This is a genomic window from Streptomyces sp. NPDC002055 (assembly GCF_040296705.1).
GTDB lineage: Bacteria > Actinomycetota > Actinomycetes > Streptomycetales > Streptomycetaceae > Streptomyces.
Genome location: NZ_JBEOXS010000002.1, coordinates 173,015 through 230,685, shown reverse-complemented (window position 1 = coordinate 230,685; position 57,671 = coordinate 173,015). Strand labels below are relative to the sequence as shown.

The 57,671-nt window shown below is 72.8% G+C and carries 42 protein-coding genes (1 of these 42 cut by a window edge); 23 read left to right on the top strand and 19 right to left on the bottom strand.

Going from position 1 to position 57,671, the window contains the following annotated elements; genetic code table 11:
* Nucleotides 1-263: 263 nt before the first annotated feature.
* Entirely contained in the window at nt 264-608 is a 345-nt protein-coding gene (locus tag ABT112_RS01895; protein WP_351504448.1) for a chaplin, read from the top strand.
* 174 nt (nt 609-782) lie between these two features.
* Here the strand turns inward: ABT112_RS01895 and ABT112_RS01890 are convergent, their stop codons facing one another.
* Entirely contained in the window at nt 783-6,596 is a 5,814-nt protein-coding gene (locus ABT112_RS01890) for an Ig-like domain repeat protein (protein WP_351504446.1), read from the bottom strand.
* Between the two features lie 924 nt (nt 6,597-7,520).
* Nucleotides 7,521-7,979, bottom strand: coding sequence for a BlaI/MecI/CopY family transcriptional regulator (locus ABT112_RS01885; RefSeq protein ID WP_351504444.1), 459 nt, complete (start codon nt 7,977-7,979; stop codon nt 7,521-7,523).
* Between ABT112_RS01885 and ABT112_RS01880 the strand changes: the two genes are divergently transcribed.
* Entirely contained in the window at nt 7,978-8,979 is a 1,002-nt protein-coding gene (locus ABT112_RS01880) for an alpha/beta fold hydrolase (RefSeq protein WP_351504442.1), read from the top strand. The genes ABT112_RS01885 and ABT112_RS01880 overlap by 2 nt on opposite strands.
* Before the next feature lie 121 nt (nt 8,980-9,100).
* Here ABT112_RS01880 and ABT112_RS01875 read toward each other — a convergent pair whose 3' ends face one another.
* Together ABT112_RS01875 and ABT112_RS01870 are read right to left on the bottom strand one after the other, a co-directional pair.
* On the bottom strand, nt 9,101-10,297 hold the full coding sequence (locus ABT112_RS01875; RefSeq protein WP_351504439.1) for a glycosyltransferase family 4 protein: 1,197 nt from the start codon (nt 10,295-10,297) through the stop codon (nt 9,101-9,103).
* Nucleotides 10,294-10,890, bottom strand: a complete 597-nt coding sequence (locus ABT112_RS01870) for a hypothetical protein (protein ID WP_351504437.1) — start codon at nt 10,888-10,890, stop codon at nt 10,294-10,296. Before ABT112_RS01870 ends, ABT112_RS01875 begins: the two co-directional genes overlap by 4 nt.
* 379 nt (nt 10,891-11,269) lie before the next feature.
* Here ABT112_RS01870 and ABT112_RS01865 point away from each other — a divergent pair, with 379 nt between their 5' ends.
* The 8 genes from ABT112_RS01865 (at nt 11,270) to ABT112_RS01830 (ending at nt 19,723) form a co-directional block, all read left to right on the top strand.
* Nucleotides 11,270-12,373, top strand: coding sequence for an acyltransferase family protein (locus ABT112_RS01865; protein WP_351504435.1), 1,104 nt, complete (start codon nt 11,270-11,272; stop codon nt 12,371-12,373).
* 249 nt (nt 12,374-12,622) lie between these two features.
* A complete protein-coding gene (locus ABT112_RS01860; protein WP_351504432.1) occupies nt 12,623-13,837 on the top strand; it encodes a saccharopine dehydrogenase family protein in 1,215 nt (404 codons plus the stop codon).
* A gap of 345 nt (nt 13,838-14,182) precedes the next feature.
* A complete protein-coding gene (locus ABT112_RS01855; protein ID WP_351504431.1) occupies nt 14,183-14,509 on the top strand; it encodes an ANTAR domain-containing response regulator in 327 nt (108 codons plus the stop codon).
* 283 nt (nt 14,510-14,792) lie between these two features.
* Nucleotides 14,793-15,347 carry a hypoxanthine phosphoribosyltransferase gene (hpt, locus tag ABT112_RS01850; RefSeq protein ID WP_351504429.1) on the top strand — a complete coding sequence of 185 codons (555 nt, stop codon included), beginning with the start codon at nt 14,793-14,795 and terminating at the stop codon, nt 15,345-15,347.
* A 111-nt stretch (nt 15,348-15,458) separates the two neighbouring features.
* Nucleotides 15,459-16,724, top strand: coding sequence for a hypothetical protein (locus tag ABT112_RS01845; protein WP_351504427.1), 1,266 nt, complete (start codon nt 15,459-15,461; stop codon nt 16,722-16,724).
* Nucleotides 16,721-17,209, top strand: coding sequence for a nucleotide triphosphate diphosphatase NUDT15 (locus ABT112_RS01840; protein ID WP_351504425.1), 489 nt, complete (start codon nt 16,721-16,723; stop codon nt 17,207-17,209). Before ABT112_RS01845 ends, ABT112_RS01840 begins: the two co-directional genes overlap by 4 nt.
* Nucleotides 17,210-17,408: 199 nt before the next feature.
* Nucleotides 17,409-18,890, top strand: coding sequence for an MFS transporter (locus tag ABT112_RS01835; protein WP_351504423.1), 1,482 nt, complete (start codon nt 17,409-17,411; stop codon nt 18,888-18,890).
* Between the two features lie 281 nt (nt 18,891-19,171).
* A complete protein-coding gene (locus tag ABT112_RS01830; protein ID WP_351504421.1) occupies nt 19,172-19,723 on the top strand; it encodes a subtilase-type protease inhibitor in 552 nt (183 codons plus the stop codon).
* 155 nt (nt 19,724-19,878) lie between these two features.
* On the opposite strand, the gene ABT112_RS01825 is transcribed toward ABT112_RS01830, so the two are convergent.
* The 3 genes from ABT112_RS01825 to surE form a co-directional block, all read right to left on the bottom strand.
* The gene (locus tag ABT112_RS01825) at nt 19,879-20,310 is read right to left on the bottom strand and encodes an ATP-binding protein (protein ID WP_351504419.1); all 432 of its coding nucleotides are present in this window, start codon (nt 20,308-20,310) and stop codon (nt 19,879-19,881) included.
* 214 nt (nt 20,311-20,524) lie between these two features.
* Complete coding sequence (locus ABT112_RS01820) at nt 20,525-22,579, bottom strand: amino acid permease (RefSeq protein WP_351504417.1); 2,055 nt, start codon at nt 22,577-22,579, stop codon at nt 20,525-20,527.
* A gap of 113 nt (nt 22,580-22,692) precedes the next feature.
* Entirely contained in the window at nt 22,693-23,478 is a 786-nt protein-coding gene (gene surE, locus ABT112_RS01815; protein WP_351504415.1) for a 5'/3'-nucleotidase SurE, read from the bottom strand.
* 591 nt (nt 23,479-24,069) lie between these two features.
* Here surE and ABT112_RS01810 point away from each other — a divergent pair.
* Both ABT112_RS01810 and ABT112_RS01805 read left to right on the top strand, forming a co-directional pair.
* Nucleotides 24,070-24,735, top strand: a complete 666-nt coding sequence (locus ABT112_RS01810) for a hypothetical protein (RefSeq protein ID WP_351504413.1) — start codon at nt 24,070-24,072, stop codon at nt 24,733-24,735.
* Nucleotides 24,736-24,936: 201 nt separating this feature from the next.
* Nucleotides 24,937-25,635: a class F sortase gene (locus ABT112_RS01805; protein ID WP_351504411.1), complete on the top strand. Its 699-nt coding sequence runs from the start codon at nt 24,937-24,939 to the stop codon at nt 25,633-25,635.
* Nucleotides 25,636-25,744: 109 nt separating this feature from the next.
* On the opposite strand, the gene ABT112_RS01800 is transcribed toward ABT112_RS01805, so the two are convergent.
* Together ABT112_RS01800 and ABT112_RS01795 are read right to left on the bottom strand one after the other, a co-directional pair.
* Nucleotides 25,745-26,560 (bottom strand): histidine phosphatase family protein, encoded by an 816-nt coding sequence (locus tag ABT112_RS01800; RefSeq protein ID WP_351504409.1) that lies wholly within the window; start codon nt 26,558-26,560, stop codon nt 25,745-25,747.
* 35 nt (nt 26,561-26,595) lie between these two features.
* The gene (locus tag ABT112_RS01795) at nt 26,596-27,348 is read right to left on the bottom strand and encodes an SDR family NAD(P)-dependent oxidoreductase (protein ID WP_351504407.1); all 753 of its coding nucleotides are present in this window, start codon (nt 27,346-27,348) and stop codon (nt 26,596-26,598) included.
* Nucleotides 27,349-27,580: 232 nt separating this feature from the next.
* Between ABT112_RS01795 and ABT112_RS01790 the strand changes: the two genes are divergently transcribed.
* The 5 genes from ABT112_RS01790 to ABT112_RS01770 all read left to right on the top strand — a co-directional run bounded on the left by ABT112_RS01790 (nt 27,581) and on the right by ABT112_RS01770 (nt 38,161).
* Nucleotides 27,581-28,906 carry an aspartate aminotransferase family protein gene (locus ABT112_RS01790; protein WP_351504405.1) on the top strand — a complete coding sequence of 442 codons (1,326 nt, stop codon included), beginning with the start codon at nt 27,581-27,583 and terminating at the stop codon, nt 28,904-28,906.
* Nucleotides 28,906-30,468 (top strand): class I adenylate-forming enzyme family protein, encoded by a 1,563-nt coding sequence (locus ABT112_RS01785; protein ID WP_351504403.1) that lies wholly within the window; start codon nt 28,906-28,908, stop codon nt 30,466-30,468. The genes ABT112_RS01790 and ABT112_RS01785 overlap by 1 nt, the downstream gene beginning before the upstream one ends.
* 239 nt (nt 30,469-30,707) lie before the next feature.
* Complete coding sequence (locus tag ABT112_RS01780) at nt 30,708-31,937, top strand: ketoacyl-ACP synthase III family protein (RefSeq protein WP_351504401.1); 1,230 nt, start codon at nt 30,708-30,710, stop codon at nt 31,935-31,937.
* Nucleotides 31,931-37,225, top strand: a complete 5,295-nt coding sequence (locus ABT112_RS01775; RefSeq protein ID WP_351504399.1) for a type I polyketide synthase — start codon at nt 31,931-31,933, stop codon at nt 37,223-37,225. Before ABT112_RS01780 ends, ABT112_RS01775 begins: the two co-directional genes overlap by 7 nt.
* A 174-nt stretch (nt 37,226-37,399) precedes the next feature.
* The gene (locus ABT112_RS01770) at nt 37,400-38,161 is read left to right on the top strand and encodes an alpha/beta fold hydrolase (RefSeq protein ID WP_351504397.1); all 762 of its coding nucleotides are present in this window, start codon (nt 37,400-37,402) and stop codon (nt 38,159-38,161) included.
* Between the two features lie 108 nt (nt 38,162-38,269).
* Here the strand turns inward: ABT112_RS01770 and ABT112_RS01765 are convergent, their stop codons facing one another.
* The 7 genes from ABT112_RS01765 to ABT112_RS01735 all read right to left on the bottom strand — a co-directional run bounded on the left by ABT112_RS01765 (nt 38,270) and on the right by ABT112_RS01735 (nt 47,738).
* Nucleotides 38,270-39,232: a Gfo/Idh/MocA family protein gene (locus ABT112_RS01765; RefSeq protein WP_351504395.1), complete on the bottom strand. Its 963-nt coding sequence runs from the start codon at nt 39,230-39,232 to the stop codon at nt 38,270-38,272.
* A 3-nt stretch (nt 39,233-39,235) separates the two neighbouring features.
* Entirely contained in the window at nt 39,236-40,972 is a 1,737-nt protein-coding gene (locus ABT112_RS01760) for a B12-binding domain-containing radical SAM protein (RefSeq protein WP_351504393.1), read from the bottom strand.
* Between the two features lie 57 nt (nt 40,973-41,029).
* Nucleotides 41,030-42,757 carry a B12-binding domain-containing radical SAM protein gene (locus ABT112_RS01755; RefSeq protein ID WP_351504392.1) on the bottom strand — a complete coding sequence of 576 codons (1,728 nt, stop codon included), beginning with the start codon at nt 42,755-42,757 and terminating at the stop codon, nt 41,030-41,032.
* Complete coding sequence (locus tag ABT112_RS01750; RefSeq protein ID WP_351504390.1) at nt 42,736-44,451, bottom strand: beta-ketoacyl synthase N-terminal-like domain-containing protein; 1,716 nt, start codon at nt 44,449-44,451, stop codon at nt 42,736-42,738. Before ABT112_RS01750 ends, ABT112_RS01755 begins: the two co-directional genes overlap by 22 nt.
* Nucleotides 44,448-45,371 (bottom strand): glycosyltransferase, encoded by a 924-nt coding sequence (locus ABT112_RS01745; protein ID WP_351504388.1) that lies wholly within the window; start codon nt 45,369-45,371, stop codon nt 44,448-44,450. Before ABT112_RS01745 ends, ABT112_RS01750 begins: the two co-directional genes overlap by 4 nt.
* 88 nt (nt 45,372-45,459) lie before the next feature.
* On the bottom strand, nt 45,460-45,750 hold the full coding sequence (locus ABT112_RS01740) for an acyl carrier protein (protein WP_351504386.1): 291 nt from the start codon (nt 45,748-45,750) through the stop codon (nt 45,460-45,462).
* Between the two features lie 80 nt (nt 45,751-45,830).
* Nucleotides 45,831-47,738: a KedN5 family methylcobalamin-dependent radical SAM C-methyltransferase gene (locus tag ABT112_RS01735; RefSeq protein ID WP_351504384.1), complete on the bottom strand. Its 1,908-nt coding sequence runs from the start codon at nt 47,736-47,738 to the stop codon at nt 45,831-45,833.
* A gap of 519 nt (nt 47,739-48,257) precedes the next feature.
* Between ABT112_RS01735 and ABT112_RS01730 the strand changes: the two genes are divergently transcribed.
* The 3 genes from ABT112_RS01730 (at nt 48,258) to ABT112_RS01720 (ending at nt 50,755) form a co-directional block, all read left to right on the top strand.
* Nucleotides 48,258-49,256, top strand: a complete 999-nt coding sequence (locus ABT112_RS01730) for a PIG-L deacetylase family protein (protein ID WP_351504382.1) — start codon at nt 48,258-48,260, stop codon at nt 49,254-49,256.
* 114 nt (nt 49,257-49,370) lie between these two features.
* On the top strand, nt 49,371-50,036 hold the full coding sequence (locus ABT112_RS01725; RefSeq protein ID WP_351504381.1) for a winged helix-turn-helix domain-containing protein: 666 nt from the start codon (nt 49,371-49,373) through the stop codon (nt 50,034-50,036).
* Complete coding sequence (locus ABT112_RS01720) at nt 50,033-50,755, top strand: hypothetical protein (RefSeq protein ID WP_351504379.1); 723 nt, start codon at nt 50,033-50,035, stop codon at nt 50,753-50,755. Before ABT112_RS01725 ends, ABT112_RS01720 begins: the two co-directional genes overlap by 4 nt.
* Here the strand turns inward: ABT112_RS01720 and ABT112_RS01715 are convergent, their stop codons facing one another.
* Together ABT112_RS01715 and ABT112_RS01710 are read right to left on the bottom strand one after the other, a co-directional pair.
* Complete coding sequence (locus ABT112_RS01715) at nt 50,756-51,838, bottom strand: methyltransferase (protein WP_351504377.1); 1,083 nt, start codon at nt 51,836-51,838, stop codon at nt 50,756-50,758.
* Nucleotides 51,839-51,886: 48 nt separating this feature from the next.
* Nucleotides 51,887-53,041: a radical SAM protein gene (locus tag ABT112_RS01710; RefSeq protein ID WP_351504375.1), complete on the bottom strand. Its 1,155-nt coding sequence runs from the start codon at nt 53,039-53,041 to the stop codon at nt 51,887-51,889.
* A gap of 274 nt (nt 53,042-53,315) precedes the next feature.
* Between ABT112_RS01710 and ABT112_RS01705 the strand changes: the two genes are divergently transcribed.
* On the top strand, nt 53,316-55,067 hold the full coding sequence (locus tag ABT112_RS01705; protein WP_351504373.1) for a carbamoyltransferase family protein: 1,752 nt from the start codon (nt 53,316-53,318) through the stop codon (nt 55,065-55,067).
* Nucleotides 55,064-56,263 carry a DegT/DnrJ/EryC1/StrS family aminotransferase gene (locus ABT112_RS01700; RefSeq protein ID WP_351504371.1) on the top strand — a complete coding sequence of 400 codons (1,200 nt, stop codon included), beginning with the start codon at nt 55,064-55,066 and terminating at the stop codon, nt 56,261-56,263. Before ABT112_RS01705 ends, ABT112_RS01700 begins: the two co-directional genes overlap by 4 nt.
* A 201-nt stretch (nt 56,264-56,464) precedes the next feature.
* Here ABT112_RS01700 and ABT112_RS01695 read toward each other — a convergent pair whose 3' ends face one another.
* The gene (locus ABT112_RS01695; protein WP_351504369.1) at nt 56,465-56,881 is read right to left on the bottom strand and encodes a tautomerase family protein; all 417 of its coding nucleotides are present in this window, start codon (nt 56,879-56,881) and stop codon (nt 56,465-56,467) included.
* Nucleotides 56,882-56,998: 117 nt separating this feature from the next.
* On the opposite strand from ABT112_RS01695, the gene ABT112_RS01690 reads away from it, so the two are divergent.
* Nucleotides 56,999-57,671, top strand: partial view of a LysR family transcriptional regulator gene (locus ABT112_RS01690; RefSeq protein ID WP_351504367.1) — the 5' portion only. Its footprint extends 251 nt past the window's final position; 673 of the gene's 924 nt are visible here — the first part of the coding sequence; the start codon lies at nt 56,999-57,001; its stop codon lies off the right edge, out of view.

Here is a 57,671-nt window from a genome sequence, read left to right as displayed (position 1 = left end):
AGACGCGCCGTACCGGAGCGGTGGCAGCTCCGGCGGAAATGTGCCCCGGGCCGCGTCACCGGCATTCGGCGGTAAGCAACATTGTCCTATCAGCGGGTCCGGTGCGTGCGGCCGGTGACGCCGTGATCCGCGGGCAGAGGCCGCGAGGAAAGTCGACGGCCATTCGAGTGACGATCAGTTACTCCCGAAGAAACGTGACGTTGTGCAGGGAGCCGTCCGCGAGCAAGGGGCGGCAGCTACACGCTTACTGAGGGAGTTTCGCCATGAAGGCAATCAAGAGCATCGCTGTCGTCGGTGTCGCGGCGGGCATGCTGGCCGCGGGTGCGGGCGTCGCCACGGCGCACGACGGTGGCAAGGCCAAGGGCCACGAGGAGAAGAGCCGTCATCACAAGAAGGCCCACAAGAACCACAACATCAAGGTCGTCAAGAAGGTCACCTACGTGGAGGACGACAGCGTCAAGGGTGCCGCCCTGGGCTCCCCGGGATTCGGCTCGGGCAACCTGACCCAGATCGTCACCACCCCGCAGACCAACGCCTGCGGCCTGACCACCAACGCCCTCGGCGGCGTGCTGAACTCGTCGTTCGGCAACCGCTGCGAGAACCGCTGACACCGCTGGACTTCGCGCACCTCGGAGAAGCACACACGGCTCTCCGCCCGGTGTGACGCCGCACGAGCCCCCGGCCTTCCGGCCGGGGGCTCGTCCCGTGCAAGGCGGCACGGCCACGCCGGGCCGCTGGATGCGGGCCCGGCGTGGTGGTGCGTTCCGGTGACGCGGTGTGGGTCAGGGCAGGAGCGGCGTCGGCTGGAAGGTGAGCGTTGCCGTTGCCGACGACGGACTGAGGCAGGCGGCGCCTGCGAACGAGGCCGTGTACGTATTGGCCGTGATCACGACCGGTGAGACGGTCTTGTTGGGCGGTGCCAGCGTCGCCACGCCGCTGGCATTGGTGACCGCGGTGCCGAGCAGGATCGGGCCGCCGGTCGCGTTGGCGGTGAAGGTGATGGTCTGGCCGGAGATCGGAGCGTTGGTCACCGTGTTCTTGAGCGTGGCGCTCATCGCCGGGATGACCAGGGTGCCGTTGGTGCGCAGCCGAATCTGAGCCGGCGGAGCCGTCAGGGTGGTCGAGGTGCCGGTTGTCGTGACGCTCACCGTTCCGGTGGAGGTCAGGAAGCAGCCGTCACCGCTGTAGACCGCGGTGATGGTTCCGGAGGTCAGCGTGGTGCTGGTGAAGCAGGCCTGCCCGCCGGCGTTGACCGCGACGGTCTGGTTGAGTCCGCCCGGCCCGGTGAAGGTGACGGTTCCGGTCGGGGTGCCCGATCCCGGCGGGGTGGCCGTCACGGTGGCGCAGACGGTGACGGACTGGCCGCAGGTCGACGGGTTCGGAGCGGCCGTGACGACCGTCGTCGAGGCCGACTTGTTCCGGGTCAGGACCACGGTGCCGGTGGAGCCGGTGAAGCAGGGGTCCTCGCCGTTGTAGACCGCCGTCACCGTGCCCGAGCCCACCGTGGTGCTGGTGACGCAGGCCTGGCCTCCGGCGTTGAGGGTGACGGTCTGGTTGAGTCCGCCGGGTCCGGTGAACGTGACGGTTCCGGTGGGTGTGCCGGAGCCGGGCGGGTTGGCGGTGACGATGGCGCAGATGGTGACGGTCTGCCCGCAGACCGACGGGTTGGGCGCGGCGGTGACCGTGGTGGTCGTCGCCGCTTCGTTCCGCGTGATGGTCACGGTGCCGGACGAGCCCGCGAAGCAGGGCCCTTCACCGTTGTAGGTGGCGGTGATGGTGCCCGCGGCCAGGGTGCTGCTGGTGATGCAGGCCTGGCCGCTGGCGTTGAGGGCGACGGTCAGGTTGAGTCCGCCCGGCCCGGTGAAGGTGACCGTTCCGCTCGGGGTGCCCGATCCCGGCGCGTTGGTGGTGACGGTGGCGCAGACGGTGACGGACTGGCCGCAGACCGACGGGTTGGGCGCGGCGGTGACCGTGGTGGTGGTGGCCGCTTCGTTGACCGTGACGCTCACGGTGCCGGTGGAGCCGGTGAAGCAGGGGTCTTCACCGTTGTAGGTGGCGGTCACGGTTCCGGTGGCCAGGGCGGTGGTGGTGACGCAGGCCTGTCCGCCGGCGTTGAGGGTGGCGGTTTGGTTGAGTCCGCCGGGTCCGGTGAAGGTGACCGTGCCGGTCGGGGTGCCGGAGCCGGGCGGGTTGGCGGTCACGGTGGCGCACAGGGTGACCGTCTGTCCGCAGACCGACGGGTTCGGCGTCGCGGTGACCGAGGTCGTGGTGGCCGCTTCGTTCCGGGTGATGACCACCGTGCCGGACGAGCCCGCGAAGCAGGGGCCTTCGCCGTTGTACGTCGCGGTGATGGTGCCTGCGGCCAGGGTGCTGCTGGTGATGCAGGCCTGTCCGCCGGCGTTGACCGCGACGGTCAGGTTGAGTCCGCCGGGTCCGGTGAACGTGACGGTTCCGGTGGGTGTGCCGGAGCCGGGCGGGTTGGTGGTGACGGTGGCGCAGACGGTGACGGACTGGCCGCAGACCGACGGGTTCGGTGTGGCGGTCACCGTGGTGGTGGTGGCCGCTTCGTTGACCGTGACGCTCACGGTGCCGGTGGAGCCGGTGAAGCAGGGGTCTTCACCGTTATAGGTGGCGGTGACGGTTCCCGTCGCCAGGGCGGTGGTGGTGATGCAGGCCTGGCCGGTGGCGTCGAGGGCGACGGTCTGGTTGAGTCCGCCGGGTCCGGTGAAGGTGACCGTGCCGGTCGGGGTGCCGGAGCCGGGCGGGTTGGCGGTCACGGTGGCGCACAGGGTGACCGTCTGCCCGCAGACCGACGGGTTCGGTGTGGCCGTCATCGCGGTCGTCGTCGATGCTTCGTTCCGGGTCAGGACCACGGTGCCGGTGGAGCCGGTGAAGCAGGGGTCCTCGCCGTTGTAGACCGCCGTCACCGTGCCCGAGCCCACCGTGCTGCTGGTGATGCAGGCCTGTCCGCCGGCGTTGAGGGACACCGTCTGGTTGAGTCCGCCCGGCCCGGTGAAGGTGACGGTTCCGGTCGGGGTGCCCGATCCCGGCGGGTTGGCGGTGACGGTGGCGCAGATGGTGACGGTCTGCCCGCAGACCGACGGGTTCGGTGCCGCGGTGACCGTGGTGGTGGTGGCCGCTTCGTTGCGGGTGATGGTCACGGTGCCGGTGGAGCCGGCGAAGCAGGGGCCTTCGCCGTTGTAGGTGGCGGTGATGGTGCCTGCGGCCAGGGTGCTGCTGGTGAAGCAGGCCTGTCCGCTCGCGTTGAGGGTGACGGTCTGGTTGAGTCCGCCGGGTCCGGTGAAGGTGACACTCCCGGTGGGTGTGCCCGACCCCGGGGCGTTGGTGGTGACGGTGGCGCACAGGGTGACCGACTGTCCGCAGACCGACGGGTCGGGTGTGGCCGTGACCGTGGTGGTGGTGGAGGCCTCGTTGACGGTGACTGCGGCGGTGCCGATGGAGCCGGTGAAGCAGGTGTCCTCGCCGTTGTAGGTGGCCGTGACGGTTCCGGTGGCCAGCACGCTGGAGGTGATGCAGGCCTGTCCGCCGGCGTTGAGGGTGGCGGTCTGGTTGAGTCCGCCGGGTCCGGTGAAGGTGACGGTTCCGGTGGGTGTGCCGGAGCCGGGCGGGTTGGCGGTCACGGTGGCGCAGATGGTGACGGTCTGCCCGCAGACCGACGGGTCGGGGGTCGCGGTGACCGTCGTGGTGGTGGCCGCTTCGTTGCGGGTGATGGCCACGGTGCCGGTGGAGCCGGCGAAGCAGGGGCCCTCGCCGTTGTAGGTGGCGGTGATGGTGCCGCCGACCAGGGTGCTGCTGGTGATGCAGGCCTGGCCGGTGGCGTCGAGGGCGACGGTCAGGTTGAGTCCGCCGGGTCCGGTGAAGGTGACGGTCCCGGTGGGTGTGCCCGATCCCGGGGCGTTGGTGGTGACGGTGGCGCAGACGGTGACGGACTGGCCGCAGACCGACGGGTTCGGCGTCGCGCTCACGGTCGTCGTCGTGGAGGCCTCGTTGACCGTGATGGCCACGGTGCCGGTGGAGCCGGCGAAGCAGGGGCCCTCGCCGTTGTAGGTGGCGGTGACGGTTCCGGTGCCCAGGGCGGTGGTGGTGACGCAGGCTTGGCCGCTGGCGTTGAGGGTGGCGGTCTGGTTGAGTCCGCCGGGTCCGGTGAAGGTGACCGTTCCGCTCGGGGTACCCGACCCGGGCGGGTTGGTCACGACGGTGGCGCAGAGGGTGACCGTCTGTCCGCAGACCGACGGGTCGGGGGTGGCCGTGACCGTGGTGGTGGTGGACGCTTCGTTGACGGTGACCGCGGCGGTGCCGACGGAGCCGGCGAAGCAGGGGCCTTCACCGTTGTACGTCGCGGTGACGGTTCCGGTGGCCAGGGCGGTGGTGGTGACGCAGGCTTGGCCGCTGGCGTTGAGGGTGGCGGTCTGGTTGAGTCCGCCGGGTCCGGTGAAGGTGACCGTTCCGCTCGGGGTGCCCGATCCCGGCGCGTTGGTGGTGACGGTGGCGCAGACGGTGACCGTCTGTCCGCAGACCGACGGGTCGGGTGTGGCCGTGACCGTGGTGGTGGTGGAGGCCTCGTTGACGGTGACCGTGGCGGTGCCGATGGAGCCGGTGAAGCAGGTGTCCTCGCCGTTGTAGGTGGCGGTGACGGTTCCGGTGGCCAGCACGCTGGTGGTGACGCAGGCCTGCCCGCTCGCGTTCAGGCTGACGGTCTGGTTGAGTCCGCCGGGTCCGGTGAAGGTGACCGTGCCGGTCGGGGTGCCGGAGCCGGGCGGGTTGGCGGTGACCGTCGCGCAGAGGGTGACCGTCTGTCCGCAGACGGACGGGTCGGGGGTCGCGGTGACCGTGGTGGTGGTGGACGCTTCGTTGACGGTCACTTCGGCGGTGCCGACGGAGCCGCTGAAGCAGGTGGCCCCGTTGTAGGTGGCGGTGACCGTCCCGGTGCCCGGCGTGGTGCTCGTGAAGCAGGCCTGGCCGGTGGCGTCGAGGGCGACGGTCTGGTTGAGTCCGCCGGGTCCGGTGAAGGTGACGGTCCCGGTGGGGATTCCGGAGCCGGGCGGGTTGGTGGTGACGGTGGCACAGACAGTGATGGTCTGTCCGCAGACCGACGGGTCGGGGGTCGCGGTGACCGTGGTGGTGGTGGACGCCGGGTTGACGGTCACCGTCGTAGTGGCCACCGAACTGGAGACGCAGGTGTCACCGTTGTAGGTGGCGGTGACGGTCCCGCTGGACAGCGTGGTGCTGGTGAAGCAGGCCTGGCCGGTGGCGTCGAGGGTGACGGTCTGGTTGAGTCCGCCGGGTCCGGTGAAGGTGACGGTCCCGGTGGGGATTCCGGAGCCGGGCGGGGTGACGGCCACGGTGGCGCACACCGTCACCGACTGCCCGCACACGGACGGGTTCGGCGTGGCCGTGACCGTGGTCGTCGAATCGGCCGCGTTCACCGTCACCGTGGTCGTGGCGACGGAGCCGGTGAAGCAGGTGTCACCGTTGTAGGTGGCGGTGACGGTTCCGGAGGCGAGGGTGGTGCTGGTGAGGCAGGCCTGGCCGGTGGCGTCGAGGGTGACGGTCTGGTTGAGTCCGCCGGGTCCGGTGAAGGTGACGGTCCCGGTGGGGATTCCGGAGCCGGGCGGGTTGGCGGTGACCGTCGCGCACAGGGTGACGGACTGTCCGCAGACCGACGGGTCCGGCGTCGCGGAGACGACGGTGGTGGTGGCGGCTTCGTTGACCATGGCGTCGGCAGACCCGCTCGACGCCGCGAAGCAGGTGTCGCCGCCGTAGGTGGCCGTCACGCTGCCGCTGCTGAGCTCGGTGGTGGTGAAACAGGCCTGGCCGGTGGCATCCACCGCCACCGTCTCGCTGAGCCCGCCGGGTCCGGTGAACACGACCGAACCCGTCGGGGTTCCGGTCGCCGGAGCCTCCGCGGTGACGGTCGCGCACACCGTGACGGACTGCCCGCACACCGACGGGTCGGGGGAGACCGTCACCGCCGTGTCCGACTGTGCCTGGATGACGTTCTGCGTCACGAACCCGGAGGTGTCGCCCGCAAAGTTGGCGTCGCCGGAGTAGGCGGCGGCGACGAGGTGCGGGCCGACGCTGAGGTTGCTCACCGTGGCCTGCGCCTGCCCCGAGGCGTCGACGGGGGCGATCAGCGGTGGTCCGTCGGCGCTGATGATGAACGTCACCGTGCCGGTCGGGGTGCCGGCGCCGGGAGGAACGGGAGCGACCTGCGCGGTCAGGGTGATGGTCTCTCCGCAGACCGCCGGGTTGGGACTCGTGGTCAGGACGACGGTGGTCAGGGCCGGGGTGACCACCTGCGTGTCCGCGCCGGTGGACGGATCGAGGTTCGCGTCACCGCTGTACGTGGCGGTCACGGCGTGCGAGCCCACCGACAGCGTGGAGATGGTGAGGAACGCCTGTCCGCTGCCGTTCACCGGCACGGTCACCGGTGCGCCACCGTCCACGACGAAGCTGACGGTGCCGGTCGGTGTGAAGATCGCCAAGGGATCGGCAACGGTCGCGGTGAAGGTGACCGTCTGACCGAAGACCGATGGGTCCGGTGCCGAGGTCACCGTGGTGGTCGATAGTGCCATGGTGCGAGCCCCTTTCACGGGTCCATGGACGGAAAGCGGGCAGCCCGAAGCCCGTGGCGCGGTTTCGCAGCACGGACAAGGGCGGCGCAGGTCGGCACGGGGCACCGACGAGTCCGCCACCCCCCGACGCAGGAAGTGGGCGGCCCACCTGTCGATGTCAGCAGTAGGCAGCGCCGCAGCACCTTTGGGCCAGATGGAGGGATGCAATGTCCCCCGGTCGGCGCAGCGCTCAGCCGCGCACACGGCGCACTCCGGCTCGGCCGCACTACGCCTCAGTGCACCGCCAGCCGTCCGTTTTCATCCTGGTCCGGCGACCGGTCCGGACCGGCCGGGTGGTAGGGGAGCGGACGGTCCCCACGGCTCGTCCGCCCGGCCCGCTACATACGGTGAGGCCGCGCTCGTTCACCAATTCGGGGATGCGCCGTGTGCGCCTGCGCGATGTGCGGCGACTGCGCCCCGGGGGACGCGGGAGGGTAGGCCCGGCCCCGGGCGACGGCTCGTCTCTCGCATCGGCCGACGCCGCAGGTGATCCGAGGGGGAACGGCGCGAGTGGCCGGGGGAACCCCGGCCACCGGGGCGGGACCGACCGCGATGCCGGTTGGGTGTGCCGAGGCGGCATGTCCCGCTGCTGCCCGGCACGTTCCGTCACGGTGCCCCGGGGCGATCCGCCCACCCGGCCGGGCACCGCCTTCCGGCCGGTGCCGTGCGCCCTGCCCGCCGCAATGCGCCCCGGCGCTGCCTCTTCGCCATGCGCGGTGCCACGATGCGCCGTTCGGAGCGGAGCGGTACCGGCGTGGCGTACCGGAGAGCGCATCGTGTCCGTCCAGGGCGGAGGTGCGTCCGCCCGCGTGCGGAGCCCGGTCCGTCGCACGCACCGTGGCGATCGGCCCGTCACAGGAGCAGAACGAGCCGCCCGCCGCGATGTCACGCCACCGGCCGGAACATGACCCCGACGGGGCAGCCGGCCGACGCTCTCGCGGCCGGCGCCGACGACGGCTCCGCGCCCGTCCGCACCGGCCGGTAGGCACCCCGCCTCCCGTCCACGTCCCGGGCCACAAGTCCCTTGCCCCACAGCCGCGTCGGGGTCGTGTGCACCGTGTTGCAGGCGAGGCCGCCACCGATCCGCGTCCGGAGCTCCCCCGGGGGTGAGAGGCCGGTCGCCCACGGCGCGTCCGGAATCTCGCCCTCCAGCGCACCGGAAATCCGCCGGGGCCCTGTTCCGTGGGGCGCGCTGCACCTGCCACGCGGGCACCTCAGAAGGTGCCCCAGTCGGCTGTGTCCTGCCAGTTTGCCGAAGTGGCAATGCCATTCGCGTTCACCGGGCGCCGCAACGCAGGATCGATGGGTACCCGCGGCTGCCCGGGAAGCCCGAGGAGAAACCATGCACCAGTCCACGCCGTACGCAGAGCCGCGCCACCGCACCATCGACGCACCAGCCGGACGGCTGCACCTGGTTGAGCAGGGCACCGGGCCGCTGGTCGTGCTCGTCCACGGCTTCCCGGAGTCGTGGTACTCCTGGCGCCACCAGCTCCCGGCCCTCGCGGCGGCGGGATACCGGGCGGTCGCACTCGACGTGCGCGGCTACGGCCGTTCCTCCAAGCCGATGGCGACGCAGGAGTACCGGATGCGGGCCCTGGTGGAGGACAACGTCGCCCTGGTGCGCGCCCTGGGCGAGGAGACAGCGGTGATCATCGGGCACGACTGGGGCTCGAACATCGCGGCCACCTCCGCCCTGATCCACCCCGACATCTTTCGCGCGGTGGGCCTGCTGAGCGTTCCCTACGCCCCGCCCGGCGGCCCTCGCCCCAGTGAAGTCTTCGCACGGATGGGCGGTGACCAGGAGTTCTACGTCTCGTACTTCCAGGAGCCGGGCCGGGCCGAGGCCGAGATCGAGCCCGACATCCGCGGCTGGCTCGCGGGCTTCTACGCGGCCCTGTCCGCCGGCACCATGCCGGCGCAGGACGAGCCCGACCCGTACTTCGTCAGCCGCGGCGCGACGCTGCGCGACCGCTTCCCCGAGGGGCGGCGGCCCTCCTGGCTGGCCGAGGCCGATCTCGACCACTACGCCGGGGAGTTCGAGCGCACCGGCATGACCGGAGCACTCAACCGCTACCGGAACATGGACCGCGACTGGGAAGACCTCGCCGACCTCAACGGTCTGCCGATCACGCAGCCGTCCCTGTTCATCGGCGGGAGCCTGGACGCCTCCACGACCTGGATGGCAGACGCGATCGACGCTTTCCCGGCCACGCTTCCGGGTCTGGTCTCCTCCCGCCTCCTGGACGGCTGCGGCCATTGGCTTCAGCAGGAACGCCCCGAGGAGATCAACCAGCTCCTGACCGCCTGGCTTGCCGCGGTGTCCCAGTCGCTGCCGCTGCGGTAGCGGATGGAGGCGTCGGCTGTACCGACCCGAGACACGGTCTCAGGGCCGGTCGTGCGGATCAGGCAGGCACCGCGAGCCCAGCCTGATCCGCATGACCGGCCCTGAGGTCCACGGGGCCCGCTCAGGCCGCCCGCGGGCCGTCCGCGGCCCCGCCCCGCGGGTCCTTGGCGTCGAGCAGCTCCGTGAACAGCCGTTCCCACCGGGGGCGGATGCTGTTCCGGTCGTAGCGGTGCGCCGATTCGGCCGCCCGGCCGCCCAGGTCCCTGCGCAGCGGTTCGTCCTCGATGAGCCGCCGCAGCGCTCCGGTCAGCGCGGGGACGTCCCCGTTGGGGACGAGCAGGCCGTCCTCGCCGTCGGTGACGATCTCGCGGGGTCCCTGCGGGCAGTCGAAACTGACCACGGGAACGCCATGGCTCATGGCCTCGGCGAGCACCATGCCGAAGCCCTCGTGGCGGGAACTGAGCGCGAAGACCGAAGCCTTGGACAGCTCCTCGTCCAGCCGGGTGGTCCGGCCCATGAGCAGCACATGGTTGTAGAGGTGCTTGCGGTGGATCAGCCGGCGCAGCTTCTTGCGTTCGGCGCCGGAGCCGTAGATGCGCAGCTTCCAGTCGGGGTGGTCGTGGACGATCCGTTCGAACGCCTTGATCAGCAGGTCGAACCCCTTGGCCTTCACCAGCCGCCCGGCGGCGACGACGAGCTTGCCGTCCAGCGAGGAGGGGGTCCGGTCGCCGTCGTTCAGGGCGTTGGGAATGCGTTCGACGCGGACACCCGAGCCCGCCAGGACGCGGCGGTACGCCTCTTCGTCGCTGCCGGTGAGCACGGCGACGGCGTCGAGCCGCCGGTACCAGTGGTCGATCTCCCGGGTCAGCTCCGGCTGGTGCCGCGCGTAGTGCAGATGTTCCTGGGCGACCCGGACGACTCCCGTCGGGGCCAGCCGGGCGGCCAGCAGATTGAGCGCGGGGCGGGTGGTGACCAGCACCCCGCCGTCGAGGGAGCGCAGATAGCGGGTGAGCCGACGGTCGGTCAGCCGGTTGAACCGGTCGTGGCGGACCTCCGAGGGCGGCACCAGCCGGCTGGGCGAGCGCTGCATCCGCCGTTCCAGGGCGCGCCGCCACGCCGGTGCGTCGGCACTGCCGTCGACCAGCGGACGGAGCCGGACGCGCGGATCGACGGGGAACGCCGGGGTCCGCCGTTCCCGGTGGACGCTGACGAGTTCCACGTCGTGGCCCGCGGCGGCGAGGCTGTTCGCCTGGTTGATCACCGTGCGCACGGTGCCGCCGACGGTGAACGCGTTGAGCAGCAGGAAGCGGATCTTCACACGGCCTCCCGGCGGCAGGTGACGGAGAGGTTGTCCTTGACCGTGAAGTACGGCTTGACCCGGACGGATCCGGCCGTCTGCGCCGGGTAGGTGAAGATCTTCTTCTTGCCGCGGATGTCGTCCAGATGGCGCCCGAGCCGCAGCTCGTCTGCGCCGGGAGCGGCCACGAGATAGAGGTCCCAGGTCAGCTTCCGCCCGTCGCACCCCGCCGCCAGGGCGTCGACGGGCAGCCCGGCGTCGAACCGGCCGTTCCGCAGGTGCGCCCCGGCCCGTACCTCGGTGCCGTGCGCTCCTCGCGAACGGGCGACGAGTACGGCCTCGGTGCCGTCCGGGGCCTCGCTGTGGTCCCGGACCTGGTTGTCGTCCGGGGCCTCGCTGTCGTGCGGGGCCTCCCCGTCGTCCGGGACCTCGCTGTCGTGCGAGACCCGGCTGTCGTCCCGGACCGGTGGGTGCGCCTCGCCCGGCTGGTCGGCGACGAAGCCGACCACGCGGATCCGGCCGTCGCGCGGCCACACTTCCTCGATCTCGGCGTGGGCCGGTTCCTCCTCGGCGGTGGCGCGGCCCGGCGCTGCGGGGGGCGGCTGGCTGTCCACGTGATGCGTTCTCCTTCGGGCGCTCGGCACTGATCGGGCACCGCAGCTCGGGCACTGCGGCTCGGGCGCGGCGGCTCGGGTACTGCGGCGGCACTGCGGAAGTGCCGGTCGGCTGCGGGCCCTGCGGCGTGCAGGGAAATTTCCACGGGCGGGACGTGAGGGATCCTGCCCGCAGCGTGCGTATAACCCGAATGGAGCACCTCAATGCCCTCATGGGGCACCGGGATCCCGGTGCGGCGTTGGACCGGATGAGTCGTTGTTCATCCTGGGATTCCTGTGATTTGAGGTGTCTATGGTGCTTATGGTGCCAGGGGTGGATCAGAGGGGCATCGCCCCCGGCGGTCCACACGAAACCCGACGCGCCGACAGAGGAGGCTGTGTGACGCGAGGCGTGCCGGCGGTGCAGGGGACTGCCCGTGACCCGTTCTTCGACAACGCGAAACTGCTGGCCATCGTGCTGGTGGTGGTGGGCCACGCATGGCAGCCCCTGAAGGACAGCCATGCCATGTGGGCCGCCTACCTGTTCGTCTACATGTTCCACATGCCGGTGTTCATTCTGATCTCCGGCTACTTCTCGCGGAGCTTCGCCTTCCGCCCGAACCAGGTGAAGCGGCTGATCACCGGTGTCGCCGTGCCCTATGCGGTCTTCGAGACGGCCTACACCCTCTACGGCAACGCGGTGGACGGCCGGAGCAACGACCTCAGTCTGCTCTCGCCCTGGTATCTCACCTGGTTCCTGGCCGCGCTCTTCGTCTGGCGGCTCACCGCGCCCCTGTGGCGGGTGCTGCGCGCCGATGTCGCGGTGGGGCTCGCCGTCGTCATCGCCCTGGTCGGCGCCGCGGGTGAGCCGGGTCCGGTGTTCAACCTCGACCGGGTCCTGCAGTTCCTCCCCTTCTTCGTGATCGGCCTGGTCATGCGTCCCGAGCACTGGGAGCTGCTGCGGTCCAGGCCGGTGCGGATCGCCGCCGTTCCCGCCATGGCCGCGGCCGCGGCCATGGCGTACTGGGTGAAGGGGCGGATGACCGCCGAGTGGGTGTTCCACAGCCGCGGCTGGAGCGAGCTGCACGTGGCCTGGCCGGTCGGGGCGGCGATGACGCTGGCGATGACGGCGTGTTCGCTCGTGCTGGTGGCCGCCTTCCTGGCGTGGGTGCCGCGGCGCGACACCTGGTTCACCCCACTGGGCGCGGGCACGCTCTGCGCCTATCTGCTGCACGGCTTCTTCATCCGTACGGCGGCATGGGAGAACTGGTTCGACGCGGCCTTCTGGCACACCCCGCTCGGCCAGGTGGTGGTGACCGTCCTGGGGGTCGGCCTGGCTCTGGCGCTCACCTCCGCGCCGGTGCGGCGGCTGCTGCGTCCGGTCATGGAGCCGCGGCTGGAGTGGGCGTTCCGCAACCGCGAACCGGCGGTGGCCGCGGCGCTGCCCTCCGGGCGGCCTCCGGTTCCGGAGGAACGGCGGCACGCGGAGTCCGTGGCGAGCTGAGGTCCCCTGGCGCCGTGCGGTGCGCCGTCCGTCCTCCCGGCGGTACGAGCGAGGGGCCCGGCCTCCGTCGGGCCCGCCGGCCGACGGCGCCCGCCGCCCAGCTGCGCGAGCCGGCTCCCGAGCGGTTGAAGGGTGTCCCCGGGTGACGGATCATTCCTGGCATCGGGCCCGCAGGTGCTGCCCGGGGCGGTGTCGGGAGTGCCGGCGGAGTGCCGGACCCGACCCGCTCCCGGGCGAGGAAGGACGGCTGTGAGGATTCTCCTGGTCGGTGCAGGCGGGGTCGGCACTGCCGCGGTGCGGATCGCCGCCCGCCGTGACTTCTTCAACCACATGGTGGTGGCCGATTACGACCCGGAGCGGGCCCGGGCGGCCGTGGGCTCCGTCGGTGACTCCCGCTTCGTCGCGGCCCGGGTGGACGCCTCCGACGAGGCGGGCGTCCGCGAGCTCCTCGCCTCGCACCGCTGCGACGTCCTGCTCAACGCCACCGATCCCCGCTTCGTCATGCCGCTGTTCCGCGCCGCGCTCGACGCCGGGAGCCACTATCTGGACATGGCGATGTCGCTGTCCAGGCCGCACCCGGAGCGGCCCTACGAGGAGTGCGGCGTCAAGCTGGGCGACGAGCAGTTCGCCCTCGACGAGCAGTGGCGGGACCGCGGCCGGCTCGCCCTCGTGGGCATGGGCGTCGAACCGGGCCTCTCGGACGTCTTCGCCCGGTACGCGGCGGACGAACTCTTCGACGAGATCGAGGAGATCGGCGTCCGCGACGGAGCGGATCTGGTCGTGGACGGGTACGCCTTCGCCCCGTCGTTCTCCATCTGGACCATGATCGAGGAGTGCCTCAACCCGCCCGTCGTCTACGAGGCGGACCGCCCGCCCGGCCGGCAGTGGTTCACCACCGAGCCGTTCAGCGAACCCGAGATCTTCGACTTCCCCGAAGGGATCGGCCCCCTCGAATGCGTCAACGTGGAGCACGAGGAGGTGCTGCTCATTCCGCGCCGTGTCGAGGCCCGGCGCGTCACGTTCAAGTACGGGCTGGGCAGCGAGGTGATCGGGACGCTCGGCACCCTGCACCGACTGGGCCTCGACCGGACCGACCCCGTGGCCGTCGGCGCCGTGCAGGTCGCCCCGCGGGACGTGGTGGCCGCCTGCCTCCCCGACCCGGCGACCCTCGGCGAGCGGATGCGGGGCCGGACGTGCGCGGGCACCTGGGTCAAGGGCAGCAGGGCCGGTATCCCGCGGGAGCTGTACCTGTACCACGTCGTCGACAACCAGTGGTCCATGAGCGAGTACGGCTCCCAGGCGGTTGTCTGGCAGACCGCGATCAATCCGGTGATCGCCATGGAGCTGATGGCCGAGAACGTCTGGGGCGGAGTGGGGGTGCTGGGCCCCGAGGCGCTGCCGCCGGGCCCGTTCCTCGACCGTCTGGCCTCCTACGGTGCGCCCTGGGGCATGCGGGAGCAGTGACACCGCCGGGGCGGGACGAGCGTTCGGCACGGTTCCTTGCGGAACGGCGGAGTTCACTGCGAAGTGTGACGGATCGTCATATGTGGTCGCTCATCACGGGCGTACCGGCGCAACCGCTCCACCGCCGGACGTGACCGGCGACACGGGAGGAACGTGCGGGGCGGTGGCGTGGGGGCGGGGCCCGCAGGGCAGGTGATCCGAGGGGGCGGAGTCCGAACGCCAAGTGGGAGAACGTGATCAGTGGGTGACACGAGAGGTCGTGCCCGGCAGGTCGGCGAGCGTTCCGGAAGTCGTGGCTCCGGTGGGCCGTCGCCGGTTTCCTATTCGCTCAGCGAACTGTCCGTCGTGGCAGGGGAGTTCCGCGCCGCCGAGGGCGTCGAGGAGGAAGTGCAGCGCCTGCGGCGGGAAGTCGCCCAGCTCAAACGGGCACTGGAGACCAGACCGGTGATCGACCAGGCCCGCGGGGTACTCATGGCCACCGGGCAGTGCACCGCGGAAGAGGCCTGGGCGGTGCTGCGCGACGCCTCCCAGCACAGCAACCTCAAGATGCGCACCATCGCCCAGCATGTGATCGCCGGCTCCCAGGGCGCCGCGCTGGAGGAACCCGCGGGGACGGCCCTGCGCCGCGCTCTGCGGAGGATCCGGAACGCCGGTCGGCCGGCCGGGTCCTGAGCGTTCCGGTTGCCTCTGCCGGCGGCGTCGCGGACGTGGCCCGGCCGCGTGGCGCGGTCCGCGGAGGTCGTTCCGCTCGGGCCGCGCCCGGCCCTGACCGGGCGGTGCGCCGCGCTGCGGCCGCCCCGTCCTGTCCTGCGGTCTGTCATGCGACGGTTACTGAAATGATGTAAGTTGACGAACTGTTGTACCCGCACAGTGACCGCGTGCGGGGGAAAAGGACCTGTGGTGCGGTCCGTCCAGGAGCGGTACGGATCGCCGGGAAGGCATCGGGGAACCGGCAGTGGCTTTACGGCAGGAACTCGCGCGCGTCCTGTTCCCTCGGGAACGGATAGCGGAACGGGTCCGGCAGCTCGGGGCGGAGATCACCCGCGACTACCGCGACCGGCCTCCGGTGGTCGTCGGCGTCCTCAAGGGAGCGGCGGCCTTCACCGTCGACCTGGGCCGGGCCATCGATCTGCCGATCACCATGGACTGGGTTGCCGTGTCCACCTACGGACGGGGCAGCACGGCCGGCGAACCCCGGCTTCTCAAGGACATCGACGAGGACCTGACCGGCCGTGACGTGCTGTTCGTCGAGGACATCCTCGACACCGGCACCACGCTCGCCTGGCTGATGGCCCGGTGCCGCGAACGCGCTCCCGCCTCGGTGCACTGCTGTGTGCTGCTGCGCAAGCCGCACGCCGTCACCAAGCCGGTGGTACCCCGCTATGTGGGGTTCGACATCTCCCAGCACTGGGTCGCCGGCTACGGAATCGACTACGCGGAACGGCATCGCAACCTCCGCGACATCCACGAAGTCCGCCTTCCCGCAGCCGTGTCCGCGCCCTCGTCCTGATGGAGCCCCGGCTCTCTCCGACGGAGCCCCGGCCCGCGCGCCCGTACCCCCTTCCCGCCGCGGTCCCCCTGTGCCCCGCGGCACTCGACCATGCGCACTTTTTGGAGCTCTGTGAACGCCTTCGACCTGGCCGTCATCGGTGCCGGGCCCGCCGGACTCGCCGCCGCCCACCGGCTCGCCGGAACGTCGTGCACGGTGGCCCTCATCGACGGGGGCAAGCCCGTCACCGCACGCGACCGGTACGACGCCACCGACATGACGCGCGGCCACGGAGGGGCGGGCCTGTTCTCCGACGGCAAGTTCTCCTTCTACCCGTCGGCCAGCGAACTGTGGACCCTGCCCCGCACCGCGGACCTGCGCGCCGCCTACGACTGGACCTGCGGTCTGCTCCGCTCCCACGGCCTGGACGCACCCCCGTTCCCCGCCGACCCGTCCGCCTACTCGGTGGGCTCCGGTGAGTGGATCCTCAAGGACTACCCCTCGGACTATCTCTCCCTGGCGGCGCGCCTGCGGCTGACCGAGGACATGGTGGCCGCCACGGCCGCCACCGTCCTCACCGAATCCGAAGTGGTGGGCGCCGCCTACGACCGCGCGAAGGACACCTTCCGGCTGTCGCTCCGGGACGCCAAGGGGCAGGAGTCGGAACTGGCCGCCCGGCGGCTCGTCCTGGCCGGCGGCAGATTCGGGCCGCTCGGACTGCGCGACCTGACCCGGGAGCGGTCCTTCCGCCGCCTGGAGGTCGGCTTCCGGATCGAACAGCCCGCGGAGCTGGCCTTCTTCCGGGACATGAAACAGCTCGACCCCAAGCTCCGCTTCCGCGAGGAGGATGCCGGCATCGAGTGGCGGACCTTCTGCGCCTGCCGCGACGGCGAGGCGGCACTCACCGAGACCCACGGCCTGTGGACCGTGTCCGGACGCTCGGACTGTCCGCCCACCGGCCGGTCCAACGTCGGCTTCAACACCCGCATCCTGGACGAGACGGTGGCCACGCGGGCCATGGTGCCCGCGCTCGCCGCGATGGCCGACGAGGAGTCGTACTTCACGCTCCCCCTGGACGCGCTCATGGACCAGGAGCCGGAGGCCGTCGCGACCTTCGATCACGTCTACGGGCCGGAGCTGCGCGAGATCATGGCGCGCGGCCTGTCCCGTCTCGCCACGGCCTTCCCGGCGGTGCGGGGCGAGGGGACGCGACTGATCGGCCCCACGCTCGAAGGGGTCGGCTGGTACCCGGTGGTGGACGGCGATCTGCGGCTGCTGGACACCCCGGCCTGGGTCGCCGGGGACGCCTGCGGGCTGTTCCGCGGCATAGTCGCGGCCATGATCAGCGGCCACTACGCCGCGGCCTCGGCGCTGCGGGAACTGGAGGGCCCGGCATGACCACCCCGGTCCCCGGCCGCCGGCCCGTCGTCGGTGTCGGAGCCCTGCTGCTGCGGTCCGACGGCGCGGTGCTGATCGGCCACCGGATCAAGGACGGGGAGCCGGCGACCTGGTGCCTGCCGGGCGGCCACGTCGAGCCCGGCGAGTCCTTCGAGGAGGCCGCCGTCCGGGAGATCGCCGAGGAGAGCGGCGTCCACGAGGTGGCGGGCGCCCGGGTCTTCACCCTGGCGCTCCGCACCGCGTCGGACCGGACCGAGGTCACCGCCGGCGTGGTGGCGCTCGCCACCGGTCCCGACCCCCGCACGGCACTGCCCGAACCCGAGGTGTTCGACCGCTGGGTCTGGGCCCTGCCCGACGCACCGCCCGGCCCGCTCTTCCCGGCCAGCGCTGCCCTGCTGGCCGCCTGGCGGGGCGAATCCGCCGGCCCCGGCTGGACGGTGTACCCGGCAGGGACGGCACCCGGGCACGGGCGAGGAGGCGGATGAGACGTCGCCCCACGGGCGGCACGCCGCCCCGCACCACCGCGGCGGCCCCGGAGACCGCCCACCGTCCGCACCGTGCGGTGCGCGTCCGGGGCCGCGGCGGGCCCGCCCGGTTCCGGGGCGGCGGTGATCCCCGTACGGCCCGCGGACCCGGTCGGACCGGTGGCCGCGGACCGTCCCCTTCCCACACCGAGGAGCCCAGGTGAACGCGAGTCCAGAGCCCACAGGTGACGCCCCCTTCACGTTCGACCGGCGGGCGTGGGCCAGACTTCTGGTGCTGTGCACGGCCATCCTCTTCGAGGGGATGAGCCTGTCGAGCATCAATGTGCAGCTGGCCGGAATCCATCGTGGTCTGGAACTGCGCCCGGACCAGCTCCAGTTGGTGGCCGGCGCCTTCCTCACCACCTACGCCGGGCTGCTCCTGGCCGGCGGGAAGTGCGCCGACCACTGGGGGCGCCGACGGATGTTCCTGCTCGGCGTGGGGATCTTCGGGGTGAGTTCGCTCGGGGCCGCGCTCGCCCAGGAGCCGGTCGGGCTGATCGCGGCCCGGGCGCTCCAGGGCGTCGGCGCGGCCGTCACCGCACCCGCCGCCGTGGCACTGATCGTCACCGGCTTCCCGGAGGGCGGCCCGCGCAACCGCGCGCTCGGGGTGTTCAGCGCCATGGGCGCGGCGGGCTTCACCCTCGGCGTCGTCGTGGGCGGGGTACTGACCGAGGTGTCCGGCTGGCGGGGCGCGTTCCTGCTCTACGTGCCGCTGAGCCTGTTCGTCCTGCTGGCGGCCGTCCGGGTGCTCGCGCCCGACGAGCGTCCCGCGGCGCCCCGGACGCCGATGGGCTGGCCGTCCGCCCTGCTGATCACGGGCGGTCTGATCGCCGTGGTGTACGCCGTCGGGCGGGTCGGCGCCGCCGGGGCGCCCGAGCTCGCGGTGGTCGGCGGCGCGGGCCTCGCGGCGACCGTCGCGTTCTTCGTCCTCCAGGCCCGGACCACCCGCCCGCTGCTGCCGCTGCCGCTGGTCACCGACCGCCGGATGGCGGCGGCCTGTCTCGCGCTGGGCGGTGCCTTCGCCGGTGTCACGGGGTCGATGTTCCTGGTGGCGACCGACCTCCAGGAGCACCGCGGGTACTCCGCCCTGGCGGCGGGGCTCGCCTTCCTGCCCCAGGGGCTGGCCGTGGGCGCCCTGTCCACCCCGGCCGCCCGGCTGGCGAACCGCCGTCCCACGACGCTGCTGCTCCTGGCCGGCCTGGCCGTCATCGCCGTCGGGCAACTGCTCTTCACCACGGTCCGGGACGGCGCGTACCTCACCCATCTCCTCCCGGCGGCGATCCTGGTGGGCACCGGCATCGCGCTGGCCTATCCGGCGGCGGTCATGCTGGCCAGCGCCGCGGCCGCACTCCACGACCAGGGCACCGCGTCCGGTGCCCTGACCGCCTGTCAGCAGGCGGGCGGCGCCCTGGGGGTGGCGGCGGTGACCGGAATCCAGGCCCTCGCGCCCGGCACCTTCCGGACCGGTCCGTTCAGCCTGTGGGGGGCGTTCGGCTTCGTCGCCGTCGCACTCCTCGGCTGCTCCCTCCTGCTCTTTCCCCGTGCCCGGCGGACGGAGCGCGCCGTCGCGGAGAACCGCCGTCCGGAGGCGGACACGGGCACGGACGTGGACGTGGACCCGGCCACGGAACGGACCCACTGAGCCGTTTCGGCCGACGCGGAACGGCCGGGGCGCGGGGGCCGGTGACATCGGGGCTGCTGGGGGCTCCGGGTGCCGGACACCCCGCGCCGGAACGGGCCGGGCCGGGGCCGCCGAACAGCGGTCCCCGGTACCCCGGCGCAGCGCCCCGGCCTGGACCGGTATGCGGTTCGGCCACGGGGGTGACGGGTGGTGTGTCCGGGACGGGGTGGGTCGATGTGCTTCCGTGGCGGGTCTGCGCAAGGCTCTGGGGGCCAGCTGACATCCCGAGCGAGGGAGTTGACATGCGACACCCGGCAACGAGGATCGCAGCAACCGCGGCACTGGTGGCGGGCCTCGTCCCGCTGACCGGCGGCCCGGCGCACGCAGCGTCCGAAGCACCCGGACAGCCCGGACAGAGCGCCCGGTCCGAACAGTCCGACCGGTCCGGGCAGTCGGTCCGGTCCGGGCAACGCGGACAGCCCGCGGAGCCGGGCGAGCCCGGCGGGTCCGCGCAGCCGCTGAGTCTGTTCGCGCCGTCGGCCATGGTGCTGACGATCGGCAAGGGCGAGGACCCGCGGACGGCGACGGTGGAGCGTGCGGTCACCCTGCGGTGCACCCCGACGGCGGGCGGGGACCACCCGGATCCGCGCTCCGCCTGCTCCGAACTGCGCGGTGTGAACGGCAAACCGGGCCTGCTCGTCAAGAACGAGCCGGGCCGCGTCTGTCCCTTCATCCACGATCCGGTGACGGTCACCGCGGAAGGGGTGTGGCAGGGACGCCGGATGAACTACACGGCGACGTTCGACAACAGCTGCATCATGCAGGGCAGGACGACCCAGCTGTTCGGCTTCTGAACGGCTCACCCTGCCGCCCACCGGCCCTCCGCGTACCGGCGGAGGGCCGGCCGCGTCCTTCGTGCCGGGCCTGCTGCCGGCCGTGCTCGGGGAGGGAGGCGCATCCGAAGCCTGGTCGGTCGGACGGCAACGCGCCGGGCCGCCGGGACGCCCCGTCAGAGGGCGACGTACGCCCGGATGCGCTTGCCGGCCGTCTGCTGCTCGATCTCGAGGCGGCGGCACAGCGCCACCACGATCTCCAGACCGTGCTGTCCGACGCGCCCGGCGTCGTGGGGGAGGACCGCGGGCAGCGCGGAGCCGGTGTCCCACGCGGTGATGCGCAGGGTGTCGCCCGTGATGTCGAGGTCCAGCCAGCAGGGGCCGGGCGCGTGCTTGAGCGCGTTGGTCACCAGTTCGCTGACGACCAGGCGCACGACGCCGACGGTCTGGGCGGTGACCGCCGCCCCACCCGCGGCCTGCGTCTCGGCGAGAAAACCGGCGGCGAAGTCCCGCGCCGCCGCGATGGTGCCCGGTCGTCCGTCGTATGCCGCGCTCGCGCACGACAACGGGGGCCCGCACTGCTCGCTGGGCGAAATGACATGGGGCACCGGGCACCCTCCTTCTGCGCCGAATCCTGATGCGCGTGTCCGGTCCTCAGTGGTGCCGGTGATCGCGACTTCCGCATACCCCGGTGCTGCGGATCCACGCCTGAATCTTTCGTTCCGCATTCCGTGTCGCCGGCCACAGAGCGGGCCGGCCACAGAGCGGGCCGGCCACAGAGCGGGCCCACCGCAGAGCGGGCCGCTCCAGGGCAGGCCCGCCTCAGGACCCCGTGTCCCCGGAACCGCCGGACGGCTGCCGCGGCCGGGACGGCGGCGGCTCCCCCCGCCGGACGGAACCGGGCGCCTGGCCGGGCGAACGCGCCGCGGCGTGGGCTGAGGAGGAGAGCCGCCACGGGACGCTGGTGACCATGATCCCCGGGGTGAACAGCAGCCGGCTCTTCAGGCGCAGCGCGGACTGGTTGTGCAGCGGCTGCTCCCACCAGTGCCCGACCACGTACTCCGGAATGATGACGTTGATCACGTCACGGGGGCCGCTGCCGGCCCCGATGGACCGCACATGGCCGACGATCGCGCGGGTGATCTCCCGGTAGGGGGAGTCCAGCACCTTCAGCGGCACATCGATCCCCGCCTCCTCCCACTGCCGCCGCAGCTGCCGGACGTCCTCCGGCTCCACGGAGGCGGTGACCGCCTCCAGGCTGTCCGGCTTCAGGGCCCGCGCGTACGCCAGCGCCCGCAGCGTCGGCTTGTGCAGGGTGGAGACCGGCACCACGACATGGATGCGCGACGGCGGCAGGTACTCCGCCCGGGGGTCGGTGACGGCCAGCTCGGCCGCGGTGCTGTCGTAGTGGCGCCGGATGCCGCGCATGGTCAGCCACAGCAGGACCGCCGCGGCGACCGCCAGCCACGCGCCTTCGAGGAACTTCGTCACCAGCACGATGACCAGGACCAGACCGGTGATCGCGGCGCCCACCCCGTTGATCACCCGCGCGGTGTGGATCCGGTGGCGCGCCGCCGGATCCGTCCCGGTCCGCAGCGTGCGGTTCCAGTGCCGCACCATGCCGATCTGGGAGAGGGTGAAGGAGGTGAAGACACCCAGGATGTAGAGGTGGATGAGGCTGGTCACCGAGGCCTGGTAGACCCACAGCAGCAGCCCGGCCACCGTGGCCAGCGCGATGATGCCGTTGGAGTACGTCAGCCGGTCCCCGCGCGTGTACAGCTGCCGGGGCAGATAGCGGTGGCGCGCCAACACCGAGGCCAGCAGCGGGAATCCGTTGAACGCCGTGTTGGCCGCCAGGATGAGGATCAGCGCGGTGACCGTCTGGATGTAGTAGAAGCCGAAGCTCTCGTCGCCGCCGAACACCGCGGCCGCCACCTGCGCGATCACGGTGCGCTGCGGAGCGTTCTCGCAGTCGCCGGGGAAGCCGGTCAGCCGGCAGGCGTCGTCCGCGATGTGCACGTCGGAGATCAGTGCCAGCGCCGTCACCCCGGAGAACAGGACGATCGCGATCAGCCCCATCGCCGCCAACGTCGTCGCCGCGTTGCGGGACTTGGGCCGCCGGAAGGCGGGCACCCCGTTCGAGATCGCCTCCACGCCGGTCAGCGCGCTGCTGCCACTGGAGAAGGCGCGGAGGGCCAGCATCACCACCGCCGCGCCGGCGAGATCGGCCTCCCCGGGCTCGGGGCGGATGCCGTAGCCGGCGCTCTGCGCCACCGGCGGGTCCCCGGCCGTCCAGCGGGCCAGCCCGATCGCGCACATGACGAGGACCCCGAGGATGAACAGATAGGTCGGTGCGGCGAAGGCCCGCCCGGATTCGCGCACCCCGCGCAGATTGATCGCGGCCAGCAGCACCACGAACGCCAGCGCCAGGCCCACCCGGGCGTCGTGCAGCGAGGGCACCGCGGAGACGATGTTGTCGACCCCCGCGGCCACCGACACCGCGACCGTCATCACGTAGTCCACCAGCAGGGCGGCGGCCACCACCAGCCCGGAGCGCGGTCCGAGATTGGTGGAGACGACCTCGTAACTGCCGCCCCCGCTGGGATAGGCCCGGACCACCTGACGGTAGGACAGCACCACCACGGCCATCAGCAGCACCACGCCACCGGCCAGCCAGCCGGTGAGGTAGGTGTAGGCCAGACCGCCGACGGTGAGGACCAGCAGCATCTCCTGCGTCGCGTACGCCACCGAGGAGAGCGCGTCCGAAGCGAAGATCGGCAGGGCCAGCCGCTTCGGCAGCTCCGCCGCGTGGGTCTCCTCGCTGCGCAGCGCCCGGCCGATCACCAGCCGCTTGACGATTTCTGCCGCTCTGGCCACAGCAGGGAGCGTAAGGGGGGTGCGTGCCGTACGGGCCCGGGACACGGGCTGCGGTGCCGACACCCTTCGACCGGTGGTACCGGACGGGGGCGGTGCCGTCCGTACCGCGGCGGTCAGGCGGTGGAGCCGGGCGCGATGTCCGGGAGCGGGGGCAGGCCCGCGGCCGGTGCGGCGGTGAGCGGGTGCAGAACGGTGAGGGTGGCGAAGCCGCGGGCCAGGAGATGCGTGTCGGTGTCCGGTTCCGGCGCCGGCGGGGCTGCCGAGAGCGTCATCCGTACGAAGCCCCGGCCCCGTTCGGCGACCGTCGTCCGCACACTGCCGAACGGGGCGAGCCCGGCGTGGCGCAGCCCGCGGATCCGTTCGAGCGGCACGCCGGGCACGTTGACGTTGAACACCGGTGCCGCGATCCGGGTCCGGCACAGCAGCGGGAGCAGCCGGCGCGCGATGTGCGCGGCGCCCGCCCACTCCATGGGCGAGCCCACCTCCACCGAGACGGCCATCGCCGGAAGGCCGTTCACCGCGGCGGTGACGGCCGCCCCGACGGTCCCGGAGTGGACGACCGCGCGCCCCGTGTTCGGCCCGCGGTTGATGCCGGACAGCACCACGTCGGGCGGTGCGCCGAAGGCGCCCTGAGCGGCGATCAGCGCGATGAACCCGGGCATCGCACGGACGCTGTGCGCGGCCACCCCGTCCAGTCCCGGCAGCCGCCGCCGCTCCACGACGACCCGGCCGTGCTCCTCCACGGCCGTCAGGGCGGCGCTGGAGCCGCTGGCCTCCGCGGCGGGCGCGGCCACCGTCACCTCGTGGCCCGCTTCGCGTGCGGCGAGGGCCAGCCACCGCAGCCCCTCCGACCCGATGCCGTCGTCGTTGGTCACCAGTACCCGCAGCGTCCGGCTCACCGGCCGGCTCCCGTCGGGGCGGTCCGGGCGGCGGTGCGGGGCGGGGTGTGCCGGGGGCGGGTCGCGGCACGGCCGTACCCCTCGGAGGCCGGGGCTCCGGAAGACGGGGCCCCGGCGGACGGCCGCGCGCCGTCCGCCGGGTGCCCGGGGCCGGGCGTGTAGCGACCGGGGCGCTCACCGGAGGCGGTGTGCGCCGGCAGTACCGGAGGTCCGAGGGAAGCGGGGTGCCCCGGGTTGCCTGACATGCGCCATATTCTGCCGCTTCCATGGGATTATCTCCCGGGCCGTGACGGGGGCACGCCGACGGATCCCCGACGCCGACGGCGGTGCCCGCACCCCGGCTGACCGGGGCGGACAGCGCGCGGCGACGCGCACTACCCCATCGGGATGACGCCGCACCGCCGCGCCACACCGTCCAATGGGTGATTGTCGGCCGCCGGGCCACTCGTCCAGCCCACGAGGTCCCCCGAATGCTGACTTCTCCAGTGGTGCGGGGTCCTGTTCGGGCCGAGGGTGAGGACGTCGCCACTGCGATCCGATGTGCCGACGACGTGTCAGCCTTCGCAGCCTGCGGCGAAAGGAATCTGTCTCATGCGCACAGCCCGCACCGTTTTCGCATCAGCTGCCATCACCGTGGTTCTCGCTGTCACCGGCCCGGCCGCGAACGCCGTGACCCTGTCCGACGACGGGGGGCGGGACTCGGAGTCCTCCTCCAGCCGCGAGCACGACGGCGATCACGAGAAGTCGTGGGAGGGGCGTAAGCCGCACGGTGGTGTGCACACCGGTGGTGGTGCTCTGGCTCTGTCGTCGATGGATGACGAGGACCATGGCAAGCAGTCCCGTGAGCGTGGGGACCACGAGAAGTCCTGGGAGGGCCGCAAGCCGCACGGCGGCATGCACACCGGTGGCGGGGCCCTCGCCGCGACGCCGGCCGACGACTGGGACCAGGACGGCGGCTCGTCCTCCCGCCGTGAGGACAGCGGTTCGTCCAGCCGTGAGGACAGCGGTTCGTCCAGCCGTGAGGACAGCGGTTCGTCCTCCGGCCGTGACCGCGGCGAGGAGTCCCGTGAGCGTGGGGACCACGAGAAGTCGTGGGAGGGCCGTCGGCCGCACGGTGGTGTGCACACCGGTGGCGGTGGCCTGGCCGAGTCCGGCGGTGGCCTGGCGGCCGGTTCGGCGCTCGCCCTCGGCGGCATCGGTGCCGGCGCGTACATGCTGCGCCGCCGCCGCAACGCCGCGGGTGACGCGGCTGCCTGACCGGGCCGCCCCACTCGGCATGTGCTGTGCCGTCGCGGTCACCGCTCACCGGCGGTGGCCGCGGCGCCTGCATTTCCGCCGCCCCGGGCTCCGCTTACCGGGCCCGTCGCATCCGGAACCCGACACGTTCGCGGTGCCTGACGGACGACGGCTCCGCGCGCTGCTGCTCCATCCGCTCCCACGAAAGGCCTCATCCCACCCATGCCTCCGGTGAAGCCGCCCCAGCCGAACCCGTCCCGGACCGCGCCCCCGTCCCGCCCCTTCGGTCGTGCCCTGCTGTGGCCGGCCCTGCTCGTGGTGTTCGGCGCCCTCGTCCTCCACAACACCTTCGACAGCACCGAGCCGGACGCCAAACCCGAGGCCCCGCCCTCGGCCATGGCCCCTCCGACCCCGGACGCGCCCACCGCCACCCCCACCCGGGCCCCGTCGCTGCCCCGTTCCGCGCCCCGGCGGATCTCGATCCCGGAGATCGCCGTCGACGCGCCGTTCACCCCCCTGACCCTCGGCGCCTCCGGGCAGCTCAACGCACCGCCCGCGGGGGACACCAACCTCGTCGGCTGGTACCGGGACGGAGCCGCACCCGGGGAGCGCGGCGCCTCGATCATCGCGGGGCACGTGGACACCAAGACCGGCCCCGCCGTGTTCGTGCAGCTCGACAAGCTCAGGCCCGGCAGCGACATCCACATCACCCGGGCGGACGGCCGGGTCGTGACCTTCCGGGTCGACTCCGTCGAGACCTTCAGCAAGGCGAACTTCCCCAGCAAGCGGGTGTACGCCGACACCGCCTCGCCCCAGCTCCGCGTGATCACCTGCGGGGGCGAGTACGACCGGAAGGCCAGGGACTACAAGGACAACGTGGTGGTGTTCGCCCATCTGGACTCGTCCCGGAACAGCTACTGACCCGGGTGCCCGCCCGTGGTGGCCGGTCCGCCGGAGCCGCCGGCGCGGACGGCCCCGGCAGACGCCTCCGGCGGAGCCACCCGGGCGGGGCGGGAGTGTGATCGCCGGGTCAGCCCTCCAGCGCGGCGAGGTGCGCCCGGTCGTCGTAGCACGCCAGCCGCCACCCGTCGTCGCCGTGCACGAACTCGTTGATGGAGGTCGGTGCCGGGGAGGTGTCGGTGAACATCTCCGGTGGCGCGATGCCGAGCAGCCCCACCGAGGCCGCCACGATGAACCCCGAGTGGCAGACGACGAGCACACTCTGCCGGGGGCGCTGCCGCACCAGCCGCCCCATGAACCCGCGTGCCCGGCTGAGCAGTTGGGCCCAGCTCTCGCCGCCGGGGGCGAACGGCCGCTCCGGTTCGGCCGTCATGTCGAACCCCCCGTAGTGCTGGCCGTACTCCTGGATGGACAGGCCGTCGGCCCGGCCGAAGTCGAGTTCGCGGACCTCGGTGTCGACCGCCGGCGGGCCGAGCCCCAGGTGGGTGCCCAGGGCCTCGGCGGTCTCCCGGGCCCGCGGTACGGGGCTGGTCAGCAGCGCGTGCAGCGGGTCGGCCCCCGAGGCCAGCCGTTTCGCCAGGTGCGCGGACTGCTCGCGGCCCAGGTCGGTGAGACCGTCGCAGTTCCGCTCCCCGGCGACCAGCCGGTTGACGCTGGCGTGCGACTGCGCGTGCCGGATCAGCAGGATGCGGGAGAGTGCGGAACCTCCCTCCGGGACCGGGGAGCGGCCGCCGGATCCGTGTTCCGGGGCAGGGGCAGGGGCCGGGGCGGGGGCCGGGCCCGGAATCGGCAGGGGAGTCGGGTGGGGGAGTCCGGTGCCGGACGGGCCCGGCGGTGCCTCGTCCGAGTGTCCGCCCGGAAGGTGCGGCCTGGTGGTGTACGTCATCCGTTCCGATGTCCTCGATTCACCGTGTGTGCGGCTCAGTTGAGGTGCCAGCCGCCGTCGACCGTCAGGTGCTGACCGGTGATGAACCCCGCCTCGGGAGAGACCAGGAACGCCACCGCAGCAGCAATATCGTCCGGATGTCCGTGGCGCTTGATGCACTGGCGGGTGAACTCCCGCTCCCGCCAGGAGGGATAGTCGGGGTGGGACCGCTGCTCGGGACTCAGCTCGATCGATCCGGGGCGGACGCCGTTCACGGTGATGCCGTGCGGGCCCAGCTCCCGGGCCAGTGCCCGGACGAGCGCCTCCAGCCCGCCCTTCGCCGCGATGTAGGGGGCGAGTTCGGCCCGCCCCAGCTGGGTGAGCACGGAGGAGATCGCGACGATCCGGCCGGTGGCCCGCGCCACGAGGTGCGGGGTGACCGCCCGGATGCAGGCGGCGTGCGCCAGCAGGTTGATCTCGATCGCGGCCCGGATGTCGTCCCGCGTGGTGTCCGCCCAGGGAGCGTACGGATAGGCACCGGCGTTGCACACCAGAACGTCCAGCCGGGCCCCGTGGGCGGCCACGCCGTCGGTGAACCGGTCCACGGTCTCCGGCAGGGTCAGATCCCCGGTCACCTCACCCAGCACCGCGGCCCCGGCGGACACGGCACGGCCGGTGGTCCGGGCCAGTCCGTCGTCGGCGGCGAGGTGGGTGAGGATCAGATCGTGTGTCGCGGCGAGGCGTACCGTGATCGCGGCTCCCAGGCCCGATCCGGCCCCGGTCACCACGGCGACGGGTCGAGACGGCACTGTTTCCCTCCTCGGTACGGGGGCGGCCACTCCTGCCCGTGCGGCCTCTCCTCTCACTCCGTCCGCAGCCCGCATCCTGTCATCGGGAGCTGTCGGCCGAACCCGTGCAATCCAGCCAATCCGCATGTGCCTGCTGTTGGCGGCAGAGCACTTGCGGCAGGCTGAGAGCCGTCGTTCGATCAGTGCGCAGCCAGGCCAGATCCACCAGAGCCGTTGATGACGGAGGTTCGCAGTGGGAGATTCGGGCGCCACCCGACCGACCAATGCCGGTCTGCTGGAGGACATCAGAGAGGTGGTCGCCGGCGGGGTCAGCAGCAGCATGCGCGCCGCGTCGATTCCGGTGCCACTGGTCGTCCGGCGGGCCCGGGGCTGTCTGCTGTGGGACGTCGAGGACACCGAGATCGTCGACTTCAACATGGGGTACGGACCCCATGTGTTCGGCTACGCCGACCGCGAGGTCCTGGACGAGGTGGCCGACCAGTTCGCCCAGGGGCACATGACCGGACTGCCCCACGCGCAGGACGCGGAGGCCGGGGCCCTCATCGCCGAGCTGGTCCCCGGTGTGGAACAGGTACGGTTCGCCAACTCCGGTACGGAGGCCATCACCTCGGTCCTGCGGCTCGCCCGTGCCGCCACCGGACGCTCCCTGGTGGTCACCTTCGAGGGCCACTACCACGGGTGGAGCGAGACCGTGCTCCGGGTGGGCAAGAACACCCTGCACCTGCAGGGTCACGAACCGACCGACGTCGTCCCCGGCGCACCGGGGATGATCCCGGAAGCCCTGGCCCACACCCGCCAGCTGCCGTGGAACGACGAGCAGGCGGTGCGCGACCTCTTCGCCCGCTGCGGGGACCGCATCGCCGCGGTCATCCTGGAACCGGTCCTGGTCAACGCCTGTGTGATCCCGCCCGCCCCGGGCTTCCTCGAACTCCTCCGCGACCTCACCACCCGCAGCGGCGCGAAGCTCGTCTTCGACGAGGTGATCACCGGCTTCCGGGTGGCCCGCGGCGGCGCTCAGGAACGCTACGGCGTCGAGCCCGACCTCACCGTGCTCTCCAAGGTCCTCGGCGGGGGATTCCCGGTCGCCGCCTTCGGCGGACGGAAGTCCGCGATGACCATGCTCGCCTCCAACGAGGCACACCACGCGGGCGTGTACGCGGGCAACCACGCGGCGCTCCGGGCCGTCGTCGCCATGCTGCGGAAGATCCGCGCGACCCCCGGGCTGTACGAGGAGCTGGAGGACATCGGCGCCTACGCGGAGCAGTCGCTGCGCGAGGTGTTCGCCGCGGAGAAGCGGAACGTGCTGATCAGCCGGGTCGGTTCCATCATGTCGGTCTCCCTGCTCAAGCGCCCCGTTCGGAGCGGCGCGGGGCTCCGGGAGACCGCGTCCGCCATCGACTTCTCCCACCACCGCAGGTTCCAGATGCAGGCCCAGCGGGCCGGAGTCTACTTCCACCCCAATGCGCTGGAACCCTGGTTCCTCAGCACCGCACACACCAGGGAAGTCATCGACAAGGCATCAGGGGCCCTGAGCAGGGCTCTGATCAGCCTGGTGTGATGACGTCCCCAGCGGTGTCCGGGGCGGACGCCTCCGCGGCGCGGGAGGAACTGCTCCTGCGCCTCCGCGAACAGGCCGGGCGACTGGGGGACACCCCCCTGATCATCGAGGGCGGCCACACCACCGGCGCGCGACAGCTCGTCGAACGCGTGGACGCCAGGATCCGGGCGTACCGCGCGTGCGGCGTGGGGGAGTCCGCGCTCGTGGGCACCCTCGCCTGGCCGCCCGCCGAATTCATCAGCGATCTGTTCACGATCGTCGCCGTGGGCGCCGTCGCCGTCCCGCTGCCGCGCCGGCTCACCGCATGGGAGCTGGAGCGGCTCCGGGCCCGCCTTCCGCTCACCCACCTCGCCACCCCGCGGGACAGCCCGCTGACACTGCGCACGGCCGCCGGCGTGCACGGCGAACGGTCCCTGAGCCGCGGCCCGGACCGACGGCACGAGGCGTACCGGCAGGCCGCCACCGCACAGATCACCTCCGGCACCACCGGGGTGCCGCGGGCCGCGCTGCGCTCCGCCGCCGCCCTGCTCGCCGAGGCCGACCACTACCGCACGGCGCTGGACCTCTCCCCGTCCGGGCTGCTGGCCTGCCCCGTACCGCTCCAGCACGCCTACGGGTTCGGCCTCTGCGCGGTGGCCGCCCCTCTCGCCGGCGCCCCGGTCCGGTACCTCTCGGCCGAACGGCCGCGGCTGCTGCTCCGGGATCTCGCCGAGGCCGGCGTGTCGCTCTTCGTCGGTGTGCCCCCGATGCTGCGGCTGCTCGCCAAGGCGGCGCGCGACGAACTGCCCGGGCCCCCGGTCGGGTTCCTGTCCGCCGGGATGCCGCTGGACGCCCACACGGCCGGGGCGGTCGCGAGCCGGCTGGGCGGCCGGATCGGCCAGGTCTACGGCACCACCGAGACCGGGCCCATCTGCGTCCGCGCCCCGCTGCCCTGGAGCGAGGACCTCCGCTGGCCCGGCCCGCCGCTGCCGGGTGTGGCCGTACGCCTGACCGACCCGGACGGGGGCGGCTCCGGGCCGGCGCCGTCACCGGCGGAACGGTCCGCGGCGCCGGACGGGCACGGCGACGGGGCCGACGGTGGCGCCGAGGAGGCCGTTGCCCGAGCCGGCGTGGCGGCCGGCCGGGCCGACGGACTGGTCACCGTCGCCTCGCCCTCGATGATGTCCGGATACGCCGAGGGCGGGACGGTCGACGCCCGGCCCCTGCGAGGCGGGTTCGTCACCGGCGACCTCGCCCGCTGGGAGGGTGACGCACTCGTCCTCGCGGGGCGGCTGTCCACCTGCATCAACGTCGCCGGTGTCAAGATCAGTCCCGAGGAGATCGAAGCCGCGCTGCTCGCCCACCCGGCGGTCGCCTCCTGTCTGGTGACCGGCCACGCCGATCCGGTGCTGGGGCAGCGCATCAAGGCCACCGTCACGCCGGACACCGTCGGCCTCGCCGAACTGGAGCGGTTCTGCCGCGAACGGCTCTCGCCCGCCCAGGTGCCGCATCTGTTCACCGCGGTCGCGTCGCTGCCGACGACCGAGACCGGCAAGGTCATCCGGCCGAGGGGCGGAGAGTAGACGCACGTGTGCCGCAGCCATCCGCTCCCCGGGCCGTGCGCCCACGGTCCGCCTCCCCGTGTACCGCCGGCCCCCGGGCCCGTCCCCGGAGCGCGCCCTCAGGGGCCGCGCGTCCGCGGGCGGCCGTCCCGTACGGCCGCGGCACCCACCGGCCCCCAGCACCACGGTGTTCAAGGCATTCCCCGGGCGGTCCCGTTCGGCCTGCCTGAACGCGCCAGACCCACCCGGAGGAGAACGACGTGAGAATCGAAGGCATCCACCTGGCGGCCACCGGGGCGTACATCCCGCCCCGGGTGAGCACCCGGGAGGCGGTCGAGCGCGGCTGGTACGAACAGGAGCTGGTCGACTCCTGCGGATGGCGGAGCATCGCCGTGGCGGACGGCACGCCCGCCCCCGACATGGCGGTGGCCGCCGCGCGGCAGGCGTTCGAGCGCTCCGGTCTCGGCCGCGAGGACATCGACCTCCTGGTCCACACCTGCGCGTACCACCAGGGCCCGGACGGCTGGTCCGCGCCGCACTACATCCTGCGCGGCACCCTCAACACCCCCATCCCGGCCCTCACGGTGGACCAGGGGTGCAACGGCTTCCTCGCCGGGATCGAGACGGCCACGCAGTATCTGCTGGCCGCGCCGGGGCGGACCGGTGCCCTGGTGACCAGCGCCGACAACTTCGGCGCCCCGTCGGTGGACCGGTGGCACGCCCACCGCGACGCCGTGCTCGCCGACGCCGGAACGGCCGTCGTGCTGAGCAAGCGCCCCGGCTGGGCCCGGCTCCGCTCCGTGGAATCCGTGTCGCTCCCGGAGTTCGAGGTGCTGAACCGGGGGCACGAGCCGCTCTTTCCCCCCGCGCTCACCGTGGGCAAGCAACTCGACATGAACGAGCACCTCGAAGCGATGATCGAGGAACTCGGCCCGCAGGCGTCCCGGATCGTCCAGGACTACGGTGCGGCCGGCGGCAAGCTCGTCGAGCAGCTGACGGCCGAGGCCGGCATCGCGGTGTCCGACCTCACCGCCGTCCTCCACCTCGGCGCCGGGACGACGGCCTTCCTGGAGAGCCATCTGCAGCCCATGGGGCTCGACGCGGCCCTGGGCGACGTGGCGTACTTCCGCGAGGTGGGCCACGCCGGTGCCTGCGACATCGGACTGCAGCTCAACCACCTGGCGGAGGACGGTCTGTTGAGCGTCGGGGACCATCTCCTGATGCTCAGCTCCGGCCCCGGCATCATGATCACCGCCGCGGTGGTGGAGGTGATGACGCCGCCCGCGCTCGGCACGGCGGAGGGGGCACGGACGGACGCGGCCCCGGCCACCGGCAGCACCTCCGGAGCCACCGCGGGCACCGGCGGCACGGCCGCCCCGGACGCAGGGAGCACGGCCACCCCGGCCACCGGCATCGCAGCCGCGCAGGGCACCAGCACCAGCACCGGCACCGGCACCGGCACCGGCACGGACCGGGGCGCGGCGTGGTGACCGGCGGTCCGGCGGACCGGGTGCCGCCCGGCGCACCCCCCGAGCCCCTCGCCGTCATCGGGCTGAGCTGCCGCTTCCCCGGCGGCGCCGACTCCCCGGACTCCTTCTGGGAGCTGCTGACCCGGGGGACCGACGCGACCCGGGACGGCGCGGACCGGTGGGCGGCGTACACCACCGGCGGTCACGACACCGCGGCCGTGGTGCGCGGCACCACCAGCCGCGGGGGGTTCCTCCACGACATCGAGGGCTTCGACGCGGCCTTCTTCGGGATCTCCCGCCGCGAGGCCGAACTCATGGACCCGCAGCAGCGGTTGCTCCTGGAGCTGGCCTGGGAGGCCTTCGAGCACGCCGGGATCCCGCCGCTCGGCCTGGCCGGATCGGACTGCGGGGTCTTCGTCGGGGTCGGATCCGACGACTACGGCCGCCGGCTGCTGGAGGACCTGCCCGGGATCGAACCCTGGACCGGGATCGGCGCCGCGCTCTGCGCCACCGCCAACCGCATCTCCCACAGCCTCGACCTGCGCGGGCCCAGCCTCGCGGTGGACACCGCCTGCTCCTCGTCGCTGGTCGGTGTGCACCTCGCGTGCCAGAGCCTGCGCTCCGGCGAGAGCGGCCTCGCCCTCGCCGCCGGGGTGAACCTGATGGTCGCGCCGGGGCTCTCGGTGACGCTCGACCGCGCCGGAGCGACCTCTCCCGACGGCCGCAGCAAGTCCTTCGACGCCGCGGCCGACGGCTACGGCCGCGGCGAGGGCGCGGGCGTCCTGGTGCTGAAGCGCCTGGCCGACGCCCGGCGCGCGGGGGACCCGGTCCTGGCCGTCATCCGGGGCAGCGCCGTGAGCCAGGACGGCCACACCGAGGGCATCATGGCTCCCAGCGGCACCGCGCAGGCCGAACTCCTGCGCCGGGCCTACGCGTCCTGCGGCATCGACCCGCGGACGGTCGACTACGTCGAGGCGCACGGCACGGGCACCGTGGCGGGGGACCCGCTGGAGGCCTCGGCGCTCGCCGCCGTCCTCGGAGCGGGCCGGCCGGCCGGCCGGCCGTGCCTCATCGGCTCGGTGAAGTCCAACATCGGCCACCTCGAAGCCGGTTCCGGCATGGCCGGGATGATCAAGACGGTGCTGGCGCTCCGCCGTGCGGAGATCCCGCCGACCCTGCGCTTCAGCGGCCCCAACCCGGCCATTCCCTGGGCGGATTCGGGCCTCCGGCTCACCGCGGACCGTACGCCCTGGCCGCCCGGGGACCGCCCCCGACGGGCCGGCGTCTCCAGCTTCGGCTACGGGGGCACCATCGCCCATGTGGTGCTGGAAGAGGCGCCCGCGGTGCGGGAGGAGCCGGCGCCCGGACCGGCGGACGCCGTCCCGCGCCTCTTCCCGCTCTCCGCCCGCTCCGGCGCCGCCGGCCGTGCGGACGCGGGCCGGCTCGCCGACTGGCTGAGCGGCCCGGGAGCCCAGGTGCCGCTCGGTGCCGTCGGACACACCCTCGGCTCGCGCCGCAGCCACCTCGAATGGCGGTCGGCGGTGGTGGCCACCGGCCACAAGGAGCTCACCGCCCGGCTCCGCGGCCTCGCCGAGGGCGACTCCTGCCCGGGCACCGTCACCGGCGGGGTGCCGGCCGAGCCCGGGCCCGGCCCCGTCTGGGTGTTCTCCGGGCACGGCGCGCAGTGGAGCGGCATGGGCCGGGACCTCCTCGCCGGCGCCCCCGGGTTCGCCGCTGCCGTCGACCGGATCGGCCCCGCCTTCGCCGAGGAACTCGGTGTCACCGCACGGCAGTTGATCGAGGCCGGCGACATCGCCCGGGTCGATCTCGTGCAGCCGATGCTCTTCGCGGTCCAGCTGGGTCTGGCCGCCGTGTGGCAGTCGCTGGGCGTCCGGCCGGCCGCGGTGATCGGCCACTCCGTGGGGGAGATCGCCGCCGCGGTCGTGGCCGGCATGCTGAGCGAGGAGGACGGCGCCCGGCTGGTCTGCCGGCGCAGCGCACTGCTGCGCCGGGTGGCCGGCGCCGGCGGCATGCTGATGGTCGGCCTGCCCGCCGACGCGGTGGCCGCCCGGCTGGGCGGCACCGGACTGGTCCCGGCCATCCTGGCGTCGCCGCACTCCACCGTGGTCGCCGGCGACACCGCCGACATCGAGGCCGTCGCCGCCGCACTCGGGCGGGACGAGGAGCTGGTGGTCCGCCGGGTGGCCACCGATGTGGCCTTCCACAGCCCGCACATGGATCCGTTGCTCGACGAACTCGTCGCGGCGGCAGCGCAGTTCACCGTGAGCGCGCCCCGCGTCCCGGTGTACAGCACGGCGCTGGACGACCCGCGGGACGGATCGGCGCGCGACGGCGCCTACTGGGCGGCCAACCTCCGCAATCCGGTGCGGTTCCGCCACGCGGTGCAGGCGGCGGCCGAGGACGGCTTCCGCGTCTTCCTCGAAGTCTCCGCCCACCCCGTCACCGGCCATTCCCTCCAGGAGACGCTGGAGGCGGCCGGCGCGGGCGAGAGCTGTGTCGCCGGATCGCTCCGCCGCGACCGGCCCGAACGGGAACAACTCCTGCTGAACGCAGGCCTCCTGCACTGCCACGGCGTCCCCCTCGACTGGCCGTCGCTGCACCCCGGCGGCCCGCCCGCGCCGCTCCCGAACCGGACGTGGCACCGGCAGCGGTACTGGCGGGAGCCTGTCGCCCGGGACACCGGAAGGGTCCGGCCCGAGGTGTCCGGCCGGACGCTGCTCGGCTCCCGTGTCACCCTGGCCGGGTCCACCCCGCTGGACCTGTGGAGCGGCCGGGCCGACCGGGAGTCCCGGCCCTATCCGGGCAGCCACACCATCCAGGGCGTCGAGATCGTCCCGGCCTCCGTGGTGCTGGAGACGTTCCTGCGGGCCGGCCCGGACCGGGACGGCGAACAGGCGCTGCGCGACGTCGCCTTCGCCGTCCCCCTGACGCTGGAGGAGGCCCGGGAGATCGATGTCATCGCCCAGGACGGCACTCTGCGGCTGCACTCCCGGGCGGCCGGACCGGAGCCGGGCGACGAGACCCGGCCGTGGCTGACCCATGCCACCGCCCGGCGGACCGGCCCCGCCGGGTCGCCGCCCGTCCCGTCGGCCGACGCCGGCCCCGGCACCGCGCTATCACCCGACCTGATCACCCGTCACCTCGCCTCGGTCGGCGTGCCCGGCATGGCCTTCCCCTGGCAGGTGCACCGGCTGGAACGGACCGCCGGGGGCCTGCGCGCCGAGGTCACCGCACCGGACGGCTCCGGCACCGAACCCCCCGCCTGGGCACCGCTGTTCGATGCCGCGCTGTCCATCGTCCCCGCCGCCTTCTCCGGGCCCGCGGTCCTCCGGGTGGTCTCCGCGGTCGCCCGGACATGGACCGCCGGTCGTCCGCCCGTCCGGGCCCGGATCGACGTCACGGTCACCGGCTCGGTCACCGCCGCCGACGCCGGTGCGGACGTGCGGATCGCGGACGAGGACGGACGGACCGTCGCGGTGCTGGAGGGTGTGCGGTACGCCGGGTCCGGAACCGGACTCCGGGCGGCCGCCACGCCGGACGAACTGCTGCACCGCACCGAGTGGCGCCCGCTGCCCGGTGGCGGGACGGACGCCGCCCGTGCCCCGCTCACCCTGCTGCTGACCGGCCCGGACGGCCCGCTGCGCGAGCGTCTCCGGTCGGTCGCCGCCGCGGCGGGACACCGGTGCCTGCCGGTGGTCGGCCCGGAGGGCCTCGACGCACCGCAGGCTCCGGACGGCCCGGTGGAGGTGCTGGTCCTCCCGGCCGAGGACACCGGAGGGGCGCAGACCGCCGGCCGGGCGGGCACCGGCACCGAGCCCGATGGCGGGGCCGACGGGCTCGCGGCCCGGAACGCCTGGCTGCTCGCCCGGACCGCCCAGCGGATGGCCGCGTGGCCCCCGGGCGCGGGCCGGCTCTGGTCGCTCACCACCGGAGTCCGCGAGGCCCGCGACCTCACCGCGGTGGCGCAGGCCGCCCGTTGGGGGCTCGGGCGGGTGATCGCCGGCGAGCACCCCGAGATCTGGGGCGGCACCCTCGACCTCGGTCCCGACGGTGCCGACGCCGACCTGCGTGCCGCGCTGGAGGTGATCGCCCGGCGCCCGGACGAGGACGTCATCGCCCTCCGGGACGGCACGCCGCTGGCCGCCCGGCTGGTCCGTGCCGCCGCACCGACCGGGCCGACCGCCCCGTTCCGGTGCCGGCCGGACGGCAGTTATCTGATCACCGGCGGACTCGGCAGCCTCGGCGGCGCGATCGGCCGCCGGCTGGTGGACCGCGGGGCCCGCCGGCTGGTGCTCCTCGGACGCGGCACGCTGCCGCCCCGCACGGCCTGGTCGCACCCGCGGGACGCGGACGAGGCCCGCCGGATCGAGACCGTCCGCGGTCTGGAAGCCCTCGGCGCGACGGTCCGCGTGCTCTCCGCCGACATCGCCGACACCGGCGCGGTCGCCGCCGCACTCCATCCCGACGCGCTGGACATGCCGCCGGTCCGCGGCGTCGTGCACGCCGCCGGGGTGCTGGACGACCGGCTGCTCGGCCGGCTCGACCAGGACTCGCTGCGGGCGGTGCTCCGCCCGAAGGCCGGGGGCGCGCTCACCCTCGCCCGGCTCTTCCCTCCGGGCAGTCTCGACTTCCTGGTGCACTTCTCCTCCTGCGGCCAACTGCTCGGCCTCACCGGCCAGGCCGCCTACGCCTCGGCCAACGCCTTCCTGGACGCCATGGCCGTGCACGACCGTGCCCGGGGCGCCTCCGGCACCATGAGTCTCGGCTGGACGTCCTGGCGGGGCATGGGCATGGCGGTCAACGAGGCCGTGGACGCCGAGCTGCGCGCCTCCGGGGTGGGGGACATCGCCGAGGCCGAGGCGTTCGGGGCCTGGGAGCGGGCCGCCGGGCTGGACGAGCCGCACCTGGCCGTGCTGCGGACGGTGCCGCTCCCCGCGGGAGCGACCCGCCCGCGCCTGCTGGCCGATCTCGCGACGGACACCGCCGAGGGGCCGGGCCCGGCCGGCTCCGAGTGCGCGGGCGGCATCTGGGAGCTGCCGCCCGACGAACTCCGGGCCCGGCTGCACGAGGAGACCGTCACCCAGGTCGCCCAGGAGCTGCGGCTCGACCCGGCGGAGCTCGAACCGGACCGCTCCTTGCTGAAGTCGGGCATGGACTCCGTCCTGGCGATCGTCATCCGCCGGCGGCTGGAGGCGCGGCTCGGCCGCAAGCTGCCGGCCAATCTCATCTGGCACCGGCAGACCGTGGCGGCGGTGGTGGACTACCTCGTCGACAGCGCACGCCCGTGACGGCGGCCCGTGCCGCCACGGCAGCCGCCGGGCGGCATGGGCGCACCCCCTCGTGCCCGCCGCGTCTTCCGGGTGCCGCGCCCGGAAGACGCGGCGGGCGGGGGCGGGCACAACGCCCCGGCCCCGTACGGACGTTCAGCGGACAGGCCGGTCGTCCCCGAGTAGCATCATGGTATGCCGTATGATGAGACGGTTTATCCGGATACTGCTTCCGCCGGTGCGGTGCCCCTGAGCTTCCGGGACATCGGCGACCCGTCCGGCGCCCCGGTCGTCCTGCTGCACGCGCTGGGGAACACCGGGCGCACCTGGGACGCCCTCGCCACCGTGCTGGCCGACCGGGGGCGCCGCGTCATCGTGCCGGACCTCCGGGGCCACGGGCGCAGTCCGCGCCCCGGCCACTACACCTACGCACTGATGCGGGAGGACGTGACGGCGCTGCTGGACCGGCAGGGCGTCGGCACGGTCGACCTGGTGGGGCATTCCATGGGCGGTCACATCGCCTGGCTCATCGCCCAGCACCGGCCCGGACGGGTCCGCCGCCTGGTCATCGAGGACGCCCCGCCGCCGCCCCGTGACGCCGCGGGCGAGGCCGCGCTGCGGGCCCGCACCGCGCACGCCGGCGGGCGGCCGGTGATGGCGCTCTTCCAGGAGTTCCTCGATCTGCGGCGCTCCCGGGGCATGGACCGCGGCGCGATCCGGCCGGTCATCGACGGACTGCGCAGCCCCGACCCGGCCTGGTGGCGGAAGCTGCCGCTGGTGTCCGCCGAGACCCTGGTCGTCAGTGGCGGACCGGGCAGTCCGGTGTCCCGGTCGCTGCTGGCCGAGGTGGCCGCCACCGTTCCGCGGGGGAGCTTCCTCGCCATCGACGCGGGCCACTATGTGCACCGGACGGAACCGGAGCGGTTCGGTGCCGCGGTGACGGCCTTCCTCCGCTGAAACCTTGCCCGACACCCGGCTGACACCCCGGTGGAAACCTGGTCCGACACCCGCCCCCGGGGCGGCGCCGTGTCCGGCCGCCACCGCGCCGGGCGGCCGGATGCGGCGTCACCCCAGCAGTGCGGCGGCGGACACCGGACGCGCCCGTTCGTAGGCGGCCTGCACCAGCAGTTGCAGCCCCAGGGCCTCCTGGGCGGTCGCGATCGCGGACGGGGCGGTGCCCGTCACCACATCGAACCAACCGGAGATCGCGGCCAGCTCCGGCCGCCCCCCGGCCTCGACCACCGTGCCGTCGGCCAGGCGCAGTTCCCCCCGCCGCAGATCCAGCACATGGGTGCCGGAGCTGGTGCGCACGGTCACCGCCATCGCCAGCCGCCGTCCGGCCCGGTCGATCCGCAGGGTCGCCGGAACGCCCTGGAACGACAGCCCGACCCTGGCCCGCTCCTCCACCTCCGCCGAGTCGACCTCGCAGCTGTGCACGTCCGGCCGGCCGAAGACGGTGACCAGGATGTCCAGGGCGTGCAGCCCGAGGTCCAGCAGCGCCCCGCCCCCGGCCCGCCGCGCGTCGCCGTACCAGGGGGTGCAGGCGCGCCACACCCGGTCGCCCGGGGTGACGAAGGTCAGCTCGATCTCCTGGGTGCCGTCCCGGGCCACCTCGGTGAACGGCTTCAGCAGCTCGTGGAACCGGTACGGCAGGTTGACGCTGAGGAGCCGGTCGGCGTCGGGGTGCGCCGCGATGGCCCGCGCCGCGTCGATCCCCGCGGCGAGCGGCTTCTCGCACAGCACCGCGACCCCGGCGTCCAGCGCCGCGAGCACCGCCTCGGCATGGGCGTCGTTCGGGGTGCAGACGCTGATCACGTCCGGGGCGGTCTCCTTCAGCAGCCGGTCGACCGAGGAACCGGTCCACACCCCGGGCCGGTCCGCGAACAGCGCCTCCGCCCGCCCGGCGTCCAGGTCGACGGCGCCGACCGGTTCGATGTCGTCCCGGGCGTCGGCGCAGGGCAGGTGGTAGCGCTGGAACACTCTGCCGCAGCCCACACCGGCGAAGCGGGATCTCCGTGCATCGGACATCGGTCAGCTCCTCACCTGCGCGAGTGCGTGTTCACCGCAGGCCCGCGCGGCCTCGACGGCGAAGTCGGGGAAGGCGTGGCCCAGATGGCGCCGGTCGTAGGCGTCCACGAGGTCCCGCAGTTCGGCCTCCAGCCGCTGCGGCAGGCCGGGGGGATTCTCGTCGGCCAGCATCAGCCCGACGTTGAGGAACGCGACGAGCAACTGGGCGAGCCCCTGGTCCCAGCTGCGCAGCCGGCCCAGCAGCGGCCGCAGCGACTCCGCGCCGGTGCCGCGGCGCGCCCGCACCGCGTCCGCGATGCTCTGCGCCAGGAAGGGAACCTCGTTCTCCTTGCGGTCGCTGATGTCCGCGCTGACCGCGCTCCATGCCGTCCACAGGTCCTCGACGCGCCCGTCCTGGACCTGGTACTCCCGGCGCGCCTCGCGCAGCACCTCCCAGGCGGGGCCGTCGACCCCGGGGATGTCGGGTTCGCCGAAGCTCGTCACCTTGTCGTAGATCTCGGTGCCGCGCAGCGCGATGGCCCGGTTGATGAGGAAGAACGGGTTCTCGCTCTCGTGCACCCGGGCGGTCACGATGAATTCCAGGTTCTGCCAGAGTTCGTCGATGGTGGTGCCGGGCTCGATCATGATCCAGCCGGGTTCCAGCTCGATGCGTTCCTGTTTGAACATCCGGGCGGCGTCGAAGTTGTAGTCGACGGTGGTGCCCTTGCGGAACCGCCGCATCATGCCGGGCGCGCCGGTCTCCATGCCGAGCAGGGCGAGTTCCATGCCGGCGCGGCGCAGGGTGCGCAGCGCCTCCCGGTCGATGAGTCCGGTGTCCACCCGGAACTCGCAGTGGAAGGAGACCTTCAGTTTGCGCCGGAGGATCTCCTCGGCGAACCCCACCGCGTGGTGGTAGCCGTCCTGGAACGCGCCGCCGAAGTTGTCGTCGTTGAACCAGACGAAGCGGGTGCCGAAGTCCCGCTGCAGGAACTCGATCTCGTCGACGGCGTCCCCGACCGGGCGCACCCGCCAGGGCCCGCCCTCGACTCCGGGCTGCCGGGGCGCGTAGCAGAAGGTGCACTTCGCGTGGCAGCCGCGGCTGGTGTAGGTCGACGCCCGCGGAGTGGGAATCCCCGTCCTGCGGTGATGGAGCAGGAGGTCGCGCGCGGGCCACGGCTCGTTGGCGAGGTCGGGGAGTTTGGGGGGTCCGCTGCTGCGGACGCGGTCTCCCTGCCAGTAGTAGAGGCCGGGGACGGTGCGCCAGTCGCGGTCGGCGGCGAGGGCGTTCATGAGGCCTTCGACGGTGAGTTCGCCTTCGCCGAAGGCGACGCAGTCGGCTTCGGGTATGCGTTCGGCGATGAGTTTGGCGTTGTAGGTGCAGAAGGCTCCGCCGATGGCGACGAAGACGGTGGGGTCGGCGGCGCGGACGCAGCGCAGGAGGCGTACGGCGTCGACGATGTGGAGGTCGTACATGATGCTGATGCCGACGAAGTTGGGGCGTTCGCGGCGGATGAGGTCGGTGATGGCTTCGTCGCTGGGGTTGCGTCCGTGGAGGTTGAGGGCTTTGACGGAGTATCCGCACCCCCGCAGGTGCCCCGCGATGCACGCGACGCCGAGGTTCTCCCGCACCCGCTTGTAGAACAGCCGCATGGCGGGGTCGAGCTTCAGGTACTCCTCGTCGTTGATCAGCACGTTCTGGTTGTTCAGGCTTGCGGCACCGGTGGAGATCTCCCGCGGCGTCAACAGGACCACGTCCGACATGACCGGTCTCCTTTCCTCTCCGAAGGGCGCCCCGGACGACGTCCGGACACCGCTGGGTCAGCCCGTCAGGACCTGTTCGCCGCAGGTCCGCTTGGTCTCCTCGACGAATTCCGGATACGTGTGGCCCAGGTGCTCGCGGTCGTAGGCGTCGACCAGCGCGCGCAGCTCGGCCTCCAGGCGCCGCCCCAGGTCCGGCGGATTCTCGTCGGCGAGCAGCAGACCCACGTTGAGGAAGGCGATCAGCAGGTGCGGCAGGTTCTCCACCCAGGTGCGCAGCCGGCTCAGGAGTGGCCGCAGCCCCTGGCCGCCCCGGGCACGGCGCAGCCGCGTGGCATCGGCGATGATCTGGGCGACGAACGGGAGCCCCTCCTTGCGGTCGCTCACCTCACCGCTCACCAGGCTCCAGGCCCGCCACAGGTCCTCGACCCGCCCGTCCGCGACCCGGTACTCGCGGCGCGCCTCCCGCAGCACCTCCCAGGCCGGCCCCCCGTGCAGACCGGGGATCTCCGGCGGCAGCGGGTCGACGACCTTGTCGTACATCTCGGTGCCGCGCAGCGCGATGGCCCGGCTGATGAAGGAGAACGGGTTCTCGCTCACGGCGATGTCGGCCGCCACGATGAATTCCAGGTTCTGCCAGAGCTCGTCGATGGTGGTGCCGGGCTCGATCATGATCCAGCCGGGTTCCAGCTCGATGCGTTCCTGTTTGAACATCCGGGCGGCGTCGACGTTGTAGTCGACCGTGGTGCCCTTGCGGAACCGTTTGGCCATACCGGGCGACCCGGTCTCCATGCCGAGCAGCGCCGATGCCATGCCGGCCCGGCGCAGGGTGCGCAGCGCCTCCCGGTCGATGAGTCCGGTGTCCACCCGGAACTCGCAGTGGAACGAGATCCGCAGATCGCGCCGGATCAACTCCTCGGCGAATGCCGTGGCATGGTAGTAGCCGTCCTCGAACGCGCCGCCGAAATTGTCGTCGTTGAACCAGACGAACCGCGTCCCGAAGTCCCGCTGCAGACACTCGATCTCGTCCACCACATCGACGGGCGACCGCACCCGCCACGCATTGCCCACCACGCCCGGAGCCCGCGGCACATAGCAGAAGGTGCACTTCGCATGGCAGCCCCGGCTGGTGTACGTCGACGCGACGGGCGTCCGGATCCCGGCCTCCCGGTGCCGCAGCAGCACATCGCGGGCGGGCCAGGGTTCCGAGGTCAGGTCGGGGAGTTTGGGGGGTCCGCTGCTGCGGACGCGGTCTCCCTGCCAGTAGTAGAGGCCGGGGACGGTGCGCCAGTCGCGGTCGGCGGCGAGGGCGTTCATGAGGCCTTCGACGGTGAGTTCGCCTTCGCCGAAGGCGACGCAGTCGGCTTCGGGTATGCGTTCGGCGATGAGTTTGGCGTTGTAGGTGCAGAAGGCTCCGCCGATGGCGACGAAGACGGTGGGGTCGGCGGCGCGGACGCAGCGCAGGAGGCGTACGGCGTCGACGATGTGGAGGTCGTACATGATGCTGATGCCGACGAAGCTGGGGCGTTCGCGGCGGATGAGGTCGGTGATGGCTTCGTCGCTGGGGTTGCGTCCGTGGAGGTTGAGGGCTTTGACGGAGTATCCGCAGCCCCGCAGGTGCCCCGCGATGCACGCGAGCCCGAGGTTCTCCCGCACCTTCTCGTAGAACAGCCGCATGGCGGGGTCGAGCTTCAGGTACTCCTCGTCGTTGATCAGCACGTTCTGGTTGTTGATGCTGGCAAATCCGGTGAGGATCTCCCGCGGTGTCAGCAGGACCGCGTCTGCCATGCCGGCTCCTCTCCCTTCGGGTGGTTCGTGGCTGAGGACGTCAGGAGGAGCGCCGCGTTGTTGCCGCCGAAGCCGAAGTTGTCCACCAGCACGGAACGGATGCCGTCGCAGGGTTCCGGGCCGGCCGGGACGCGGACGTGCCGGGTGTCCGGAGCCGACCGCAGCCCCGGCGTCCCGGGCACCACGCCGGACCGGAGTGCCTGCACGGCGGCCGCCAGAGCGGGAAACACCGAGGCGTGCAGCAGGTGCCCGGCCGCGCCCTTGTACGAACTCACCGGCACGCCGCGCCACCCGCGTTCGGCGCCGACCGTGTCCAGCGCCAGCAGCTCGGCCTCGTCGCCCTGGCGGGTGCCGGGCGCGTGGCCGTGCACATGGTCGACCCGGTCCGTCCCCGCCATGTCCAGGGCCGCCCGCATGCAGTCCGCGGCGATCTCCGCGTTCAGGGCGCTGGTGCCGCGGCCGCCCACCCGGCAGGCGATTCCGCCGAGCGCCGCCGCCGGGCGGTGCCCCCGGGCCGCCGCGTGCTCCGCGGTCTCCAGCACGACCGCACCGGCGCCCTCACCGATCGTGACACCGCTGCGGTCCCGGTCGAACGGGCGGGCGGTGCGGATGCTCGTCGCCCGCAGCACGTCCAGACAGGCGTAGTCGTAGACATTGAGCGCGGAGACGCCCGTCACTACCGCCATGTCGGCGAGCCCGGACAGCAGCCACTCCCGGGCCATGGCCAGCCCGAACGCGCCGGACGCACAGGCGTGGGCCAGCAGGGCGGCGTTCCCGGGGGAGACCCCGAAGCCCTCGCCGTCCCACTCCTCCTCCAGGGATATCTCCCGGATCTGCGGGGCGCCGTCCACCGCCGGCAGGTGCGGCACGACCCCGGCGCCCACCAGCAGCGTCCGCTCCGGCAGCCGGGTCAGTCCGGCCCCGGCCAGGGCCTCCGTACGGGCCCGGTCCAGCAGGACCCGCCGCACCGGGAGCCCCGGCCCGGCCTCCGCCGCGGCCTGGCACACCGTCCGGCTCCGGAACCGTGCGGCGTCGAACCGGGTGAGCTCGGAGAGCGCCCGCCGCCCGGCCACCAACTCCCGCCAGAACGCGTCCACTCCGTCACCGAACGCGGTCACCAGCCCGAGCCCGGACAGCACGACTCCCGACCCCACCGCGTCGCCGGGCGACGGTGCCCCGGCCGGGGCCGCCACCAGGGTGGCCGTCACCAGATAGCCGCCGCTCTCCGGATCCCGCGCGAGCTCGCACACCACCATCGCCTCGTGCAGCCCCGCCGCGACCGCGCCGCGGGCCCAGCGCAGCGCCTGCTCCGCCGCGCCCCGGGGGCTGATCAGCACATGGCCCGCGCCGTCCCAGTCCGACCGCTCCGCGAACTCCTGGAGCAGTTGCGCCGGTTCCGGTGCCATCGACTCCGAGGGCCGCAGCCGGCGGCCGCCCGCCTCGGCCTCGACGCAGCGCGCCACATAGCCGGAGGTCGTCGCCACGCAGTGGTCGGTGGCGGCCAGGAGCACGGGTGTCCCGCGGCGCAGCGGTGCCGGCAGCCCGTCCAGGGCCCGGGCGAGAACCTGCACGACCACCTCGGTCAGCGACTCCTCGCCGGCCGGAGCGGTGCGGCCCGCACGCGCCGGGCCGCCGTCCGGCGGGGCCGCGCGGGTGGCGCCCAGGACGACCGTGTCCGGACCGGGAGCGGTCACCGTGCCGCCTCCCCGAGCGGAGCGAGCCGCCCGGCCAGCTCCTCCAGACCCAGGCGGCCGAGCAGGTACGCGCCCACGGCGGTGAGCCCGGGATCGCCGTGCTGCTGCGCCACCAGCCGCCAGAAGTGCGGCAGCGCGGTGGCGACATCGCGGCGGGCCACCGGCAGGTGGTACGCGCCGGCCGGGATCAGGCGGAAGTCCACACCGTCCGCGGCGAGCCGGAGGCCGAGCTCCAGGTCCTCGCCGCCCCACAACGTGCCGTAGCGCTCGTCGAACCGCCCGGCCCGGACGAACACCCCGCGCCCCAGGCTGGTGTTGGTGCCGATGCAGGACAGCCAGCCCAGATGCCGGTGGGCCGGATTCCCGGTCACCTTCCGGGCGGTGCTCTCGATGAACGAGCACCGCGGCCCGAACGAGCGGGCCACCCGCTCCGGATCCGCGACGTCCACGGGCCGGAGGCTGCGTCCGCGGGCACCGGTCAGCGCCGCCTCCAGCCGCAGGGTGTCCGGGGTCAGCGCGAACGCCGACAGATCGGTGACCCGGCCGTGCACCATCAGCTCACGTGCCCCGGCGTGCGCCGCGAGGTGCGCCTCGAGGAGCCGCGGGGTGGCCACGGTGTCGTCGTCGAGGAAGAGGAGGATCTCGGAGCGGGCCAGCCGGGCACCGGCGTTGCGCGCGTGGGCGACGCCCCGTCCGCCGGTGTCGGCGACCCGGAGCGGGAGACCCGCCGGCAGGGCTTCGAGGACCTGCGCCACGGCTTCCCGGCCGGGCGCGTCGTTGACCAGGACGACCTCGAACCGGTCGCGGGGCAGCGTCTGGTGGAGCAGCGCCGTCAGGGTCAGCAGCAGCCGCGTGGTCCGGCCGCGCGTCGGTATGACGACGCCGATCGGCACGGGCGGGGCGTTCACGGTGCGGTCCACCCGGGCTTCCTCCACGGTCGAATGGGGAGTGCGGGGACTCATGGCGCCCCGCCGCCCTCCGCTGCGGAGGGCCCGTCCGTGCCGCGGGTCACGAGACCGACGGGCTCCGGCCCACCTTCTGATCGAGGATGTAGGTGGCCAGCCCCTCGATGGAGAAGAGGGTCTCCTCCGTCAGGTCCTCGTCCTCGAAGACCACGTCGTACTTCTCCTCCAGGATGAGGAGGTACTCCAGGGCGTCCAGCGAGCTGAATCCGTACTGGTCGACCAGGCTCGTGTCGGCGGCGGGCCCGGTGCCCTCCGGCTGCTGCCGGTGGTCCTCGGCCTTGGTCATCCCTGCCGCTATCTCATGCAGCTCTCGAATGAGTCCAGCGCGGTCCATGCCGTTCCTCCTGTGAAGGGTCGCTGCCTGACGGACCTCGGCGCCCGGAGCGGGTCATCGCCCCGGCACGACGGGTCGGTTCACTCGGACACCGACGCGAACTGTGTGGCGAGCTGCTGCTCGGTCCGCCCGCGGTAGGAGTCCATGCGGAAGTAGTGCTGCAGATCGCCACCGAACTCGGTCCGGTAGTAGAAGGAGGTCACCAGGGCCTCGGGGTCGGTGCGGACCGTCTCGCCCCGGCGCAGCGCCGAGATCAGCTCGGGCACGGGGTACTTGAAGGTGACGTCACTGCGCAGATACCAGCGGTCCCCGTACTTCTCGGTCACCGGGAGGTCCTCCTCGGGACCGGAGCCGTCGGGGAGCAGCCGCACCGGCTGGCACATGAGGTCGTAGAGGAAGACCTCGTCGAGCAGCGGCAGCAGATCCTTCGGCAGGTCGGGCCGCATGGCCTCGTCCCACCAGCGCTGCAGCAGCCGCTTGGTGAGCAGACGCCAGACGTTGGGGTCCACGTTCTCGCTCGCCGATCCGGCCGGCTGTGCCACGGCCGTGAGCTCCCGGGCATCCGGGTCCTCGCAGGTCTCCACCCACTCGGAGAACTTCAGGATCACCGCGGACTGCGGCACCCCGGCGAGCTCGCGCAGCGCGACCCAGATGTTGTGCAGCCACAGACTGCGGGCCAGCACGCGGTTCCAGCAGATGAACCGGAGCATGCGCTCGTTGTCCTGGAGCGTCATGGTGTTGTGCGTCAGGACGTAGTCGAAGTCGTCGTTCTCGCCGCGCACCGTGACCAGACCGTGCTGCTCACGCTTGTCGTGGTAGTCGGTGTTCGGCAGAATCATCAGCGGATGCACCGCGATGAACGGCGTATGCCGCGAGGCCCGGTCGTAGCCGTCGAGGAACGACTCGACCGTTTCCCCCGGGGCACCCCAGATCAGTTCCAGATACGGGGTGATGCCGTGGTCGGTCAGCCAGCCGACGAGATCCTCCCACTCGTTCAGCTTCATATTGCGCCGCCGCATCAGATCCAGGACCGAGTCGTCCATGGTCTGCAGGGCCAGGATGAAGGCGCTGTGCATCCCGGACTGCTTCATCTTGTCCATGATGCGGTAGAAGCCGGCCGACTTGTTCTTGGCCCAGGAGGTCTCGAGCCGCTTGGGGAATCCATACTTGCTGCGCACCCGCAGCAGGTCGTCCAGGAATTCCTCGTCCTCGCGCAGCAGGCCGAAGTTGGAGTCGCAGAGCATCAGGGTTTCCGCGCCGTGCCGGCCGAGGAGTTCGAGTTCCTCGCGCAGCCGCTCCCGTGAAAAGGCCCGCATCTTCTGCCCGGTGGCACCGCCCCAGTAACAGAAGGCGCATTTGTAGGGGCAGCCACGGTTGGTCTCCATGAGCGCGTAGTCGTAGAGGAACCGGCCCGTCCGGTCGACCAGCGGAACCGCTCCGCTGAGAATGGGGGAGGGGAGGGACTCCAGGTCCGTGATGCGTTCCCGCTCCTCGGTGGTGACGACTTCGCCGTCGGACCCGCGGAAGGAGACACCCCGGATGCCGTGCAGCGCGGTCCGGGTGGCGCCGTCCAGATAGCCGTTCAGCAGCTCCGGGAACACCAGTTCGCCTTCGCCGTTCACCACCACGTCCACCTGCGGGTACATCCGGAAGACGCGCTCCGCCTGATGGGCGACGTGGTTGCCGCCGAAGACGACCCACCCGTCGGGATTCATCTGCTTGAAGGTCTCCGCGAGCACGCCGAACGTGCGGTAGTTCCAGCCCAGTACGGAGAAGCAGAGAATGTCGGGGCAGCCGTCGCGGATGAGATCCCGGCCCATGGCATTGATCCCCGCGTCACCCGGATAGTTCCGAATGGTGACGTCCATGCGGCGGCGAATGCGCTCGTCCCGGTCGGCGCATGCCTTGAGATATCCGACGGCCAGGGGCATCGAGGCGGCGGAATTACCCCACACACCTTGCTGGACAAGTAAGACACGAGACTTCACAACCGCGTTCCCCCGATCCTCATCCGCATCCACCGTGGCCAGGGACTTTCAGAGCCCGAGGCTACAACAGAAGAGGATCCACGCAATGGGACCTCGTGCGGCGTGGGGGCGGGGTGTCCGGTTCCCGCCGCGTTCGTGCCGCCGAATGGCCCAGCGGGCCCGGGGGCGGGGGCAGTCGTCGGCCTCCCCCGCCACCCGGCCGCCGGGAGTCTGATGTGGGAAATCGTCAAAAAGAATCTTGACCGCTTCCGGAGAGCGGCGCGTGCGGAGATCTTGAAGACGGGGAAGAGGGAGATTGGCCGGAACCAGCCGGGAAGCGGCGGAAGGCCATTGGGCCGGAGTCCGGACCGTCCGGCCCAATTTCAGCCACCTGTTGATTAAGGGTTTATTCCGCTCCGGGCCTGTGGAGAATCGAACCGTTCGTCGGAGCGCGGCCGGGAGCCGGTGACGCGCGCCGTTTCACGGGCGGAATCCGGGGCCCCGGTACGCCCGGATCCCGGACTCGGGCCAGGAGGCCACATGACGGAGGTTCCCGGCGCGTGGTGCCCCCTCGCTCTGCCCCATGCGGAGGTGGCCGGGAGCCGGATCCTGTGCCGGGGAGAGGCGGTCGAGGAGCCCGGCCACCCGCCCGGCTCGGCCGCCCGGCTGCTGGCCCGGTGCGACGGCAGCCGGCCGCTCGACGGCTTCACCGCCGCGGAGCGGAGCCTCCTCGGCACCTGGCAGCGGGACGGACTGGTGGTCATGGCGCCCGGCGGACACCCGGACCGCGCCGCGGCGGACGCCCCCGTCGTGGTGTCCCCGCACCCCGACGACGCGGCACTGGCCCTCGGCGGCCTGCTGGCCCGCCGCGGCGGCCGGGTGCTCGACGTCTTCAGCGTGGAGACCTGGACCAAGGACCCGTACTACGCCGGGCGGCCCGCCCTGACATCCCGTCTGCTGCTGGCGGAGGAGGCGGTCGCCGCCCGCGTCCTCGGCACGGAGGTCGAACTCCTCGGCTTCGTCGACGCGGCGGACCGGGCACCGCGCGCGGAGCGGTTCTTCGCCGGGACGGCCCTGTCCGACGCCTTCCCGGACGAGGAACCCGGGCTGTTCGCCGACCTGACGACCCGGCTCGCCGGACTGCTGGACGGGGCCGCAGAGATCTGCGCACCGCTCGGCGTCGGCGGCCACGTCGACCATCTGGCCTGCCGGGAGGCGGTGATCGCGCTGCTGGCCCGGGGCGGTCTCACCGGCGCCCGGGTCGTCTTCTACGAGGACCAGCCGTACTCGGTCTTCGGCTCCGCCGAGGAAGTGGCCCGGGGGCTCGCCGCCCGGCTGACCTCGCTCGGCCTCGGCGCGCTGCGCCCGGAGCTGTGCCCGATGGACGCCACGGCCGCCCTGGCCAAGCACGAGGCCCTGCGGGCGTACCGCATCCAGGTCCGCCGGGGCGTCGTCCGCCGCATCGCCCGGCACGGGGAACGCCTGGCGGAGCACTCCGGCCACCCGGCAGCCGAACGGATATGGCCCCTCGTCAGCTGATCGTGCGCCGTGCCCGCGGGTGGCACGGCGCAGGCACCACCCCAGACGCCGGCCCCGCGGGGGACGGTCACCGAGCAGACGCGGCCCAGCTGCCGCCTTGTGAAGGGTGTCGAGATGTACGTACTGGCTCAATCCCTGGATCCGGCCGATCTGGACGTCCTCGGGGAGGCCTGCGCCGAACTGGGCCTCACCCTGCACGACTGCGATCCGGAGGCCGGATCCCCCGACTGGCCGGATGTCCTGCTCGCCTCGCTGCACGCCGTGGCCGCCACCGCGCCCGGACTGTCCGCGGCCGAGGTCAAGGGCCGGGGCGGATACCCGATCGCGGTGCTCGACAGCGTGTCGGCGACCGGGGTGCTGGCGGCGCTCTCCGACGGCTTCGCGCTCGCTCTGGCCAGTCCCCTCAAGCAGCACCGCCTCGTCGACAGCCTGGGGTACCTCAAGTCCGTCACCCCGCCGGAGAGCACCCAGGTGCTGACGCTCGACGGCCGGGGCCGGCTGCACTCCCCGTCGAAGGCGGTCCCCGTCACCGACGCCGAGGCGGGCATGCTGCGACTGCTCGCCGGTCGCCCCGGACAGATCGTCCCGCGCCAGGACATCGCCGAGGCGACCGGAGGTGAGGACGTGAACCCGGTGTCCTCGGTCCTCAAGCAGAAGCTCCTCGACATCGACTCGGGAGCCAAGATCCTCAAGGTGCCGCACCTGGGCTTCCGCCTGGTGGGCACCGTCCGCGACCTGTCCACCGCCTCCCCCGGCCACGAGAACGGATCCGCCACATGACCGACCGCGCCACCCCCGGGACCATGACCGCCCGCACCGGAACGGCGGCCGGTGCGGCTGGCCCCGGAACCGGCGCTCCCGGAACGGCGGCGGGGACCGCCGCATCCGCCGGCGCTCCCGGAACGGCCGTCGGCACCGGGCCGTCGACGACGGACATCGGACGGCAGCGCACCGCCGTGCCCGAGGACCGGTTCCGGCTGGTCGTGGTGACCGGAGCGCCCGGCGTGGGCAAGACCCGGCTGGCGCAGAGCCTGGTCGCCCGCTATGCCGTACCGGCCGCCGCCGTCGACTGCGATCCGGTGGTGCACCCCTGGGAGAGCTCCGAGAAGCTCTACGCGCTGATGGCGTCGACCCTGCGTGCCACCCTCCCCGTCTACCGGGCCTGGGGGGCCGGGGTGGTCGTGGTCAGCGGCGTCGTGCTCGCGGGGCGTGCCCTGGAACCGTTCCAGGAGGTGTTCGACGCGCTCGGCGCGGAATCCGTGATCTACGGTCTGCGCGCCGGCCCGGACGCACTCGCCGCCCGGATCCGCAAGGACCCGGGCGGCGAGCACTTCATCGAGGGCCGGCTGGCCGAGACCCACCTCGACGAGGAGGTGGCGCTGGTGCCGGGCGCCCGGCAGATCGACACCACCGGCCTCGGCCCGGAGGAGGCCGTCGAGGCCGTCCTGGCGATGGAGCGGGCCGAGCTCGGGCCGGCCTGGCTCGGGCCGGCCCACTGATCAGCCGAAGCGCCCGACCTGCAGCCCGCCGTGCGGTTCCGCCCGCAGGGAGAGCACGAACCCGTAGTAGTGCGTGGCGCCGATGCTCTCCACATAGGCCCGCACCTCGTCCCCCAACGGGCCCGAGAGCTGCAGGTTCTCGTCCCGCGGGGCGAACGCGGGCCAGCGGGGCGGTGTCGACGGGCGGAGGAGCAGCCGGCCGGAGACGCCGAGCCGGTTCATCTCCGCCTCCAGCTCCGGGATGAAGAACGGCGCCCGCTCGTCCCCGTAGGCCGCGGCCTGGAGCAGGGCCTCGCCCGAAGCGGTGAGCAAATCGGGTGTCCGGCGCAGCAGCTCCCAGAAGAACTCCAGTCCGTCCAGGCCGGCTTCACCGGCCAGCCAGCCCAGCGAACCCCGGCGCAGCGGCAGACAGGGCGGATTGGAGACGACCAGGTCGAACCGGGAGTCGAGCGCGAGGGACATGATGTCGCCCTCGGCGGTGCGCACCCGGTCGCCCAGACCGTTCAGCCAGGCGTTGAAGCCGGCCGCCGCCGTGCACTCCGGATTGACGTCCACCGCCAGCAGGTCGGCGCCGTTCCGGGCGGCCGACAGCCCCAGGATCCCGGTGCCGCAGCCGAGGTCGAGCGCCGAGCGCGCCTCCCGGCGGGCGGCCACCAGCCGGGCCAGGGTCATGGAGTCCGTACCGACCCAGGGGGCGTACGATCCGACGTCGCGGCCCGCGGCCCGCCACGCCGCGAGGAGGGTCAGGCCCTCGCCGCGGACCAGGCAGTACTCGGCGGACAGCTTTCCGGACTCCTGGGAGAGCACACCGCAGCGCAGCAGCAGGTCCAGCAGCGGACCGGGGAGTTGGGACCGGGCGTCGGCCTCGGTGACCGGCTCCCCGAGGACGAACAGCGAGGCGAGCAGGGATTCCGCGGACATAGTGCGGGCGATCGTGGCGAGTGTTCCGGTGTTCCGCCAGGGAGCCAGCTCACCGAGCCAGTCCCCGGCCAGGGTGAGCAGGTCGTGGTGCGGCAGCGACCGCAGTCTCGCCGCACCGGCCTCCATCAATTCCCCGGCCGAGATTTCTTCCACGGAAATCATGCATTCTCCTCACACACCAGGTGCGTCGGTCGGTGATGTCGGTCGGGGTCAGGCCGGATGACCGGCCGGGGTGAAGATCGGCTCGAATGCCGCCTTCAACTCGTTCAGCCGGGCCAGTGCCTGTGGGCCTGCGTACGGTGCGCACCGGGCGATCTCCGCCTCGGAGATCTGCCCGAGGAGGAAGAGGTTCACCACATCGATCGGCCCGGTGCAGCTCTTGCAGTAGGGGAACCGTGGGCGGGGCTGCATGAACATCTCGTAGTGCTGGTGCTTGCCGAACTGCTCGGGAATCAGCTGGGGATCCTCGGTGATATTCCCCATCGGTTTCAGCCAGGCATACGGACAGCAGGAGACGTCTCCCTGCCCGAAGAGCTGCACCATGGTGGCGGTGGCATAACACCGCAGCGTGCGGACGCCGGTGCGCAGCTGATTGCCGATGTGCTCGACGAAGGCCCGCGGCGGAAGGACCTGTTCCAATTCGTCGTAGCGCTCCAGCAGGGGCCGGAAATGGTCCCCGAGCTCCGGGGCGAGGGAATCCTTGGCGTCGCCTCTGACCGGGAAGAAGTACAGCATGGCGCCGGAGCCGTACCGCTCCAGCAGAAACGCCGCGAAATCCGCCTGGCCGGTGACGTTCTTGTCGGAGAGAACCGACTGGATCTCGATGGGGATGCCCAGCTCCACCGCGTGGTCCAGATGCCGCATGATGACGTCGAACAGCCGGTGCTGCTTCGGCGGCAGGCGGTGCGCGTTCATCTCGAGGGTGTGCCCGTCCAGGGAGAGGCAGAGCTGGACGTTGCCCAGCGCGGCCAGCGCCTCCAGCCGCGGCGGCGTGAGGAAGACGCCGTTGGTGATGACCTGGACGACCTCGTACTTGCTGCTGCACTCCTCGACGAATTCGGTCGAACCCTTCAGCCAGAAGAACTCGCCGCCGCTGAGCCGCATGATCGGACTGTCCACCTGACGGTGATATCCGTCGAGAATCCGGTGCCAGTCCTCACGCCGGTCCGTGGTCAGCCTGAGCCGGGCGTCGGGAACGTTCATCAGGAGATTGAAGTCCTCGGTCAAGCAGTAGGAGCAGCGCATCTGGCACAACTGCTCCTCGATGACCATGTCGTTCATGAGGAGTTTCAGACGCTCCTGGCCGTCACGGTGCTCGAACATCGCATTGCGAAAGTCGTTCTTCAGCGCCACGCTCATCACCATTCCGGATTTGTCCTGCGCTGACCCTGACCGTAGCCTGCGAGTGTAGGTTTCGGCCGAGTGGACGGTCAACGGCCGCTCTCGGCGGATACGGACGTGATCCGGAAAGCGTCCGGAACTCGACCGTCGTGGCTCAACTTGCCCTCTGGACCGGTGTGGTGGGCGGTTGTAGCGTCTCGCCCGCGTGGCGCATTCCCACATTCTTGCAATCGCGGTTCGGCGGCCCCATTCGGCCTGCCGCCGCGAGAACCCGCCTGTACTGAGTTAGGACGGCTGCATGCTCGCTCTTGGGCTCGGCGGATCCAATCACGACTTCTCGGCCTGTCTCGTCGAGGACGGCGAAGTCAGCGTCGGTATCGAGGAAGAACGTCTGACCCGTCGGAAGTACGCGGTCAACGTCAACTCACTGGCCAACCGCGGCTGGCGGTACTGTCTCGACACGCACGGGACCCGGCTCGACCGAGTCGAGGCGATCGTGGCGGACGACACCCTGCTGCCCACCTGCTACTTCCCCTTCCGGCGCCGCACCCATCTGATCAGGCATCACCTGGCGCACGCCGCCAGCGCCTTCCACCCCTCGCCCTACCGCGAGGCCGCGGTCCTCGTCGTCGACGGCGCCGGCAGCCTCTTCGAGGGCCAGGGGGTCGAGACCATGACCCTCTCCGTCGGCGAGGGCGTCGGCATCACCGAGCTGTCGAAGGTGTACGGCACCAACTGGAGCACCGACGGACTCCGCGCCGACCGGGTCTACCAGGCGGGCGACAGCGACCACTCGCTGGGCTTCATGTACAAGGCGGTCAGCCGGGCGATCGGCTTCACCCTCTACGAGGAGGGCGCCTGGTACCTGACCGAGGACGGCAAGACCATGGGCCTCGCCCCGTACGGCACCGACCGCTACCGGGACGTGTTCCACCGCCACCTCGACCTGCTCGACGAGGGCCGGTTCGCGCTGCACCTCAAGGACGGCGGGCTGCTGGACTTCGTCGAGCACGCGCTCGACGGCCTCGACGGCGACGAGCGCTTCTCCCGCGGCGCCGACCTCGCCTGGGCCGCCCAGGACCTGCTGGAGACGGCCGTGCTGCACGCGGCCCGCTGGCTGCACCGGCAGACCGGACTCAGCCGGCTGTGCCTGGCCGGCGGCGTCGTCCTCAACTCGGTCGCCAACGGCAAGATCCTCCGGGAGACGCCGTTCACCGAGATCTTCGCCCAGCCCGCGGCGGGCGACAACGGCTGCGCGGTCGGCTGCGCCTACTACGGCTACCACGTGCTGGGGGACAACCCGCGCCCGCGCGCAGCCGAACGGGGCGCCAAGCCGGGCGCCAAACCGGGCACCAAGCCGGGCGCTGGGCCGCGCGCCCCCCGGCCGCAGCAGCACACCTACCTCGGCCGGACCTACGGCACCGACGAGGTGCGGGCCGCGCTCGACGCCTCGGGCCTGCCCTACCGGCAGGTGCCGGACCCCGCCCGGCTGGCGGCGGAACTCCTCCCCGACGGCGCGCTCATCGGCTGGTTCACCGGCGGCTCCGAGTTCGGGCCGCGGGCCCTGGGCCACCGGAGCATCCTCGCGGACCCGCGCCGCGCGGAGATGAAGGACATCCTCAACAGCAAGGTGAAGCACCGCGAGTGGTTCCGGCCCTTCGCCCCGGCCGTCCTGGCCCACCGCGCCGCCGAGTACTTCGACCTCGACATCGAGTCGCCGTACATGCTCATCGTCGCCCCGGTGCGGGAGGACAAGCGGGACGAGGTCCCGGCCATCACCCATGTCGACGGCACCGCCCGGGTCCAGACGCTGACCCCCGGCGCCAACGGCAGCTTCTACGAGCTGGTCGAGCGCTTCGGCGAGCTCACCTCGGTCCCGGTGGTGCTCAACACCTCCTTCAACGACCGCGGCGAGCCGATCGTGGAGACCCCGCAGGAGGCGCTGGCCTTCTTCGGTCCCAGCAAGCTCGACTACCTGTTCCTGGAGGACTTCCTGGTGTGCCACAGCGCGACCGATCTCGACGCCGCGACCGGGCGGACGGCCGGATGACCGCCCCCGAGCCGCGGTACGAACCGGCGCGCGCCCTCGCCCTGTGGGGCGAGGAGGAGATCGCCGCCGCCGTGGAGGTCCTCCGGTCGCGGTCGCTCTTCCGTTACTACGGACCGGACCTGCGGCACCGGGTCGACGCCTTCGAGTCCGAGTTCTCCGCGGTGACCGGGGTGCCGCACACGGTGGGCGTCTCCTCGGGCACCGCCGCGCTCACCGCCGCCATGGTCGGGCTGGGCATCCCGGAGGGCGCCGAGGTGATCGTCCCCGCGGTGACCTTCATCGGCTCGGTGAACGCGGTCGTCCAGGCCCGGGGCATCCCGGTGTTCGCCGAGGTCGACGACTCCCTGACCCTCGACCCCGAACGGCTCGACGAACTCGTCACCGAGCGGACCTGGGGCATCATGCCGGTCCATCTCGCCAACGCCGCCGCGGACATGCGGCCGATCACCCAGGTGGCCCGGCGGCACGGGCTGCGGGTCGTGGAGGACGCCGCCCAGGCGGCCGGGGTCCACTACGGGGGCCGGCCGGTGGGCAGCCTCGGGGACGCCGGAGCGTTCAGCTTCCAGCTGGAGAAGAACCTCACCGCCGGGGAGGGCGGCGCGGTCACCGTCGGGGACCGCGCGGTGTACGACCGGGTGGCCCGGTTCCAGGACCAGGGCGGCCAGTTCACCACCGGCCGCGGCGGCGACCGCGGCGCCGAGGCCGAGGCACCGTTCCTCGGCGCGAATCTGCGGATGACCGAACTGACGGGAGCCGTCCTGTCGGTGCAGCTCCGCCGGCTCGGGCCGATGCTGGAGCGGCTGCGGAGCATCGCCCGGCACGTCCGCCGGGAAGCCGCCGATCTGCCGGTGCGCTGGCGCCGGCTCCCGGACGAGGCGGGCTCCGGGGGCGACCTCACCCTCCTCCTCGCGTCCCGCCTGGAGGCCCGGCAGTTCGTGGCCGCGCTGACCGCCGAGGGCATTCCGGCGCACACGATGTACCAGGGCCAGGCGGTGTACGCCAACCGGGCCGTACGCGAGGGGCGCACCCCCTGGGGCGTGGCGTGGGACCGGCCCGCGCGCTGCCGGACCAGCGAGGGCCTCGTCGGCCGCTCGGTCACCGTCGGCCTGGGGGCCACGATGACCGACGGCGACGTCGACGCGCTCGTCGCCGTGTTCCGCAAGGCCTACGAGGGGCTCGCGCCCGCGGCGGGCTGAGCGCGGGGAACCGGCCGCGGGCGGAGGGGTGCGGCCCCTCCGCCTACCGCCGTGCCCGCCTACCGCCGTGCCCGCCTACCGCCGTGCCCGCTTACCGCCGTGCCCGCCCACCGCCGCGCCCGGCCCGGGGCCGTCTCCCGGTGCCGGCTGAGGTGCACGGGCCGGTGGGCCGGCTCCGGCCGAGCGGGCCGTCGGCGCGGCTCAGCGTGCCACCGGGGCGGCCGGTGCGCCCGTCGGCCGCCGGTAGTGCTCGAACTGGGTCACCCCCTGGTAGCCGTAGCTCTCGGGGTGCAGCTCGTGCAGCGCGACGCCGGACCGGGCGAGCGGACCGAGGAGGTCCGACAGCAGTTCCCTCGCCGCGGCGATGAAGGCGGCCTTCTCCGCGGCACTGTTCGTGCCCAGGGTGAGGGACACCTCCACGTGCGCGTCGCGGTCACCGGTCAGCGGCTCGCCGTCGACGAAGTAGTGGCCCGCCGGGACCGGATCGATGTGGACGACGGTCCGCGCACGCGACTTGTGCAGGACCGAGACCGCCAGCCGGGTCACCCCCCGGGCGAGGGCGGACCGCACGTCGGCGGGGAGTTCGGAGTCGGTGACGGTGACCCGGATGTGGGGCATGGCTCTCCTTCGCCTGCTCGGGAAGCGTCCGCCGGGACCGGCGGCGCGGACCAAGCGTTGCCGACCCTGGCACCCTGGATCCAACACACATCAGTCATGGACGTATGAGGCTGCCGCATGCCCGTGAACCTCCCTCAGCTGAGGGCCTTTCTCGCCGTCGTCGACACCGGGGGTTTCAGTGCGGCCGCCGCCGAACTGGGCATCAGCCAGTCCGCGGTGTCGCACGCCGTCGCCGCCCTGGAACGCGAGCTGGACGCGCCCCTGCTGGTCCGCGCCACCCCGGCCCGGACCACGGCACTGGGGGAGCGGGTCCTGCCGCACGCCCGCGTCGCCCTGTCGGCGGTCCGGGACGTGGCACGGGTCGCGGCCGACGCCGCCGGGGAGTTGACCGGCACCGTGCGACTGGCCGTCACCCCCTCGGTCGGCCGGGGTCTGATGCCCGGACTGCTCCGGCACTGGGGCGAGGACCGGCCACGGATCACGGTCCGGGTGTTCGAGGGCGACAGCGCCGAAGTGGCGTCCTGGCTGGAGAACGGGACGGCCGATGCCGCCGTGCTCGTCGACCCGCCGCCCGGCCCCGGCGTCCAGCTCGCCGTCGACCACTACGGCGCACTGCTGCCCCGTGACCACCCCCTGGCCGATGAACCGGCAGTCGGCATCGGCGAGTTGGCGGACGATGCGTTCCTGATCTCCCCCAAGGCCTGCGAAGCGCGCATCCGTGCGATCCACCGCGCGGCCGGGCTGCCCTTCACCCCCGCGCAGCGGGTCCGGGACCTGGCGACCCTGGTCG

Excerpts from the sequence above, each read along its gene's own strand:
- ABT112_RS01720 (WP_351504379.1), top strand. The coding sequence starts at position 50,033 with ATGACCGACCGCGCCACCCCCGGGACCATGACCGCCCGCACCGGAACG.
- ABT112_RS01785 (WP_351504403.1), top strand. The coding sequence starts at position 28,906 with ATGACGTCCCCAGCGGTGTCCGGGGCGGACGCCTCCGCGGCGCGGGAG.
- ABT112_RS01830 (WP_351504421.1), top strand. The coding sequence starts at position 19,172 with ATGCGACACCCGGCAACGAGGATCGCAGCAACCGCGGCACTGGTGGCG.
- ABT112_RS01770 (WP_351504397.1), top strand. The coding sequence starts at position 37,400 with ATGCCGTATGATGAGACGGTTTATCCGGATACTGCTTCCGCCGGTGCG.
- ABT112_RS01705 (WP_351504373.1), top strand. The coding sequence starts at position 53,316 with ATGCTCGCTCTTGGGCTCGGCGGATCCAATCACGACTTCTCGGCCTGT.
- ABT112_RS01890 (WP_351504446.1), bottom strand. The coding sequence starts at position 6,596 with ATGGCACTATCGACCACCACGGTGACCTCGGCACCGGACCCATCGGTC.
- ABT112_RS01810 (WP_351504413.1), top strand. The coding sequence starts at position 24,070 with ATGCGCACAGCCCGCACCGTTTTCGCATCAGCTGCCATCACCGTGGTT.
- ABT112_RS01880 (WP_351504442.1), top strand. The coding sequence starts at position 7,978 with ATGCACCAGTCCACGCCGTACGCAGAGCCGCGCCACCGCACCATCGAC.
- ABT112_RS01895 (WP_351504448.1), top strand. The coding sequence starts at position 264 with ATGAAGGCAATCAAGAGCATCGCTGTCGTCGGTGTCGCGGCGGGCATG.
- ABT112_RS01765 (WP_351504395.1), bottom strand. The coding sequence starts at position 39,232 with ATGTCCGATGCACGGAGATCCCGCTTCGCCGGTGTGGGCTGCGGCAGA.
- ABT112_RS01730 (WP_351504382.1), top strand. The coding sequence starts at position 48,258 with ATGACGGAGGTTCCCGGCGCGTGGTGCCCCCTCGCTCTGCCCCATGCG.
- ABT112_RS01840 (WP_351504425.1), top strand. The coding sequence starts at position 16,721 with ATGACCACCCCGGTCCCCGGCCGCCGGCCCGTCGTCGGTGTCGGAGCC.
- ABT112_RS01710 (WP_351504375.1), bottom strand. The coding sequence starts at position 53,041 with ATGGTGATGAGCGTGGCGCTGAAGAACGACTTTCGCAATGCGATGTTC.
- ABT112_RS01715 (WP_351504377.1), bottom strand. The coding sequence starts at position 51,838 with ATGATTTCCGTGGAAGAAATCTCGGCCGGGGAATTGATGGAGGCCGGT.
- ABT112_RS01700 (WP_351504371.1), top strand. The coding sequence starts at position 55,064 with ATGACCGCCCCCGAGCCGCGGTACGAACCGGCGCGCGCCCTCGCCCTG.
- ABT112_RS01740 (WP_351504386.1), bottom strand. The coding sequence starts at position 45,750 with ATGGACCGCGCTGGACTCATTCGAGAGCTGCATGAGATAGCGGCAGGG.
- ABT112_RS01800 (WP_351504409.1), bottom strand. The coding sequence starts at position 26,560 with ATGACGTACACCACCAGGCCGCACCTTCCGGGCGGACACTCGGACGAG.
- ABT112_RS01725 (WP_351504381.1), top strand. The coding sequence starts at position 49,371 with ATGTACGTACTGGCTCAATCCCTGGATCCGGCCGATCTGGACGTCCTC.
- ABT112_RS01805 (WP_351504411.1), top strand. The coding sequence starts at position 24,937 with ATGCCTCCGGTGAAGCCGCCCCAGCCGAACCCGTCCCGGACCGCGCCC.
- ABT112_RS01885 (WP_351504444.1), bottom strand. The coding sequence starts at position 7,979 with ATGGTTTCTCCTCGGGCTTCCCGGGCAGCCGCGGGTACCCATCGATCC.
- ABT112_RS01760 (WP_351504393.1), bottom strand. The coding sequence starts at position 40,972 with ATGTCGGACGTGGTCCTGTTGACGCCGCGGGAGATCTCCACCGGTGCC.
- ABT112_RS01755 (WP_351504392.1), bottom strand. The coding sequence starts at position 42,757 with ATGGCAGACGCGGTCCTGCTGACACCGCGGGAGATCCTCACCGGATTT.
- ABT112_RS01695 (WP_351504369.1), bottom strand. The coding sequence starts at position 56,881 with ATGCCCCACATCCGGGTCACCGTCACCGACTCCGAACTCCCCGCCGAC.